General features: G+C 33.5%; 53 protein-coding genes, 3 tRNA genes, 3 rRNA genes and 1 pseudogene (2 of these 60 running past the window's edge). 42 read left to right on the top strand and 18 right to left on the bottom strand.

What is annotated here, in order from left to right; translation table 11 throughout:
- The 4 genes from EAG11_RS18430 to EAG11_RS22480 all read left to right on the top strand — a co-directional run.
- Positions 1-31, top strand: the final stretch of a protein-coding gene (locus EAG11_RS18430; protein WP_129540461.1) for an MBL fold metallo-hydrolase. It extends 755 nt beyond the left edge of the window; 31 of the gene's 786 nt are visible here — the last part of the coding sequence; the start codon falls outside the window, past its left edge; the stop codon is at positions 29-31.
- Positions 32-110: 79 nt separating this feature from the next.
- The gene (locus EAG11_RS18425) at positions 111-539 is read left to right on the top strand and encodes a hypothetical protein (RefSeq protein WP_242499200.1); all 429 of its coding nucleotides are present in this window, start codon (positions 111-113) and stop codon (positions 537-539) included.
- Between the two features lie 33 nt (positions 540-572).
- Positions 573-1,475 (top strand): PhzF family phenazine biosynthesis protein, encoded by a 903-nt coding sequence (locus EAG11_RS18420; protein ID WP_129540460.1) that lies wholly within the window; start codon positions 573-575, stop codon positions 1,473-1,475.
- A gap of 41 nt (positions 1,476-1,516) precedes the next feature.
- Complete coding sequence (locus tag EAG11_RS22480) at positions 1,517-1,951, top strand: hypothetical protein (protein WP_242499199.1); 435 nt, start codon at positions 1,517-1,519, stop codon at positions 1,949-1,951.
- Positions 1,952-2,430: 479 nt separating this feature from the next.
- Here EAG11_RS22480 and rrf read toward each other — a convergent pair.
- From rrf to EAG11_RS18380, 7 genes are all read right to left on the bottom strand, one after another.
- Positions 2,431-2,540 (bottom strand): 5S ribosomal RNA (rrf, locus tag EAG11_RS18410).
- Positions 2,541-2,684: 144 nt separating this feature from the next.
- A 23S ribosomal RNA gene (locus tag EAG11_RS18405) occupies positions 2,685-5,569 on the bottom strand.
- Positions 5,570-5,703: 134 nt separating this feature from the next.
- Positions 5,704-5,777: transfer RNA gene (locus tag EAG11_RS18400), tRNA-Ala, on the bottom strand.
- Between the two features lie 87 nt (positions 5,778-5,864).
- Positions 5,865-5,938: transfer RNA gene (locus tag EAG11_RS18395), tRNA-Ile, on the bottom strand.
- Between the two features lie 123 nt (positions 5,939-6,061).
- Positions 6,062-7,575 (bottom strand): 16S ribosomal RNA (locus tag EAG11_RS18390).
- Together the 16S, 23S and 5S rRNA genes with 2 tRNA genes alongside form the textbook arrangement of a ribosomal RNA operon.
- A gap of 901 nt (positions 7,576-8,476) precedes the next feature.
- Positions 8,477-8,704, bottom strand: a complete 228-nt coding sequence (locus EAG11_RS18385) for a CDGSH iron-sulfur domain-containing protein (protein WP_129540459.1) — start codon at positions 8,702-8,704, stop codon at positions 8,477-8,479.
- A 192-nt stretch (positions 8,705-8,896) separates the two neighbouring features.
- Complete coding sequence (locus EAG11_RS18380; RefSeq protein WP_129540458.1) at positions 8,897-10,027, bottom strand: DinB family protein; 1,131 nt, start codon at positions 10,025-10,027, stop codon at positions 8,897-8,899.
- Positions 10,028-10,519: 492 nt separating this feature from the next.
- Between EAG11_RS18380 and metG the strand changes: the two genes are divergently transcribed.
- The 11 genes from metG to EAG11_RS18325 all read left to right on the top strand — a co-directional run bounded on the left by metG (position 10,520) and on the right by EAG11_RS18325 (position 23,327).
- Positions 10,520-12,577 carry a methionine--tRNA ligase gene (gene metG / locus EAG11_RS18375; protein ID WP_129540457.1) on the top strand — a complete coding sequence of 686 codons (2,058 nt, stop codon included), beginning with the start codon at positions 10,520-10,522 and terminating at the stop codon, positions 12,575-12,577.
- Between the two features lie 259 nt (positions 12,578-12,836).
- Complete coding sequence (locus EAG11_RS18370) at positions 12,837-13,112, top strand: hypothetical protein (protein ID WP_129540456.1); 276 nt, start codon at positions 12,837-12,839, stop codon at positions 13,110-13,112.
- 141 nt (positions 13,113-13,253) lie between these two features.
- Positions 13,254-14,690: a hypothetical protein gene (locus EAG11_RS18365; protein WP_129540455.1), complete on the top strand. Its 1,437-nt coding sequence runs from the start codon at positions 13,254-13,256 to the stop codon at positions 14,688-14,690.
- A gap of 162 nt (positions 14,691-14,852) precedes the next feature.
- Positions 14,853-16,340 (top strand): hypothetical protein, encoded by a 1,488-nt coding sequence (locus EAG11_RS18360; RefSeq protein WP_129540454.1) that lies wholly within the window; start codon positions 14,853-14,855, stop codon positions 16,338-16,340.
- Positions 16,341-16,383: 43 nt separating this feature from the next.
- The gene (locus tag EAG11_RS18355; protein ID WP_129540453.1) at positions 16,384-17,295 is read left to right on the top strand and encodes a DMT family transporter; all 912 of its coding nucleotides are present in this window, start codon (positions 16,384-16,386) and stop codon (positions 17,293-17,295) included.
- Positions 17,296-17,543: 248 nt separating this feature from the next.
- Positions 17,544-18,251 carry an HAD family hydrolase gene (locus EAG11_RS18350; protein WP_129540452.1) on the top strand — a complete coding sequence of 236 codons (708 nt, stop codon included), beginning with the start codon at positions 17,544-17,546 and terminating at the stop codon, positions 18,249-18,251.
- Positions 18,252-18,893, top strand: a complete 642-nt coding sequence (locus EAG11_RS18345) for a chloramphenicol acetyltransferase (RefSeq protein WP_129540451.1) — start codon at positions 18,252-18,254, stop codon at positions 18,891-18,893.
- Positions 18,894-19,075: 182 nt separating this feature from the next.
- A complete protein-coding gene (locus tag EAG11_RS18340; protein ID WP_129540450.1) occupies positions 19,076-20,512 on the top strand; it encodes a hypothetical protein in 1,437 nt (478 codons plus the stop codon).
- Positions 20,513-20,603: 91 nt separating this feature from the next.
- Complete coding sequence (locus tag EAG11_RS18335) at positions 20,604-21,122, top strand: ferritin (protein ID WP_129540449.1); 519 nt, start codon at positions 20,604-20,606, stop codon at positions 21,120-21,122.
- A 65-nt stretch (positions 21,123-21,187) separates the two neighbouring features.
- The gene (locus tag EAG11_RS18330) at positions 21,188-21,379 is read left to right on the top strand and encodes a hypothetical protein (RefSeq protein ID WP_230728349.1); all 192 of its coding nucleotides are present in this window, start codon (positions 21,188-21,190) and stop codon (positions 21,377-21,379) included.
- Between the two features lie 892 nt (positions 21,380-22,271).
- Positions 22,272-23,327 (top strand): hypothetical protein, encoded by a 1,056-nt coding sequence (locus EAG11_RS18325; RefSeq protein WP_129540447.1) that lies wholly within the window; start codon positions 22,272-22,274, stop codon positions 23,325-23,327.
- A 22-nt stretch (positions 23,328-23,349) separates the two neighbouring features.
- Here the strand turns inward: EAG11_RS18325 and EAG11_RS18320 are convergent, their stop codons facing one another.
- Both EAG11_RS18320 and EAG11_RS18315 read right to left on the bottom strand, forming a co-directional pair.
- The gene (locus EAG11_RS18320) at positions 23,350-23,778 is read right to left on the bottom strand and encodes an SRPBCC domain-containing protein (protein ID WP_129540446.1); all 429 of its coding nucleotides are present in this window, start codon (positions 23,776-23,778) and stop codon (positions 23,350-23,352) included.
- 258 nt (positions 23,779-24,036) lie between these two features.
- Positions 24,037-24,116: transfer RNA gene (locus tag EAG11_RS18315), tRNA-Leu, on the bottom strand.
- A gap of 239 nt (positions 24,117-24,355) precedes the next feature.
- Here EAG11_RS18315 and EAG11_RS18310 point away from each other — a divergent pair.
- From EAG11_RS18310 to EAG11_RS18295, 4 genes are all read left to right on the top strand, one after another.
- On the top strand, positions 24,356-25,297 hold the full coding sequence (locus tag EAG11_RS18310; RefSeq protein ID WP_129540445.1) for a ribose-phosphate pyrophosphokinase: 942 nt from the start codon (positions 24,356-24,358) through the stop codon (positions 25,295-25,297).
- A gap of 111 nt (positions 25,298-25,408) precedes the next feature.
- Complete coding sequence (locus EAG11_RS18305) at positions 25,409-26,023, top strand: 50S ribosomal protein L25/general stress protein Ctc (protein ID WP_129540444.1); 615 nt, start codon at positions 25,409-25,411, stop codon at positions 26,021-26,023.
- Between the two features lie 361 nt (positions 26,024-26,384).
- A complete protein-coding gene (gene pth, locus EAG11_RS18300) occupies positions 26,385-27,023 on the top strand; it encodes an aminoacyl-tRNA hydrolase (protein ID WP_129540443.1) in 639 nt (212 codons plus the stop codon).
- Between the two features lie 141 nt (positions 27,024-27,164).
- Complete coding sequence (locus tag EAG11_RS18295) at positions 27,165-27,773, top strand: superoxide dismutase (protein ID WP_129540442.1); 609 nt, start codon at positions 27,165-27,167, stop codon at positions 27,771-27,773.
- Between the two features lie 568 nt (positions 27,774-28,341).
- On the opposite strand, the gene EAG11_RS18290 is transcribed toward EAG11_RS18295, so the two are convergent.
- The 4 genes from EAG11_RS18290 to EAG11_RS18275 all read right to left on the bottom strand — a co-directional run bounded on the left by EAG11_RS18290 (position 28,342) and on the right by EAG11_RS18275 (position 32,424).
- Positions 28,342-30,240 (bottom strand): amidophosphoribosyltransferase, encoded by a 1,899-nt coding sequence (locus tag EAG11_RS18290; RefSeq protein ID WP_129540441.1) that lies wholly within the window; start codon positions 30,238-30,240, stop codon positions 28,342-28,344.
- An 85-nt stretch (positions 30,241-30,325) separates the two neighbouring features.
- Entirely contained in the window at positions 30,326-31,249 is a 924-nt protein-coding gene (locus EAG11_RS18285; RefSeq protein WP_129540440.1) for a PfkB family carbohydrate kinase, read from the bottom strand.
- Positions 31,250-31,451: 202 nt separating this feature from the next.
- Entirely contained in the window at positions 31,452-31,853 is a 402-nt protein-coding gene (locus EAG11_RS18280) for a hypothetical protein (protein WP_129540439.1), read from the bottom strand.
- On the bottom strand, positions 31,837-32,424 hold the full coding sequence (locus EAG11_RS18275; protein ID WP_129540438.1) for an RNA polymerase sigma factor: 588 nt from the start codon (positions 32,422-32,424) through the stop codon (positions 31,837-31,839). The genes EAG11_RS18280 and EAG11_RS18275 overlap by 17 nt, the downstream gene beginning before the upstream one ends.
- A gap of 127 nt (positions 32,425-32,551) precedes the next feature.
- Here EAG11_RS18275 and EAG11_RS18270 point away from each other — a divergent pair, with 127 nt between their 5' ends.
- A complete protein-coding gene (locus tag EAG11_RS18270) occupies positions 32,552-32,899 on the top strand; it encodes a DUF6249 domain-containing protein (protein WP_129540437.1) in 348 nt (115 codons plus the stop codon).
- A gap of 61 nt (positions 32,900-32,960) precedes the next feature.
- Here the strand turns inward: EAG11_RS18270 and rnhA are convergent, their stop codons facing one another.
- On the bottom strand, positions 32,961-33,443 hold the full coding sequence (rnhA, locus tag EAG11_RS18265) for a ribonuclease HI (RefSeq protein WP_129540436.1): 483 nt from the start codon (positions 33,441-33,443) through the stop codon (positions 32,961-32,963).
- A 239-nt stretch (positions 33,444-33,682) separates the two neighbouring features.
- Positions 33,683-34,249 carry a phosphoribosylglycinamide formyltransferase gene (purN, locus tag EAG11_RS18260; protein WP_129540435.1) on the bottom strand — a complete coding sequence of 189 codons (567 nt, stop codon included), beginning with the start codon at positions 34,247-34,249 and terminating at the stop codon, positions 33,683-33,685.
- A 175-nt stretch (positions 34,250-34,424) separates the two neighbouring features.
- Here purN and EAG11_RS18255 point away from each other — a divergent pair, with 175 nt between their 5' ends.
- From EAG11_RS18255 to pyk, 5 genes and pseudogenes are all read left to right on the top strand, one after another.
- Entirely contained in the window at positions 34,425-34,661 is a 237-nt protein-coding gene (locus EAG11_RS18255; RefSeq protein ID WP_007137004.1) for an acyl carrier protein, read from the top strand.
- Between the two features lie 193 nt (positions 34,662-34,854).
- The gene (gene fabF, locus EAG11_RS18250) at positions 34,855-36,108 is read left to right on the top strand and encodes a beta-ketoacyl-ACP synthase II (protein WP_129540434.1); all 1,254 of its coding nucleotides are present in this window, start codon (positions 34,855-34,857) and stop codon (positions 36,106-36,108) included.
- A gap of 7 nt (positions 36,109-36,115) precedes the next feature.
- Complete coding sequence (rnc, locus tag EAG11_RS18245) at positions 36,116-36,856, top strand: ribonuclease III (protein WP_129540433.1); 741 nt, start codon at positions 36,116-36,118, stop codon at positions 36,854-36,856.
- A 114-nt stretch (positions 36,857-36,970) separates the two neighbouring features.
- Positions 36,971-37,458 (top strand): annotated as a pseudogene (locus EAG11_RS18240) (IPExxxVDY family protein).
- Positions 37,459-37,463: 5 nt separating this feature from the next.
- Positions 37,464-38,894, top strand: coding sequence for a pyruvate kinase (gene pyk / locus EAG11_RS18235; RefSeq protein WP_129540432.1), 1,431 nt, complete (start codon positions 37,464-37,466; stop codon positions 38,892-38,894).
- Between the two features lie 70 nt (positions 38,895-38,964).
- Here the strand turns inward: pyk and EAG11_RS18230 are convergent, their stop codons facing one another.
- Complete coding sequence (locus tag EAG11_RS18230) at positions 38,965-39,423, bottom strand: OsmC family protein (RefSeq protein WP_129540431.1); 459 nt, start codon at positions 39,421-39,423, stop codon at positions 38,965-38,967.
- Between the two features lie 60 nt (positions 39,424-39,483).
- Positions 39,484-40,461 carry a GntR family transcriptional regulator gene (locus EAG11_RS18225; protein WP_371414608.1) on the bottom strand — a complete coding sequence of 326 codons (978 nt, stop codon included), beginning with the start codon at positions 40,459-40,461 and terminating at the stop codon, positions 39,484-39,486.
- 101 nt (positions 40,462-40,562) lie between these two features.
- Here EAG11_RS18225 and EAG11_RS18220 point away from each other — a divergent pair, with 101 nt between their 5' ends.
- The gene (locus EAG11_RS18220; protein WP_129540430.1) at positions 40,563-41,615 is read left to right on the top strand and encodes an aldose epimerase family protein; all 1,053 of its coding nucleotides are present in this window, start codon (positions 40,563-40,565) and stop codon (positions 41,613-41,615) included.
- Between the two features lie 62 nt (positions 41,616-41,677).
- Positions 41,678-43,363, top strand: coding sequence for a sodium/sugar symporter (locus tag EAG11_RS18215; protein WP_129540429.1), 1,686 nt, complete (start codon positions 41,678-41,680; stop codon positions 43,361-43,363).
- 66 nt (positions 43,364-43,429) lie between these two features.
- On the opposite strand, the gene EAG11_RS18210 is transcribed toward EAG11_RS18215, so the two are convergent.
- Positions 43,430-44,683, bottom strand: a complete 1,254-nt coding sequence (locus EAG11_RS18210; RefSeq protein ID WP_129540428.1) for an NAD(P)/FAD-dependent oxidoreductase — start codon at positions 44,681-44,683, stop codon at positions 43,430-43,432.
- Between the two features lie 101 nt (positions 44,684-44,784).
- Here EAG11_RS18210 and hutH point away from each other — a divergent pair, with 101 nt between their 5' ends.
- From hutH to EAG11_RS18135, 15 genes are all read left to right on the top strand, one after another.
- Positions 44,785-46,305, top strand: a complete 1,521-nt coding sequence (gene hutH, locus EAG11_RS18205) for a histidine ammonia-lyase (RefSeq protein ID WP_129540427.1) — start codon at positions 44,785-44,787, stop codon at positions 46,303-46,305.
- 38 nt (positions 46,306-46,343) lie between these two features.
- Positions 46,344-47,579, top strand: coding sequence for a WG repeat-containing protein (locus EAG11_RS18200; RefSeq protein ID WP_129540426.1), 1,236 nt, complete (start codon positions 46,344-46,346; stop codon positions 47,577-47,579).
- A gap of 36 nt (positions 47,580-47,615) precedes the next feature.
- On the top strand, positions 47,616-48,347 hold the full coding sequence (gene fabG, locus EAG11_RS18195; RefSeq protein WP_129540425.1) for a 3-oxoacyl-ACP reductase FabG: 732 nt from the start codon (positions 47,616-47,618) through the stop codon (positions 48,345-48,347).
- Positions 48,348-48,367: 20 nt separating this feature from the next.
- Positions 48,368-49,603, top strand: a complete 1,236-nt coding sequence (locus tag EAG11_RS18190; RefSeq protein WP_129540424.1) for a beta-ketoacyl synthase — start codon at positions 48,368-48,370, stop codon at positions 49,601-49,603.
- A complete protein-coding gene (locus tag EAG11_RS18185; protein ID WP_129540423.1) occupies positions 49,596-49,850 on the top strand; it encodes an acyl carrier protein in 255 nt (84 codons plus the stop codon). Before EAG11_RS18190 ends, EAG11_RS18185 begins: the two co-directional genes overlap by 8 nt.
- Complete coding sequence (locus tag EAG11_RS18180; protein ID WP_129540422.1) at positions 49,850-50,737, top strand: lipid A biosynthesis acyltransferase; 888 nt, start codon at positions 49,850-49,852, stop codon at positions 50,735-50,737. The genes EAG11_RS18185 and EAG11_RS18180 overlap by 1 nt, the downstream gene beginning before the upstream one ends.
- Positions 50,738-50,803: 66 nt before the next feature.
- Positions 50,804-51,232: a hypothetical protein gene (locus EAG11_RS18175; RefSeq protein WP_255673251.1), complete on the top strand. Its 429-nt coding sequence runs from the start codon at positions 50,804-50,806 to the stop codon at positions 51,230-51,232.
- 66 nt (positions 51,233-51,298) lie between these two features.
- The gene (locus tag EAG11_RS18170) at positions 51,299-51,604 is read left to right on the top strand and encodes a hypothetical protein (RefSeq protein ID WP_129540420.1); all 306 of its coding nucleotides are present in this window, start codon (positions 51,299-51,301) and stop codon (positions 51,602-51,604) included.
- Positions 51,605-51,767: 163 nt separating this feature from the next.
- Positions 51,768-52,217 (top strand): thioesterase family protein, encoded by a 450-nt coding sequence (locus tag EAG11_RS18165; protein ID WP_129540419.1) that lies wholly within the window; start codon positions 51,768-51,770, stop codon positions 52,215-52,217.
- Positions 52,218-52,251: 34 nt separating this feature from the next.
- Entirely contained in the window at positions 52,252-53,391 is a 1,140-nt protein-coding gene (locus EAG11_RS18160; protein WP_129540418.1) for a beta-ketoacyl synthase N-terminal-like domain-containing protein, read from the top strand.
- 116 nt (positions 53,392-53,507) lie between these two features.
- Positions 53,508-54,152, top strand: a complete 645-nt coding sequence (locus tag EAG11_RS18155) for a 3-oxoacyl-ACP synthase (protein ID WP_129540417.1) — start codon at positions 53,508-53,510, stop codon at positions 54,150-54,152.
- A gap of 2 nt (positions 54,153-54,154) precedes the next feature.
- The gene (locus EAG11_RS18150) at positions 54,155-54,412 is read left to right on the top strand and encodes a phosphopantetheine-binding protein (RefSeq protein WP_129540416.1); all 258 of its coding nucleotides are present in this window, start codon (positions 54,155-54,157) and stop codon (positions 54,410-54,412) included.
- A gap of 191 nt (positions 54,413-54,603) precedes the next feature.
- On the top strand, positions 54,604-55,806 hold the full coding sequence (locus EAG11_RS18145) for a beta-ketoacyl synthase (RefSeq protein ID WP_129540415.1): 1,203 nt from the start codon (positions 54,604-54,606) through the stop codon (positions 55,804-55,806).
- 79 nt (positions 55,807-55,885) lie between these two features.
- Positions 55,886-56,947 (top strand): beta-ketoacyl synthase N-terminal-like domain-containing protein, encoded by a 1,062-nt coding sequence (locus EAG11_RS18140; protein WP_129540414.1) that lies wholly within the window; start codon positions 55,886-55,888, stop codon positions 56,945-56,947.
- Positions 56,944-57,671, top strand: partial view of a polysaccharide deacetylase family protein gene (locus tag EAG11_RS18135; RefSeq protein ID WP_129540413.1) — the 5' portion only. 49 nt of this gene lie beyond the right edge of the window; only the first 728 of its 777 coding nucleotides appear in the window; its start codon is at positions 56,944-56,946; its stop codon lies off the right edge, out of view. Before EAG11_RS18140 ends, EAG11_RS18135 begins: the two co-directional genes overlap by 4 nt.

Below are 57,671 nucleotides of genomic sequence, written 5' to 3'. Positions count from 1 at the left end.
GAAACAACCATTAAGTCAACAAGATAAATAGTAAACAGAAAAAATAGTTGGATAAAGAAAAAATTAATAGCATCACACGATTTGAAAAGACCTTCTCATATCTCAGGAAATTGGGAAACACAATCCCAAGTGCAAAGAAAACATATGAATTACTAAAAGAATTGACTCTAGAAACTAGCAATGTACAATCAGATATTTTAATTTCTGAACTCAATAAAATTCAATATGCTTCTAATACAAATAGTTTTTTTTATTTCTATTTTCCAATAGTCAGTCATATTTTATATTACAAACCTGAATACGAAAAAGACATTTTAAAATATTTAATAGAACCTAATTTTGCAAATGGAACATCAAAGGTTAGTGAAATGATTTTTTTAATTATAAGTGCAATGAATTTTAAACTTAATGAAAATAAAAATTATTTGACTAAAGAAAGTCAATTTTGGATTACAAATGAATTTCCTAAATTAGAAAAACAGATTCAACGAGAAATAGAAGAATGTCGGAAAGAATTAGACGAATATGAAATTCAATAGATTATTTGATACAATCTCATTAAAAAGGTAAATATGAAAGAGAGAATAGCATTAGAATACTATGTTTTGGATGTGTTTTCTAATACGAGTTATAAAGGAAACCCATTGTCTGTTGTTTTTACTGATGGCGATTTAGAGTTAGAAGTGTACCAAAATATTTCTAAGGAATTTGGATACTCAGAAACCTCCTTTGTTTATTACTCTACAAAACAAAAAGCACTTAATGTTCGTTCATTTACACCTATGGGTTTTGAAATAGATGGAGCAGGACACAATTTATTAGGAGCAGTTAGTGGTGCATTGTTAAAAGAATTACCAATATTCGATGAACAAAATGAGGACAATCGTTTTGTAATCATGAAACATTCACCAATACGATTAACCGCAAGTTTTGATTCTGTCACACAATATCCTATTGTACAAATGCATCAAAAACAAGCTGTAATAAAACATCAAATTCCCACTTACAGAATTGCAATAGCACTTGGTCTGAAAATAGAAGATTTAGAAGTTAATATGCTTGTTCCAACAGTTGTTCAAACAGAAGTTGCTCATGTAATGGTTCCAATCAGAACTGCCCAATTACTTAATGACTGCACGCCTGACAGCAAACTATTAATTGAAATATCAAAAGAATACCAATTTGAAGGATTTTATTGTTTTACAATCACCGATAATAATAAAGATAACATCGTCGAGGCACGATTTTTTAATCCCATAATCGGAATACATGAAGATGCTGCCACAGGAACCGCAGCCGGTCCTTTAATAGGTTTTTTAACAAAGATGAAGTATACACAACCTAACAAGGAATATCAAATCTTACAGGGCGTAAAATTAAACCAACCCTCGCTCATTGAAGTAATGAGTAGAGAAAATGATATTTTAGTTGGTGGCTCTTCTGCTATAACAATGCGTGGAGAGCTTTATATATAAAACTCATCTTATTTTTCACATTATTAAAACTACAAATTTTTATGACCCTTTATGAAAGATACTTAAATGGAGAAACAGAAAAAGTCTATGAAGACATTCATAAATTAGGCAAAAATGCATTTCTACCAGATACTATTTTTGATATTGAAAAAGTATTAACCGAAACTTTTGAAAGAGTTGCCTTTAACCTTGATATCATTTACAAAGAACTAGTTGAAATGAATTATCTTTTTAAAACAGATGTTCAATTTAACTTTGAACGCCCATTAATCAAGCCTCTTCCACAAACAGATCAATTATTATCTGAACTAAATGAAATTGTTAAACCATTTGGCTTTGTCCCTACATCCTTAAAATTGTTTTATAAAATTGTAGGTGCCTGCAATTTTGAATGGGATTATAACACTAATGAAGACTTTATTTGGGAATGTGCAGATCCAATTCAAATTATAAGATCTCATCTCGTATATTGCTGAAGAAGACAATCAGGAAATTTTTCACGAATCATACGAAGAAGATGGATTTATTCATCTCGAACTTTCTTCTGATTACTTACATAAAGATAATATTAGTGGTGGAATACCTTATTCGCTTCAAATTACGCAACAACCAAGCATAGATTCTAATTTTTTATATGAAGAGCACCATACCACATTTATAAATTATTTGAGAATTTGTTTCGATAATTGCGGTTTCTCAAGAATAACAAATCCAGAATACAATAATGATTATAAAGCTTTTTTTAAAAAAGTAAAACCACAATTAAAAAAAATATAACATAAGCTCTATTTTTAGCGCAAAAGGATTACACAAAAGTTCGTAAAGTTTATAAATAGCTTTGCGAACCTTTGCTCCCGATAGCTATCGGGACTGTGCTCTTTGCGGTATTTTTTTGTCAACCAAAAAGTTTCAAACAAAAAAAAATCCTCATCAAATTCATGATGAGGATTCTAAAGAAAGGCGACGACATACTCTCCCACATAACTGCAGTACCATCTGCGCAGGCGGGCTTAACTACTCTGTTCGGGATGGGAAGAGGTGAGCCCCGCCGCAATAACCACCTTAAGGTCGTTAGTTGCTTTAGGCAACTTTTGTAATAAAAATTAAAAATTAACAATTGATAATTACAATAATATCTTAACACACTGAGATAAAGAAAAAATAATTTTTTAGAAAGTTTCTCCCCCACACCGTAGTGTGGGGAAAAGCGTACATAAGCTTACGGATTATTAGTACTACTCGACTATGACATTACTGCCTTTACATCTATAGCCTATCAACGTGGTCATCTCCCACGATCCTTAAAAGAAATCTCATCTTGTGGTGGGTTTCGCGCTTATATGCTTTCAGCGCTTATCCCTTCCAAACGTAGCTACTCTGCGGTGCTCCTGGCGGAACAACAGATACACTAGAGGTTTGTCCAATTCGGTCCTCTCGTACTAGAATCAGATCCACTCAAATTTCTTGCGCCCACAGTAGATAGAGACCGAACTGTCTCACGACGTTCTGAACCCAGCTCGCGTGCCACTTTAATGGGCGAACAGCCCAACCCTTGGGACCTTCTCCAGCCCCAGGATGTGACGAGCCGACATCGAGGTGCCAAACCCCCCCGTCGATATGAGCTCTTGGGGGAGATCAGCCTGTTATCCCCGGCGTACCTTTTATCCTTTGAGCGATGGCCCTTCCATGCGGAACCACCGGATCACTATGCTCTACTTTCGTACCTGATCGACCTGTATGTCTCTCAGTCAAGCTCCCTTATGCCATTGCACTCTACGCACGGTTACCAAGCGTACTGAGGGAACCTTTAGAAGCCTCCGTTACTCTTTTGGAGGCGACCACCCCAGTCAAACTACCCACCAAGCAATGTCCCCCGCAATAACGGGGTTAGGCCTCAGATAAACAAAGGGTTGTATTTCAACAATGACTCCACAACGCCTAGCGACGCCACTTCACAGTCTCCAACCTATCCTACACATCATTTATCCAAGGTCAATACTAAGCTATAGTAAAGGTGCACAGGGTCTTTTCGTCCCACTGCGGGTAAGCGGCATCTTCACCGCTACTACAATTTCACCGAGCTCATGGCTGAGACAGTGTCCAGATCGTTACACCATTCGTGCAGGTCGGAACTTACCCGACAAGGAATTTCGCTACCTTAGGACCGTTATAGTTACGGCCGCCGTTTACTGGGGCTTCAATTCAATGCTTCTCCGAAGATAACATCTCCTCTTAACCTTCCAGCACCGGGCAGGTGTCAGGCCCTATACTTCATCTTACGATTTTGCAGAGCCCTGTGTTTTTGATAAACAGTCGCCTGGACCTCTTCACTGCGGCCAGCATTGCTGCTGGCGACCTTTCTCCCGAAGTTACAGGTCTATTTTGCCTAATTCCTTAGCCATGAATCTCTCGAGCACCTTAGGATTCTCTCCTCAACTACCTGTGTCGGTTTACGGTACTGGTACTAATTACCTGAAGTTTAGAGGTTTTTCTTGGAAGCCCTTAGGCGCACTATCTCTTCAACCGAAGTCTCCGAGTACTATCGTATTTCCCCAAAATCTGTGGATTTGCCTGCAGATCTTATAGGTAGGTACTTCAACGAACTATTCCGTCAGTTCGCGGCGCTTTCATCACTCCGTCACCCCATCACAGTAATTAGTAGTACGGGAATATTAACCCGTTAGCCATCGACTGTCCCTTTCGGGTTCGCCTTAGGACCAGACTAACCCACAGCTGATTAGCATAGCTGTGGAAACCTTAGTTTTTCGGTGTGCGGGTTTCTCGCCCGCATTATCGTTACTTATGCCTACATTTTCTTTTCTAACCAGTCCAGCATACCTTACGATACACCTTCAACCCTGTTAGAATGCTCCCCTACCACTTAGAGTAAACTCTAAATCCATAGCTTCGGTAATATGTTTATGCCCGATTATTATCCATGCTCGTCCGCTCGACTAGTGAGCTGTTACGCACTCTTTAAATGAATGGCTGCTTCCAAGCCAACATCCTAGCTGTCTGGGCAGACAAACCTCGTTCTTTCAACTTAACATATATTTGGGGACCTTAGCTGATGGTCTGGGTTCTTTCCCTCTCGGACTTGGACCTTAGCACCCAAGCCCTCACTGTTGTGAAACATTATATAGCATTCGGAGTTTGTCAGGAATTGGTAGGCGGTGAAGCCCCCGCATCCAATCAGTAGCTCTACCTCTATATAACTTTATGCACAACGCTGCACCTAAATGCATTTCGGGGAGTACGAGCTATTTCCGAGTTTGATTGGCCTTTCACCCCTACCCACAGGTCATCCGAAGACTTTTCAACGTCAACCGGTTCGGTCCTCCACTGTGTGTTACCACAGCTTCAACCTGCCCATGGGTAGATCACACGGTTTCGCGTCTAACACTACTGACTAAAGCGCCCTATTCAGACTCGCTTTCGCTACGGATCCGTGGCTTAACCACTTATCCTTGCCAGCAACGTTAACTCGTAGGCTCATTATGCAAAAGGCACGCCGTCACCCCACGAAAGGGCTCCGACCGCTTGTAAGCGTATGGTTTCAGGATCTATTTCACTCCGTTATTCACGGTTCTTTTCACCTTTCCCTCACGGTACTGGTTCACTATCGGTCTCTCAGGAGTATTTAGCCTTAGCGGATGGTCCCGCCAAATTCAGACAGGGTTTCACGTGCCCCGCCCTACTCAGGATACCACTATCATTTACACTCATTACCTATACGGGACTATCACCCTCTGTGGTTCTACTTTCCAGTAGATTCTAATTCTTTGTGCAACAAATATCGTGGTCCTACAACCCCAACATTGCCGTAACAACATTGGTTTGGGCTAATCCGCGTTCGCTCGCCACTACTTACGGAATCACTTTTGTTTTCTTCTCCTCCGCCTACTTAGATGTTTCAGTTCAGCGGGTTTGCCCACCTATCGGTGTACTATGTCTTCAACATAGTGGGTTGCCCCATTCAGGTATCTACGGATCAATTCGTGTGTGCCGATCCCCGTAGCTTTTCGCAGCTTATCACGCCTTTCATCGCCTCTGAGAGCCAAGGCATCCCCCATACGCCCTTATTTTGCTTATTGTACCAATCATAAATTAATATGACCGTTTTTTTTTGTTTTTATTATCGCTAATAAAAACGCTTTCTACTTTTTATTATTTTCTTATCTCAATATGTCAATGAACTTTTATCGCACCCAATTAAGGGATTGACCTGTGGAGAATAACGGAGTCGAACCGTTGACCTCCTGCGTGCAAGGCAGGCGCTCTAGCCAGCTGAGCTAATCCCCCATTTTTAAAATGATGATGAATTATGAGTTATGAATTCGCTCATAAATGCTCAACTTCTAAAATTTCCTTTTATTTAAGTTTAAATAGTAGTCCCGGGCAGACTCGAACTGCCGACCCCTACATTATCAGTGTAGTACTCTAACCAGCTGAGCTACGAGACTCTGTTTTTACTTAAATTTATTATTTGAACTAACAGCAGAGTAATATAATCTTTAGAGATGAACCTTTAAAATCTTTCGTCTTCTTTCCCTAACGTGCATTACTGCTAACATATAGGGCTCTAGAAAGGAGGTGTTCCAGCCGCACCTTCCGGTACGGCTACCTTGTTACGACTTAGCCCTAGTTACCAGTTTTACCCTAGGCAGCTCCTTGCGGTCACCGACTTCAGGCACCCCCAGCTTCCATGGCTTGACGGGCGGTGTGTACAAGGCCCGGGAACGTATTCACCGGATCATGGCTGATATCCGATTACTAGCGATTCCAGCTTCACGGAGTCGAGTTGCAGACTCCGATCCGAACTGTGACCGGTTTTATAGATTCGCTCCTGGTCGCCCAGTGGCTGCTCTCTGTACCGGCCATTGTAGCACGTGTGTAGCCCAAGGCGTAAGGGCCGTGATGATTTGACGTCATCCCCACCTTCCTCACAGTTTGCACTGGCAGTCTTGTTAGAGTTCCCGACATGACTCGCTGGCAACTAACAACAGGGGTTGCGCTCGTTATAGGACTTAACCTGACACCTCACGGCACGAGCTGACGACAACCATGCAGCACCTTGTAATTTGTCTTGCGAAAAATCTGTTTCCAAATCGGTCAAACTACATTTAAGCCTTGGTAAGGTTCCTCGCGTATCATCGAATTAAACCACATGCTCCACCGCTTGTGCGGGCCCCCGTCAATTCCTTTGAGTTTCATTCTTGCGAACGTACTCCCCAGGTGGGATACTTATCACTTTCGCTTAGCCACTGAGATTGCTCCCAACAGCTAGTATCCATCGTTTACGGCGTGGACTACCAGGGTATCTAATCCTGTTCGCTACCCACGCTTTCGTCCATCAGCGTCAATATATTAGTAGTAACCTGCCTTCGCAATTGGTATTCCATGTAATCTCTAAGCATTTCACCGCTACACTACATATTCTAGTTACTTCCTAATAATTCAAGTTTAACAGTATCAATGGCCGTTCCACCGTTGAGCGATGGGCTTTCACCACTGACTTATTAAACCGCCTACGGACCCTTTAAACCCAATGATTCCGGATAACGCTTGGATCCTCCGTATTACCGCGGCTGCTGGCACGGAGTTAGCCGATCCTTATTCTTACAGTACCGTCAAGCTGGTTCACGAACCAGGGTTTCTTCCTGTATAAAAGCAGTTTACAATCCATAGGACCGTCATCCTGCACGCGGCATGGCTGGATCAGGCTTGCGCCCATTGTCCAATATTCCTCACTGCTGCCTCCCGTAGGAGTCTGGTCCGTGTCTCAGTACCAGTGTGGGGGATCTCCCTCTCAGGACCCCTACCCATCGTAGCCTTGGTAAGCCGTTACCTTACCAACTAGCTAATGGGACGCATGCTCATCTTTTACCGTTGTGACTTTAATTATAAAATGATGCCATTCTATAATACTATGAGGTATTAATCCAAATTTCTCTGGGCTATCCCTCTGTAAAAGGTAGATTGCATACGCGTTACGCACCCGTGCGCCGGTCTCTACTTCCGAAGAAGCATACCCCTCGACTTGCATGTGTTAAGCCTGCCGCTAGCGTTCATCCTGAGCCAGGATCAAACTCTTCATCGTATATTTTTATATTATATTGCGACTTCAGATTCTATCGGTCTTATTCAAATCTTGCGATTCTATTACTCTTTATTCTTTGTTTCGAAATCTCTTTCGAAACGGCTGTCAATTCAATATGTCTAAGAACTTGTCTACTTATTTTTGTTCGCTTGTTTCTCAAAGCGGGTGCAAAAGTAATGAACTTCTTTTTAACTGGCAAGATTTTTTTGAAGTTTTTTTTTAGAAACTTTCGTTTCCGTTTTCTTCGTTTTTCTTAGCAGTATTTCAAGGAACTTCCGTTGTTTTATCTCACTTAACTCTTATCTAAAAAAGTGTTCGATGAACTTCGTTTGCGGGGTGCAAATGTAACTTTCGTTTTCCAAACTCACAAGCTTTTTTAAATCTTTTTTTTTTTAGAAACTTTCGTTTCTAAATCCGATTGTTTTGCTTGCCAGTGTATCAGTGAACGTCTTGTTTGTTGCGGGTGCAAAACTACCACCTTTTTATAGATAAACAATACTTTTCGATCGCATTTTTGCGTTTATTTTACGTTTATTTCTTAACGCATTGATAACTCACACCTTACTGTTTGGCTGTTTTTCGGTTTTCTAAGATTTTTCTACTTATTAACTTCTTCTTCTCCTGTTTTCGCTCGGTTTTACTGGGATTTCGGGTTCTCGCGAAGACCAGAAGGCGCAAAGCTTACTACATTGTATTTAAATATGAAGTCTTTTTCGTTTCCCCTAGTCTTGTCACGGCTACTATCGGGATAGCTTCTAGAAAAAATACTCTTATATATACTACAGCCATATCTTACTCCTATATATAAGGAGAAAAACACTCCTTATATATAGGTTCATAAAAGAAGAAGCCTTCTCATAATATGAGAAGGCTTCTTGTAATTTGCTTGAGAATAGAATTCTTAGTTTGTTTTCATTGGTGGTAAATCGAACGCTTTTGATTCGTGTTCGAAATTGTTACGGTGTGCTCCATCACAAAAAGGTTTGTTTGATGACAATCCGCAACGACAAAGTCCTAATGCTGCTCTTCCTTGTAATCCGTATACTGTACCTTCTGAATCCATTATTTCGAAATCACCCTCTATCTTTATAGATCCGTTTTTATTAATAATTAGTTTTGTCTTGCTCATAATGTTCTTTTCTTTTTTGCTCAAAGATTGCAAAATAAATTTCGAACAGTTATCATTGATTTAGAGTTTTTATGAATCAAACACTCTGTTTAAACTAATTCTACTTTATGAGATTATTGTGCTAAGCCATTACACAGCGTTGCACAAAGGCCACACAGGGATTCGCGAAAGCTTTTGATCGATCTTAACGTTTTAATTTTTCATCTTCTGCTCTAAGTTTAATTGCTTTTGAGGCGGGATTCGTTTCTTTAAAAACAAGATCTGTCCTAAATGGCTTGATTGATGCTCCATAACATGAAACCAACAATATTGATTTGTCCAATCGTATTCTTTTTGTACTTCGGCAAACCAAGCGTCATCACGTTTCTTTAGCTCTGCTATAGTTTTTGCTCTTACTTCATTATATATATCTAAATAATATTGTACTTCATGCCCTTTAAATTCATCTCGCCCTCCTTGATCTAAATTTAATGCTGCATTCCATTTTTTCTTTTCTTCTTCATTAAATCCTCTATTTTCAAAAGTAAAAACTTGATAGTACGCTTCTGCCGCCGCTAAGTGCATAATTAATGAACCTATTCTATTTGCTTCTGCATCGTGCAAGTAATCTATTTCATATTGACTCATATTTTTTACTGTATTTTCAACACGTCTTTTAAGATCTTCTAACATCGAAATCATAGCACCAATTTGCGGAGAAGCCCCTTCAACATTACCAATTTTTGCTTCTAGTCTTGGTTTTATACCACTCCCCTCTAGCAATACCCCATAATTACCATCTGTACTTTCTTTGGTTGATGTGATTTTATACTCTTTGACTTTAATCATCTCACCCTTGCGTATACCTAAATTCCATTTTGGAATTTCATCGTTTTTTACAACAGTTTCAAAACTTGAATTAAGCAGCTTAACTGGCTCTAGTACTCCTTTATCATTTTCTAAAAACAATTCAAACTTATCAAAATAGAACTTTCCATTATACAAACACAACCCTCCAAAACTTAATGATTTTGTATTTGAGTCTATTGTACCTTCAACAGTATACGATTTCCATTCTTTATCCTTAACGGGTCTGTCTCTCATATTATCAAAAAAACCATCTTCTTCGTTTTTGGTATCTATTCTAGCCCATACTCCTGCCCAAGCCGATGGCTCATCTGTTTCTACTTTTACTGAAGCAATAACTTTAAATTTTTTCTTAGTGGCCGTTTGTATATCCAGAGTTTGACTAAAAGAGGCCCAATCTCTAGAAATAACCTTTTGTGTTTGAGCGTAAGTCAATAGATGACTTAAAAATAGTAGTACTAATGCTGTTTTTTTCATTGTCTGTTTTTTATTACTAAAAGGTAAATGTAATACTATTTTTTTGAGTCTAAATAAATCCTATTTATAAATTTCTAGACTATTTAGGACACTCTAATAAAAAACATAATATCCTATTTACTAAGCACTTCCGTTTCTTTTTTTTATTTCACGCATCATTTTATTTCCTATACACAAAAAATATTCTTGTAGATTTCACCCTTCTTAAATAATATCTTTATAGCGTCTGTTTATAGAAATTAAATACTGCTAACTAAGCGAAATTGTCACTTCTATCACTGTTAAATATAGCTCGTTTTAGCCCAGATAGAAACGGCATCCTTTGCTTGCCTACTTTAGGCAAGTAAAGATAAAGTGGATAGCTGGAAATTGCTCCTAATAAAAACAGTAAAACTCTCAATTCTATTGCTTATTTTTGCACAGAATTTATCATATTAAAATGTATAAAGTCGGCTTTTGGGCTGCTTTATCTGAAAAATAAAAATCAATTTTATGTTACAAAATCCTAAGAGATATACCATTACTGCTGCTTTACCTTATACTAACGGACCTATTCATATTGGCCATTTGGCGGGCGTTTACGTACCTGCTGATATTTACTCTCGCTTTTTACGTATGCAGGGTAAAGATGTGGCTTTTATATGTGGAAGTGACGAACACGGTGTGGCAATCTCGATGAAGGCTAAGAAAGAAGGGGTTTCCCCTCAAGAAATTATTGATAAATATGATGGGATTATCCGTAAGTCTTTTATCGATTTTGGAATTTCTTTTAATAATTACTCTAGAACTTCGGCTAAGATTCATCACGATACGGCTTCGGATTTTTTTAGAAAGCTGTACGATAAAGGTGATTTTATCGAGGAAGTAACGGAACAATTATATGATGCAAAAGCGAATCAGTTTCTTGCGGATCGTTTTGTAGTTGGTACTTGTCCAAAATGTGGCAATGAAGAAGCTTACGGAGACCAATGCGAAAAATGTGGATCGACGCTTAATGCAACTGATTTGATTAATCCGAAATCGACTATTACTGGTGAAACTCCGATATTAAAATCGACTAAACACTGGTTCTTACCTCTAGATAGATATACTGAGTTCTTGACTGAATGGATTTTGGTTGGACATAAAAATGACTGGAAACCGAATGTTTACGGTCAGGTTAAATCTTGGGTTGATGGTGGTCTTGAACCTCGTGCTGTAACTCGTGACCTTGATTGGGGAATTGATGTTCCTGTGGAAGGTGCTGAAGGAAAAAAATTATATGTTTGGTTTGATGCTCCTATTGGTTACATCTCATCGACTAAGGAATGGGCTGCTCGCGAAGGTAAAGATTGGGAGCCATACTGGAAGAATGAAGACACGAAACTGGTTCATTTTATAGGGAAAGACAATATTGTTTTTCACTGTATCATTTTCCCTGCAATGCTTAAAGCCGAAGGTAGTTATATTTTACCTGACAATGTTCCTGCTAATGAATTCTTGAATTTGGAAGGAAATAAACTTTCGACTTCTAAAAACTGGGCAGTTTGGTTGCATGAATATTTAGAAGATTTCCCTGAGAAACAAGATGTTTTGCGTTATGCTCTAACAGCTAATGCTCCGGAAACGAAAGACAATGATTTTACCTGGAAAGATTTTCAGGCTAGAAACAACAACGAATTGGTTGCCGTTTTTGGTAACTTTATTAATCGTGTTGTGGTTTTGACTAATAAATATTACGACGGTTTTATTCCTTCACCAAATGAATTAACTGAGATTGATGAAGCTACTTTGACGGAATTAAAAGCATATCCTGCTGTTATTTCTAGTTCTGTGGAGCGTTACAGATTTCGTGAAGCTTTGGGTGAGTTGATGAATGTTGCTCGTTTGGGTAATAAATATCTTGCTGATGAAGAGCCTTGGAAAGTAATGAAAGATAATCCTGAGCGTGTAAAAACTCAAATGTATGTTGCTTTACAAATTGCTGCAGCATTGAGCGTTTTATCTGAACCTTTCTTGCCGTTTACTGCTACTAAATTATCACGAATATTAAAGAATGATGGCAAACTGAAATGGAATGACGTTTCTGAGAATTCAGAATTAATTCCTGCTGGTCACCAAATTGGTGAAGCCGAATTACTTTTTGCTAAAATTGAAGACGAAGAAATACAAAAACAAATAGATAAATTGGAAGCTACAAAAACAGCTAATCTTGCCGAAAGCAAACAACCTGAACCTCAAAAGGAGTTAATTCAGTTTGAAGATTTTGCTAAAATGGACATTCGTGTTGGAACTATCCTTGAAGCTGAGAAAATGCCAAAGGCTAATAAACTTTTAGTTCTTAAGGTTGATACTGGAATTGACGTTCGTACGATTGTTTCGGGAATTGCCGAAAGCTTTACTCCTGAAGAAATTATTGGTAAACGTGTTTCGGTTTTAGCAAACCTAGCGCCTAGAGCCTTACGTGGTGTTGAAAGTCAAGGTATGATTTTGATGACTACAAATGCTGAAGGAAAGCTGGTTTTTATTAATCCTGATGCTGATGCTCCAAACGGAGAAACTGTAAACTAAGCTTTTTTTGTGAAAGGTGAAATGTTAGATGCGAAACATAAAAATATAAGATAATTCTTCTTTTTTTATATGATTTCAAAATTTATAATCGTATTTTTGTCTCGACTAAATATGTAAAGGACTTTCGATAAAAATTTATTTAAAGTTAACAATAAGCGGGCCCTCGCCAAGGTGCTGGAGCAGGAAACTGCCCTAAATCTATCCTTTGGATATTTAGTCACACCTAAAGCGAGGGTTTCGTGCGTTTAATATTTTCGATATGACTAAAGAAAATCAAAACACATCACATCATGATGTAATGCCATCTGTGGCAAACTTCCTTTCTGAGCTCTGGCTTGAAGGATATTTTAGAGACCAACCTGAGTATTTAACCGAGATCTTTGAGACTATTCTTGAAACTGAAATTGGTGACAACATCGACTTAAGAACTAAAATGATTGGTTGTATAAAAACCAGTCGAATGTTAGCAAAAGCGCTTGAGCCTTTTTCCGATAGACAAATTCAAGACGCCTGCGATACAATTATTAATGCTTAAGTTCAATAACGCAAAACGCATGAAATTCTTTATTGAATCATGCGTTTTAATTTTAAAAAAATAACTGTTCTTGACTAATTATGTTTAAGAAAAAAGCAAGATATTAGCCAACAAAAAACACCCCCCCTCAATAAATTAAAAATGATTAAAAAATTACTCCTCCCCCTTTTGTTCTTAAATAGTTTGATCTCTTTTTCACAGGAAATTGTTAGCGCTACACTAGTTGACTTGAAAAAGAATCGTGATGTTTTTCAGACTATAAATAATGACAAAAATGAAGTTACATTGTTTATTAGTGATAAAGAAAAGGTAAAAGCCATTCGACTTAACGAAAAAATGCAAATTGCTGACAGTATTTCTACCGAAAGACCAAATACTAGAGCGTACTCTAACATGATTGGCTATAATAGTAGCAATGATAATACAAGATTATTTTGGTCATCAAATGATTATGAAGATGTGTTTTCTCAATTGTATGACTTCACTAGTCGTAAGGTTGTAACACAGCAATATTCTCTTATTTTTAAAAATGAAAAGGTTTTACAGAAATTCAGTGGAAATGAAAACTTTTATATTTTAAGCGTTATAAAGAAAAGTAATAATTTTAAGCTCCATATTTTTGATAAAGATGGTGCTCATAAAGAACAAATAATCAATTTAGATGGATTTCGCTTTTTTAGATATGGCTACACCAAAACAGATTTGTATGGTGTTTTTGAAGAAAACCTACTTCCTTTTGAAGTTCCTTTTACATTACAAAATATCAATGTTAAAAATCCAACTTCATTAACCGATGCCGCGAAAAAGAGAAAATGTTATTTTGACAATAACCAAATCATAATAACTCTAGATGCCAATATCGATTATACTCAAGTCATTACTCTTGATTTAATCAATTTTGTTGCTACTGAAAAAATGATTAAAAAACGTTCAATAGCAACTAGTGAACGCCATTTTCTAAATTCAAACTCATTCTTTTTTGACAATAAACTATATCAAGTAAAAACCTCTTCTGAGTTATTTTACTTTACAATAAAGGACTTAAACGACAATCTAATAAAGGAATACCAAGCCAATGCAATTAATCCTATCGACTTTAAAAATTCTGAATTTTATCAGGAAGGTGGCGCTTTTGGAGGAAAAAGAACGCTGGATAACAGCTCTCAATTTATCCGAAAAATAAACAATTTGAATACTGCAATTTCTTGTTATCATATAGGGCAAAGTACTTTAGTAACTTTTGGAGGTGTCTCTGCATCGCAACAATCTGGTGGGCAAGCCGCAATGTCTCAATTTGGACTTATTGGTGCATTAGCTGGAGTTGCATTTTTTAGCCCAACGATGGAAAGCTTTAATTCCTATTCTAACAAAAAAGTAGTTAAAATAGAAAGTCTATTCGACAGCCAAGGAAATCATATAAAAGGAGATTTACAACCATTAGCTTTTGATAAAATTCGAACTTTCTTTGATGATAATAATAATGTCTCATCGCAAACATTATTTAAAACTGACTATTATTATTTAGGCTATTATGATAATAAGACTAAAGAATATATTATACGAAAATTTGTTGACTAAAAATCTATATCAATTTTCTCATTTAATTTAAAAAACAAAACGCATGAATCTCTTAATTGATTCATGCGTTTTAATTTAAAAAAAATAACTGTTCTTGACTAATTATGTTTAAGAAAAAAACAAGATATTAGCCTACAAAAAACACCCTTCAATAAATTAAAAATGATTAAAAAATTACTCCTCACCTCTTTATTTTTAAATAGTTTATTCTCCTTTTCGCAAGATATTGTAAAGGAATTTGATCTGAAATTAGAAAAGAAAAGAGACTTTTTTCAAGTAGTTAATGAGGATGAAAAAGAAGTTATTATATTTTTGAATGACAAAGAAAAGGTTACGTCTATAAGATTTGATCAAAAATTTAGCATTATAGATTCTTTGACTACTTCGAGGCCAGAAAAAAAATACGGCAATATCATTGGTTATAGTAAAACGGATGATAATTATTTTATTTTTTGGGCATCGGAAGACAGAAAAGAAATCAGTTCTCAATATTTTAATTTTGCAAAAAAAGAAACAAAAACAACTTCAATTAATCTCGAATTAAAAAAGGAAAAAATAGTTAAAGAACTTACCATAAACAATGTCTTTTATCTCATTACTATTATAAAAAACACGAGCATTTTAAAATTTTATATTTCTAATAATGATGGAAATCTAAATACAAAAACAATCGATTTGTCAAATTTGCAATTTAAAAATAAACTGGCAAATGAAGTAAACCTATATACGGCATTAACAGAAAAGTCATCGGATATTTTCATTCAGAATATAAGCACCGACAGCCCACCTTCTTTAGCATTGAGCACAAAGCAATATAAAATTTACACGTACAAAAATGATGAAATTATTTTTACAATAGATAATAATGCTTTCTCAACAGATATCTTAAAAATTAATCTGAATGATTTTACTGGAAATTTAAAATCAATTCAACAGCCAGCAATAGCCAGAGGTGCATACGGATCTATTATATTTAAGTCGAATTCATTCTTAATAGATGATAAAATTATTCAAATCAAAACCAATCCCGAAGTTCTATTTCTGACCATAAGTGATCAAAATGGGAATAAAATTAATCAGTTTATAGCCTCCCGAGAGGAAGAAATTACTTTTAAAAACTCAGATGTTTTTCAGGAAATAAAAAGTATTCATAACAAAAAGGTTCTTGAAAAACCAAAACAATTTATACGAAAAATCAACGACTCTAATCCTGGAATATCATGTTATAAGCTAAATGGTTTATATTATACGGTAATTGGAAGTTCACAAGAAATAGTACATAGAGGAGGACCGACAGGAATGGGAATAGGTGCTGGATTTGGAGGTAGTTTTAACGTCGCTCCTATGTCATTTGATTTTTTATCAAGTTATACTATTGGAAATTTAATTTCTTATAAAGATAAAAATGTTGTTTATACGAACTGTTTGTTTGATTCAAATTTTAATCATTTAGAAAATAAAATCGGAATCTCAGCATTTGAAAAAGCCAGATTATTTTTAGAAGAGAATGAAGAACTTATAGAGAGTATATCTATTTTTGGTAGAGATTTATATAAAGATTTAATTATTTTTAAATTCAATGCCACCTTGTATTTAGGAAACTATAACAAAGAGAACAAGAAATATCAAATTTTTAGTTTTAGTGAATGATTAAGAATCAGTACTAATTTTAAAATATACAATTTTGACAAAAATGAAAATTACAAAACCTAGATTAGCTTTAATCTGTGGAATACTCTGCATATCGATTTTCCCAATATTGGTCAAGCTCCGTTTGACTCCTGGATTAATTTCGGCTTTCTATAGAATGGCTTTTGCCATAAGCTTGTTGCTACCTTATGTACTTATTACAAAAAGCTTTAAAATTCCGAATACTAAATTCGTGATTCTGGCTGCGCTTTGCGGTGTTTTATTTGCATCAGATGTTGCTGTCTGGAATATTGCCATTCAGGAATCGAGTGCTACTCAGGCTTCTTTATTAACAAATCTTTCTCCACTTTGGGTTGGTATTGGTTCTTATTTCTTTTTAAAAACAAAACCTGCGACCAATTTTTGGATAGGAACAGCTGTAGCCTTGTTCGGAATGATTACATTAGTTGGATTCTCGTTTTTTATTAATCTAAGTTTTGACAAAGCTTTTCTTCTTGCGGTATTATCTGGAATCTTATACTCTATTTATTTATTGGTAAGTAAAAATGTTCTTTCAGAAGTTGATGTTTTGTCCTTTATGACAATTGCCCTATTGGCTTCAAGCATTTATTTAGGCATTCTTTGTTACGCTTTAGATGAGCCTTTTACGGGATTCTCTAATACTGGTTGGTTTGTATTGGTGCTTCAGGCTGTAATATGCCAATTGTGTGCTTGGCTTTGCTTAAGTTATGCCACACAACATATGCGAGCTACGAGAGTTTCGCTAAGTTTATTAAGTCAGGCAGTGCTTACGTCTATTCTGGCATGGTTATTTCTGGATGAAAAGATTACAATACAAATGCTTATTGGAGGTGCTATTTTATTATTCGGAATCAGGATTACGTTTTATGATAAAACTATTTCGTTGAAAAAATTAAGATTGAGAAATCGCACAAGGATTAAACAAATTCAATAAAGCGTAAAAAAATCTCACGCAGATTCAAGAGATTTTGTAGTTCTTTTTTAAATCATTAAATTTATTAATCTATGATAAAAAATAGAATGCGGATGATGTGTATTCGCTAAAGCAAAAACACAAATAAAAACAGCTTTTTTAATTTTTAACGAAAAGTTTTCTCGCAGATTGATTGAGCAGATTTTTTTTAATCATTTCGTGGCAAAAAAATTAAACAGAGAAAACTTCAAACTTTAAACAAAATTTAAATGTTACATAAAGACAAAATATCAAAACTAAAAGTAATCGCATTTGATGCCGATGATACTTTATTTGTAAATGAACCTTATTTTCAAGAAACGGAACAAAAATTTTGTGTCTTGATGGAAGATTATCTTTCACATCAAGGATTGTCACAAGAGCTATTTAAGACCGAAATTCAGAATCTATCTTTATATGGTTACGGAATCAAAGGATATATACTTTCTATGATTGAGGCTGCCATGCTGATTTCGAATAATACAATTTCGGTTGAAGCTATTGGTAAAATCATTGAATACGGAAAAGAATTACTCGAAAAACCAATCGATTTACTTGATGGTGTTGAAGAAACCTTACAAGCGCTTCATGGCAAATATAAACTTGTTGTTGCCACAAAAGGAGACTTGAAAGACCAACACAGCAAATTACACCGTTCTGGTTTGGGACACTATTTTCACCATATCGAGGTAATGTCGGACAAACAAGAAATTGATTATGAAAAACTATTAAAGCGTTTGGATATCAATGCCGATGAATTCCTAATGATTGGAAATTCATTAAAATCTGATGTCTTACCTGTTTTAGGAATCGGAGGATATGCTGTACATATTCCGTTTCACACCACTTGGGAGCATGAAAAAATCAATCACAAAGTAGAACATGAAAACTTCTTTGCTTTTGAAAAAATAACCGAAGTCGTAAACAAATTAATATAAATGAAAACCTTTTTGGATTTGGAAAATTGGAACAGAAAGGAGCACTTTCTGTTTTTCAAACAAATGGATGAACCTTTTTTTGGTGTAACTGTTGACGTTGATTGTACGAATGCTTATGAAAATGCCAAGAAATTAAATTCTTCATTTTTTATTTATTACCTACATAAAACATTAGTTGCAATAAATACTATTGAGCCTTTTAGATATCGAATCGCCGACGATCAAATACAGATACATGATACTATTGGTGGTTCGGCTACAATTGGTCGTGAAGATGGTACTTTTGGTTTTTCTTTAATCGAATACGATTCAGATTTTAAAATATTCGAACAAATTGCATTAACAGAAATCAAACGTATTCAAAATACAACAGGTCTTTTTACCCGAACTTTTGATGAAGATAATGTGATTCATTTTTCGGCAATCCCTTGGATTAATTTTACTTCCCTTTCTCATGCCAGAAGTTATAGTTTTCCTGATAGTTGCCCGAAAGTTTCTTTTGGGAAAATGATGATTTCTGAAACTGGAAAAAGAACCATGTCAATGTCTGTGCATGTACATCATGGCTTAATGGATGCTATGCATGTAGGACAATTTGTTGATTATTTTCAAGAATTAATGAATAACACAGATATTATTTAGCCTTAGCATACTATAATCTATAGCTTTGATTGTACTAAAAATCAAGTCCTTAAAAAAATCATTCTTAAGGACTTTTTTTATATCTTTAATCCTGCTCATAAACCCAGTATATCGGTAACTCTTTAATTTTTTATTCCTAAAATAAAGAGATAATTTTGGAATAATTTTATCGCTAGCAACACATGAAAAAAACATTCTTCTTCTTTCTTATCTTCTATAAATCTATAGTAATAGGTCAAACTGTATTGAATTCATATCCTATAGATTTAAAAAAATACGATGAGTCTAACATGATCCTGAATGTTGAGAACACAACAACACATGATGTTTTTGTTTTTGCAACAAACGCTACTAATGTTACCATCTTAAAATACAATAATGCCTTATTTCTAGTAAATGAGTTTACTGTTCCGCGTACCAATTTAGAAAATCACTCTATAATTGGATACAGTTTTAGCGAAGACGGAAACCCTACTTTATATTGGGCTACAGATGATTACAAGAGCATTTTGGTTGTTAAATATTATTTAGAGGGCAAAACCTATAAGATGCTTAGTTATAATTCTCCCATTTCTAGTCAATTTATAATAGCAACTTTTCAGAAAAATAATTTATTCTATATCATTACTAAAGATTTAGCAACACCTGAATTAATTGTTTATGTTTTTAAAAATGGAGTCGTTGAGGAAAAACTTTTTGATTTTTCAACCTATGCTTTTCAAGACAGAAAAACACAGCGCATATCTTTTAATCAGGTCATCACTGATAATCCTATTGAAAAAATAGAATTGGATGAATATAATCCTTTATTCAAAAGCTCAAAAAAGAGCAAGCTTTATATGTTTGATGAACATATCATTTTAACTTTAGATCATAATCCCATCAAGACGCAGGTATTTGATATTAATCTTGAGAACAATGCTATTACCGAAAAAACCTTTACAAAATCTGTTATAAATAACCCCAAAAAGTTAGGCAACTCCTTTTTATATAATGACAAAATTTATCAGGTTAATGCAAGTCAAGATGAACTTGTATTTGATATAAAAAATTATAACTCTGGTGAAACGCTTAAAAGTTTTAAAGTCATAAAAAGTGACACAATTCGTTTTAAGAGTTCTCCACTACTTGTTCAAGGAGAAAACCAAAGAACAAGAGAATTAAAAAATACAAGCAAGTTTTTACAGCGTCTCTCCAATTTAGATATAGGCATATCTGTTTTTAAAAACAGTCAAAATACATTAGTTACTTTAGGTGGTGTTCCTAAAATTGAAAAAAGATATTATACTGTTAACGATCAATTGTACACTTGGGACTTTGGCTCATCTGCCGAAAGTGTCTTTTTTGAAAGTACATTGAATAAAGATAATGAGTTTGTTAAATTCGAACAACAACCTTATGCCTTTGACAATATCAATCTCTTTTTAGAACAGAATAAAAAAGCTATATTAGCTACTACCTTAAAATTTAAAGATTTTTACATTTTAGGCTATTATGACAGTACTACAAAACAGTATGTAATGCGAAAATTCACTGATGGATTTCCTCCTGAAGAATCACTGAATCCAATCATAAACAAAGCGGTATTTTCGAAATCTTTTCCAGCAGATAAACCTTAATTTTATTGAGAATTAATCCAAATGTTGGCTCTTTTTGGGTTTCAAAAATGGGTTTAGATTATTTTTTTAACTTTACAAAAAACTCACGATTATGTTATCAAAAAATATAGAAACAGCGCTAAACAAGCAAATCCGAATAGAAGCAGAATCTTCTCAAACTTATTTATCAATGGCTTGTTGGGCAGAGGCACATGGCCTAGAAGGTATTGCAGAATTTATGTACACGCAATCTGATGAAGAACGTGCACATATGCTAAAACTAGTTCGTTATGTTAACGAACGCGGCGGTTCAACAACAATTACTGATCTTAAAGCTCCAAAAACAAGCTACGATACATTTAAAGAAATGTTTGAAGAACTATACAAACATGAAATTTTCGTTTCAGAATCTATTAACGAATTAGTTCATATCACTTTCTCTGAAAGAGATTATGCGACTCATAACTTCTTACAATGGTATGTTGCTGAACAAATTGAAGAAGAAGCGACTGCTAAATCTATCCTGGACAAAATTAATTTAATTGGTGATGACAAAGGTGGTTTATACTTATTTGACAGAGATATTCAACAATTAACGGTAACTAGTTCTATTGCAATTAATCCTAAATAGTTAAAGTTTATTTAGAATATATAAAAATAACTTATATTTGTCCCAGTTTTATAATTCAATACAAATTGGGAAAAGATAAAGTAAAAGACAAGGACAAGAAAAAGGATAAAAAGAAGAAGAAAAAAAAGAAAGAAATCCTTGAAAAGCTTAAACGTGCAGAAAATTGTAAATCCTCTTGTTGTGAAAAATACAAAAAGAGTGAAAGCAAGCGTTGTAGCCGTTGCCCTATGTTTGATTTAATCAAAAAAGTTGCTTAACAACATTTATATATATAAAATGCTCTCCTAATCGAGGGCATTTTTTTTATGACAAAACTAGCGTCATTAATCTTGCACACAAATATCATTAACTAATAAAACATGAATAATATAAAGTCTAAACCTACATACATACCGTTTATAGATCGATTAGATATTTTTATAATCTTAATTTATTTGGGCTTGTTATGTCTTGCTGGAATGTTTCTAACTTTTAGTAGCTACGAAATAGTAATAAATCATGGCAAGGTGATACCCTCAATATATGTCATATTCCTCATAGGATGTTGCTGCCTTATACTTTCATTATGTGTCATAATAAAAATATTTCAATCAGCAATTATTTTCATAAATGCCGTTGAATTCAATAGTAAAACGATAACTCTCAGAGGATATAAGTATAACACAAAATGGGAAGTGGTACTAAACACCAAGAAAATTGCTATTTGCATAAAGGAGCAACAAAGATACAGAAGAGGTTCCCTTTACTATCTAGAATTTGTAGATGAAGACGATACAAAATACAACATCAATACTTCTATCTATTGGAGTTACGAGGAAATTTTGAACACCTATAACAAGATCTCTCCTTTAACTAAATAAGCTCTTTAAACAAATAAATTATATCATTAATACCTTCAAAATCATGGAGGTATTTTTTTTGTCTAATTTAAAGAGAAGATAAGTATTAACACATTACCAAATCAATCCCCATTTCTTATCACAAACAACAACTAATTCATCAAAGAATCACGTTAACTGCAATTTTGGCAAACATCACAATTAAAAAGACAGTTCATCACAAAAAAACAACAATTCAGTAATTAATTTTTGAGTATTCGTTTCATTGAAAATACTTTTGAATCAAAATAATTAACAAAATATATATACAATGAAGAAATTTTTAAAAATCATTAAGTTCACATTTATAACTATTTTAAGTATTTGCTTGCTATTTATCTTGTACTTATTTATCAGCAATAAATTGTTTTTAGAATCTAAAAATGAAAATAATGTAACCTATTTGACAAAAAACAATACCGAAATTACAAACACAATTAATGACAAATTATTTGATGATGATTTTTACAAATCAAAGGTTTTCCTTTTGGGAGAAATTCACGGCTACGCTGACAATCAAAAATTGGACAAGGAGTTGCTTTTTTTCCTAAATAAAAAATTAGGTGTTAAATATTACATCGCAGAAATGGATAGCATAACAGCTAAAAAACTGAATCACTTCTTGATAGATAGTTCAAAAAATCAACAAACTTTAAAAGAAATTATTTTAGCAATCAAAAAAAGAATTCCGCAACAATCAAGTCAGGAACTATTTGACAAATGGAACGACATTTATGATTATAATCAAAAACTAACAGATTCATTAAAAATCACAGTAATTGGAATAGACAAAAATTTTGATGATAATTCAAAAGTAGAAAGAGATTCGGCGATGGTAATTAATTTTAAGAATTCTATCAAAGAAATGAAACTTGAAAATGAAAAATTCTATGGCCTTTTTGGTTATTTCCACGTATTGCAAAATATTACGGAGAATGGTAAAGAAACATTCGCATCTGAACTAAAAAAATCAAATATAAAAACCACGAGTTTTGTTAGTTATACTATAGACAGCGAAATCTATCTTCCAAAAATTTCCCAATTCCCTACACCAGAAAATGAAAAAGTAGATTGGATTAATGCAGATGGTCCATTGCAACTTGTTAAAGGAATCAATGACTTAAAAGAATTAAGTAAACCTAATTCAATTACTCTTTTTAAGTTAAACTTAAAGAACTCACCTTTTCTAAAATCTCAACACTTAGTTAGTATAAAATCGAGAGTTTTTGGAAAGAATATTGTTCCTCAAAAAGGCACTTTTACAACAGATTATTTTCAGTATGTTTTTCTATTGAGGAATTCCAAAGCATTAACAAAACTGAAATAAAAAAGTCTTTTTATTATGAATCCTAAAACTTCCGTTTTTGATAAGGAGTCCCTTCACCATCTTCGCAATAGCTTTTTAGACTTAATAAAAACATAGCCCAATTATAATTACACCACTGGTAAAATTCAGTCAGTTCGCGCCAATCAAAATGTTTAAGAACAATTGATGTTATTCCATTTTTTTCTGTTAAGTCAAATGAAATCTTAGTTCCTACCCATTCTGGGCCTGAATCTAAGCATTCCCATAATACTCTTTGATTTTGAACCAATTCTATAACTTTCATTTTCGTGTTGTCATTATCCCCAAAGTTAAACTCATTGATAAAACCCAATTCTGGCTTAACAATCAATTCTTCTGTCCAAATAGCACTAAGACCTCCTTGTGTTGTTAATGCTTTATAAACTGCTGTAATAGGTGCTTTAATATAATTAATGTGTTCGATTTTTTCCATTTTCTTGACTGATTATATTTTTCAAATACAAAGTTAGAAAGTTTTTAATCGGTCTAACAAACAGCATTTTGAAAAAACATATTCAATTAAAACTCGTTAAATAACAACAGGCATAAAATAATTACATCCTATATTTCAATGAATACATCAATTTATTGAATTCATTAAAAAAAGGTAATTACAAAAAAAAAGAGGATCTTGTTTTTGATAGAAACAGTTTAAAACTAAAAAAACCTCTTCTTTCGAAGAGGTTTTAAGTACCCGGAGCCGGAGTCGAACCGGCACGGTTTCCCACAGGTGTTTGAGACCAGCGCGTCTACCAATTCCGCCATCCGGGCTTAGCAGACGAAAAAACAATCTTTTTTATAAAATAAAATTGATTATTTTAACGCAATAGAAAAAGTTTTTATCGTTATAACAAACCCTTGTTCCTTTAACACGGTGCAAATTTATAAAATAATTTTACATTTTCTAATAAAAATACTTAAAATTTTCCTTTCAGTGTTCAATAAATTTCATAAATTTGCAGCTCGTTAAAACGACGCACACACAACTAACTACAAAACAACAAATTATAATGTCGCACCAAGAACCAGAAGCTAAAATTTTTGCGTGTTCAAAAAGTGTTTACCTTGCTGAAAAAATTGCAGCGCAATACGGAATACCGTTAGGTAAGGTTACAATGTCAACTTATAGTGATGGCGAATTTCAGCCATCGTATGAAGAGTCTATCAGAGGGCTACGTGTATTTATTGTTTGTTCAACATTTCCAACAGCAGATAACTTGATGGAATTGTTACTTATGATCGATGCTGCTAAGCGTGCATCGGCCAGACATATTACAGCTGTAGTACCTTATTTTGGTTGGGCTAGACAAGATCGAAAAGATAAACCAAGAGTCCCGATTGGAGCTAAATTAGTTGCCAATCTATTAGATGCTGCAGGAGCAACAAGAATTATGACAATGGATTTGCATGCAGATCAAATTCAAGGATTCTTTGAAAAACCAGTAGATCATCTTTTTGCCTCTACAATCTTTCTGCCATATGTAGAAAGTTTAGGTTTAGAAAATTTAACAATCGCTTCTCCAGATATGGGAGGTTCAAAAAGAGCTTATGCGTACTCTAAATTTTTAGAATCGGATGTAGTGATTTGTTACAAACAAAGAAAAGTTGCCAATGTTATCGACACCATGGAATTAATTGGTGAAGTAAAAGGCAGAAACGTAATATTGGTAGACGATATGATCGATACCGGTGGTACATTAGCAAAAGCAGCTGATTTAATGATCGAAAAAGGAGCATTAAGTGTTAGAGCTATTTGTACACATGCTATTCTATCTGGCGATGCCTATGAGAAAATAGAGAATTCTAAATTAAGTGAATTGATCGTAACCGATTCAATTCCGTTAAAAAAAGAATCAAAGAAAATTAGAGTGTTGAGTTGTGCACCTCTTTTTGCTGAAGTAATGCACATGGTGCACCACAACAATTCCATTAGTGGAAAATTTATTATGTAAACATTAAGCTTAAGGTTTTAAACCACAAGTCTTGTTCATATTAAAAAAAGCCTAAAGCCAAGTGCTTAAGCTAAAAACAAGTATATTTTTAATAACTATATAATTTTTACAATGAAGTCGATTACAATTAAAGGATCAGAAAGAGAAAGCGTAGGAAAAGTGTCAACTAAAGCCTTACGTAATGCTGGAGCGGTTCCTTGCGTGTTATACGGAGGAAATCAAGCAGTACACTTCTCAGCAGACGCTGCAGCGTTCAAAAACTTGGTTTACACTCCAAACGCACACACAGTTGTGATTGAGCTTGGAAAAGGAAAGTCTTTCAATGCAATTTTGCAAGACATTCAAGTACACCCAGTATCAGACAAAATTTTACACATTGATTTCTTTCAATTATTTGATGATAAAGAAATCACTATGGAAGTTCCAGTAAAAGTAACTGGTACATCTAAAGGTGTTCTTGCTGGTGGTGTTTTACGTTTAAACACTCGTAAATTAAAAGTTAAAGCTTTACCTAAAAATCTTCCAGATTTTGTTGAAGCTGATATCACTCCACTTGAAATGGGTAACAAATTATACGTTACTAAAGTTGGTGCACCAGAATACAAAATTATGCACCCAGACAACACAGTTGTTGCTCAAGTAAGAATCTCTCGTGCTGCTATGAAAGCTGCTCAAGAAGCTGCAAAAGCTGCAAAAGCTACTCCTGCAAAAGGAAAGAAAAAATAATTTTTTTCAAACAATTACAAAAAACATCAGTTGCAAAACTGGTGTTTTTTTTTGCTTATTTTTTTTACGGTTCTGAGGTCCTGAGTAAAAACTATACGGGGTTTTTCATATAGAGCATATACTCTATGTTTTCATTTTTCAAAACTCAATCAAAAAATCCTCCTTTTTCTCTTACTATCTGGTTACTTATAGAGATTCTTACTTTATCAGGAAAACAAAATTATACTTATACCTATTTTCCAGAAAATCCAATAACCCAAAAAGCCCAATCCACATAATTGTCAAATTATCTCATTCTCTAATTGGTATATTTTCTAATTTCCAATTGCCCGATTGTCTAATTAAGTGTACTTTTGTATTTATGATAAAATGGATAACAAACCTGTTTTCATCAACAAAAACAGAAGAGGAATCAGAAGAGCAAACAGATTATATGAAGAAATTTTTAATCGTAGGATTAGGTAATATTGGAGCAGAATACGTTAACACTCGACATAATATAGGCTTTAAAATACTCGACTTTTTAGCACGAAAAGAAAACTTATCTTTTGAAACTGTAAAACTCGGCGCACTTGCCGAATACAAATTTAAAGGAAGAACATTTTTTCTTTTGAAGCCAAATACCTATATGAACCTAAGCGGTAAAGCGGTAAAATATTGGATGGACAAAGAAAATATTCCGTTAGAAAACATCATGGTAATTACCGACGACCTTAACCTTTCATTCGGAACAATCCGCATCAAACCCAAAGGAAGCGATGGAGGTCATAATGGACTTAAAAACATCAATTTAGTTCTAAACACACAACAATATACTCGTTTTAGATTTGGAATCAGCGATGAGTTTAAAAAAGGACAACAGGTAGATTACGTGTTAGGCGAATGGGATGAAACCGAAAAAGCAAAACTTCCTGAACGTTTAGAAGTAGCTTCTGAAATCATAAAATCTTTCGGAACTGCTGGACTCGAAAATACAATGACTACTTACAATGGGAAGTAAAAATTCCTGAAAATATAAGTACTACAAAATCAAATCATCAATTAATTTAATTTGATTATAGTCAAATAGTATTTTCTATTCCAAAGTTAAATGTATAAATTTGAATTTAATTTTAATTATAAATCATAAAACAATAATATTATGGCTTTCGAATTACCACAATTACCTTATGCGTATGACGCATTAGAACCACATATTGATGCTCGTACAATGGAAATCCACCACACAAAACATCATAATGCATACACTACTAATCTTAATGCAGCAATTGCTAGTACAGATTTAGAAGGTAAAACAATAGAAAACATCCTAATCAATTTAGATAAAAAAAACGCTGCAGTTCGTAACAATGGCGGTGGATATTACAACCACAACTTATTCTGGACAGTAATGTCACCAAACGGTGGTGGATTACCTACAGGAGATCTATTAGCAGCTATCGAGGCTTCTTTTGGAACTTTTGAAGAATTCAAAGCTAAATTTGCAAAAGCTGGCGCTACTCAATTTGGTTCAGGATGGGCTTGGTTATGCGTAGTTAAAGGAGGAAAGTTAGATGTTTGCGGAACACCAAACCAAGACAATCCATTAATGCCTGAAGTAGGTTGCGAAGGAACTCCAATCTTAGGAATGGATGTTTGGGAACATGCTTACTACTTAAACTACCAAAACAGAAGACCTGATTATATTGAAGCTTTTTTCAGTGTAATTAACTGGACTGAAGTTGCAAGAAGATTCGCTTTAGACAAGTAAGAAGAGAATAGAGTAAAGAATAAAGAGAAAAGACGAATAGCCTATAACGGTTATTCGTCTTTTTTTTTTGTTTTTATATTTTTATGTCTTTATCCAGAGTCTTTTATTCTATAATCTTTATTCTATATTCTCTGTTCTACCCTCTTTTCTCAACAATCTTTCTTCTATAATCTTTGCTCTATTCTCTAGAAAAAAAGAAAATAAAAAAGGTGAAATCTCTTTCACCTTTTTTGCCCCAAATCTACCATAAACTTAACCTACTAATGTTATGGTTCTTCAAATGTATGTTGACATTATAGCTCTAGCAAATAATTCTGTTGAACTACAAAAAAAACGTTTATAAGTATTATTTCATATCCAGGAAGCCGTTATCTGGCGCTTGTACTTGACTTTATTCCAATAAAAAAGGTGGAATTACTTCCACCCTTTTTGCCCCAAATCTACCATAAACTTAACCTACTAATGTTATGGTACTTCAAAAGTATGTTAGCAGTGCATTTTCTCCAAACAATTAAGATAAACGGTAAAAAAAACCGATGAAATGCACGTTTTAACCTTTCATTATGCTTTAATACGCTCTAGCGTCTTTTCCTTCGTAGAAATTCATAAAAGCTCGATTCACTACTCTATTCCCTCCTGGAGTCGGATAATCACCTGTAAAGTACCAATCCCCAAGGTTCTTAGGACATGCAATATGCAAATCTTCTACTGTTTGGAATATGATTTTTACTTCAGCTTTAATCTCTGGCGAACTTAACATTTCTGCGATCTTATCCGAAACTTCTTGTGGTTCAAATGGCGCATAAATTGCAGTAACATAATTTACAACATCTGTGTCTAAATAATTCTCCTGCGCTTTACACTTAGCATAAACCTCGTCTACTATATGATATAAATTACGTTCTTTTAACAATTCTAAAGCAGCTCTAAAAGCAACCAATCCTTCCAACTTTGCCATATCGATTCCATAACAATCTGGAAAACGAATTTGCGGAGCTGATGATACAATTACAATTCGTTTTGGATTTAAACGATCCATCATTTTTATGATGCTCATCTTAAGCGTAGTTCCACGAACAATACTATCATCAATAATAACTAAGTTATCTGTTGGTTTTATAACCCCATATGTTACATCGTATACGTGAGCAACTAAGCCATCACGACTACTATCCTCTGTAATAAAGGTTCTTAATTTAGCATCTTTAATAGCTACTTTCTCTGTACGTATTTTTACAGCAAGCAGTTCTTGCAATGTATCTGCAGTAAGCGTATTTCTATTTGCTATTATATAATTATTTTTTCTCTGATTCAAGAAATCCTGAGCAGCTTCAACTAAACCATAAAAAGAAGTTTCGGCCGTATTAGGGATGTAAGAAAAAACGGTGTTGTCTGTATCGCTATCAATTGAATTTAAAACTGCAGGCAAAATTAATCTACCTAAATTTTTACGTTCTTGATATATTTCGGCATCACTTCCTCTTGAAAAATAAATTCTTTCAAATGAACATGCTTTTTTAACTGTAGGTGTTAAAATTTCTTCCATCGAAACTTTTCCACTTTTTTTAATGATTAACGCATTTCCTGGCTCAATTTCCTGAACGCTATCAAATGGTACATTAAAAACAGTTTGAATAACTGGTCTCTCTGATGCTACAACTACAACCTCATCATCTTGATAAAAATAAGCTGGACGAATCCCAGCTGGATCTCTAAAAACAAATGCATCACCATGACCTAATAATCCAGCCATTGCGTATCCTCCATCTAAGTTTTTAGCTGAACGCATTAATATTTTTCCAATATCTAATCGATCTGCAATAACAGGCGAAGCATCTCTTTTTGAGTATCCTTCTTCTTTACAATCCTGATATAATGCCATTACTTCTTTATCAAGAAAGTGACCAATTTTTTCCATAACGGTAACTGTATCCGCCATTTCTTTAGGATGCTGCCCAAGTTCAACCAAATTTTCGAAAAGCTCTTTAACATTAGTCATGTTAAAATTACCTGCCAATATAAGATTACGATGCATCCAGTTACTCTGACGTAAAAAAGGATGTACACTTTCTATGCTATTTTTTCCAAAAGTTCCATAACGAACATGTCCTAAAAACAGCTCTCCTATATATGGAATATTTTCTTTTTGAAGTGCAACGTTTCCAGCATATTCAGGATGTGCAGCCATTTCTTCATTGATACGGTCGTTTATTTGAGCAAAAACGTCACGTATAGGTTGTGAGTGATTTGAACGAACTCTACTTATATATCGTTGTCCTGGCTCAACATCTAATTTGATGCTTGCAAAACCAGCACCATCTTGTCCACGGTTATGTTGCTTTTCCATCATAAGATACATTTTCTCTATCCCATAAAAAGCTGTTCCGTATTTTTCTTTGTAAAATTCAAGCGGTTTAAGAAGTCTAACCAAAGCTATACCACATTCGTGTTTTAAAGCGTCGCTCATTGTATTTGTGTTTGTGTTGTTGTTGTAGTTTGTACTATTTTGTAATAACAAAATTAAAAAAGCCCCGTGAACGAGGCTTAATTCTTTATAGTTCTATATCAAACTGAGTTAGTGATTTAAATTGTTTCAATCTAGCCACTACTTCGTTTTTATCTAATGCTACCATTCTTTCTGTTCCGAATTTCTCTACACAAAAAGAAGCTAAATTCGATCCATAAATCACAGCGTTCTTCATATTAGTGTATGAAATATTTTCACTCTGTGTAATAAATCCTGCAAATCCTCCTGCAAAAGTATCTCCTGCTCCTGTTGGATCAAAGACATCTTCTAAAGGCAATGCTGGTGCAAAAAACACCTCTTTATCATGAAATAACAATGCTCCATGTTCTCCTTTCTTGATTACCACATATTTTGGCCCAAGTGTATGAATCTTTGCTGCTGCTTTAACTAATGAATATTCTCCCGAAAGTTGTCTCGCTTCTTCATCATTGATTGTAATTACATCAACACGTTTTATAACATCTAGTAATTCTGGCAAAGCACAATCCATCCAAAAGTTCATTGTATCCAAAACTACTAATTTTGGTTTTGACTCCATTTGATCCAAAACACTACTTTGTACCAAAGGATGCAAGTTTCCTAGCATTACAACATCAGAATCCTTGAAGTTTTGTGGAACTTTAGGTTGAAAATCTGCCAATACATTAAGTTCTGTTGCTAGCGTATCTCTTGAATTAAGGTCGTTATGATAAAGTCCACTCCAAAAGAAAGTTTTTCCACCTTCTACAATTTCTAATCCAGAAATATCAATATTTCTTGACTTTAACAAATCTAAATGTTCTTGAGGAAAATCATCTCCAACTACAGAAACAATAGCCGATTGTAGGTTGAAAAACGATGCCGACAAACCAATATATGTCGCTGCACCACCTAATATTTTATCTGTTTTCCCAAAAGGGGTTTCAATCGCATCGAAAGCAACCGTTCCGACAATCAGTAATTTATTCATTTTATGAATTTCGAATTAAGGTGCAAAGATACTTTATAAGTTTCAGAGTTGCAACGGTTCGTTGTACCAAAATTTTCATAAAAATAAAAACCAAATAAAAAAATCAAATTACTTAAAAATCAATCATTTACAAATAAAAAACAACTGTTAATTTCTTACAATATCAAGAATAAATCAATCGATAATTTTCAAGAAAAACAACTTAGAATCTATATTTTTTATCATAATAATTCTTCAATAATGAAATCTGAACTAAAACCATTACAACAACAATCAAAACCGCATAAGAAGTGTTTTTTGAAAACTGAAGCACTGGAATTAAATTATCTATTTTAGAATAACACAAAGTACTTATACTTAAATCACTACCCACAGCTTTATCAGGTGCAAAAACTACATATCCAATAAATACAACTAAACTCCCAAAAATAACTGCCCAAACCGATTTTGATATTAATGGTTTATATACAATTCTTTTCGTTTTCTGTAAAACCAAAACTTGCGACATGACTCTAGAGGTAAAATCTGCAGAAGGCTTTTGCATAGTACCTTCTGCCATTACTTTGTCAACTAGATTTTCGTAATATTTATCGCTCTCTTTCATAATAATCTAATATTTCAGGTTCTAATTGTTCTTTTAAGATAACTGCTAATTTTTTTCTGCTTCGAAATAATTTTATCTTAACATTATTAGCACTAATATCCATAATCTTGCCTATTTCATTTAAATTTTGGTCTTCAAAATAAAAAAGTGTCAACAAGAAACTTTCTTCACTCGGTAATAAATTTAAACAATTCTGAATATCCTGCTTTCTTTCCTGATCTTCTAAAATACTTAAAGCATTTGTTGTTGTTTTAACCACACACCCTTTAAGCTCATCAATAACTACATTGTGTTCTTCTTTTTTATTCTTCTTTAAATAATCCAAACATGTATTGTATGCAATTTTATAAATCCAGGTAGAGAACTTAGAATCTCCTTTAAACTTACCCAAAGAATTAAAAATTTTGATGAAAGTATCCTGAGAAACTTCTTCAGCAACTTCTCTGTTTTTCACCATCTTTACGGCCAAAGTAAAAATCATATCTTTATAACGATCAACCAATACAGCAAACATATTGACCTCTCCTAGAAGAACCTGATTGATATAATACTGATCATTTACTTTATCCATGTCCTATATGACGACTATAATCACATTAAGGTTACAACTAAATTAAAAAAATATTTTGGTAAAATCTGTAACCTCAGTTAAACATCTTTCGTCATATGGAATATCAATCAATTAAATTTAAAAAATTATGGGTCCACAAATGTTAATACCAATTAGTCTTTTCCTAATGATCTTTGGAATTGCCTATCTTATTTTTTCTACCAGAAACAGAGAACGTTTAGCTCTTATAGAAAAAGGTATAGATGCTAGTATTTTTTCAAATAGCAAAAGCAATACTACTCCTATATGGAAAGTACTTGTTTTAAATTTAGCTTTTTTACTAATAGGAAGTGGAATTGGAATTTTTATCGCCTTGCTTATTACAACTTACACCTCTCTTCAGGATGGCGCTGTATATCCTGCTACTATTTTTACGATGGCAGGAATTGGGCTACTTATCGGATTTAATAAATCTAAAGATTTAAACAATAATTAAATCTCTCTTGATTTCTATAAATAACGTGTCTAAGAAATATATCTCAGACACGTTATTATTTTTATGCTTCTTTTGAACCTATATCTTCATAATAGGCATCAATTGACAGTTGTTTTTGCATCGAAGCCATTACGGCCAATTGATCACATCGCTCATTTTGAGGATGATTGTTGTGTCCTTTTATCCACTTAAAATCTACTTGGTGTTTTCGATAAACAATCAGAAAACGTTTCCATAAATCGGGATTTTTTCTCCCAACAAATTTTTTCTTTTCCCATCCAAAAACCCATTTTTTCAAAACAGAATCTACTACATATTTCGAATCCGAAATAACAAGTACTTTCATATTTGGCTTTTTAAGTTTTTCAAGACCTACTATTACAGCCAAAAGTTCCATTCTATTATTTGTTGTTAGTCGAAATCCCTCATAATATTCTTTTTTATGTGGCGTTCCAACCAATTCCATAACCACTCCATACCCGCCATTGCCAGGATTTCCCTTAGCCGCACCATCTGTATATATATGTACTTCGTGTTGATTCATTTTAGACTTCTTAGATATTAGACTCGCTTTATTAGACTACTTAGAGCTTAGACTTGCTTCGCTCTTAGACTTCTTAGATTCTTAGACTCGCTTAGATTTTTTTAAATTGTTCGATTAATTGGATTATTAAACAATTAGTCTCTTTTATGATAACTTCAAAATTCATAAAAAACATCAATTCTTTTTTAAATCCAGAATAAAATTTATGACCCCAATTAAAGTCTAAGAATCTAAGAAGTCTAAGCGAGTCTAATTAATCTATCAATAACTTCTGGAAAATGCTTCTGCTCTAATTCATGAATTTTAGCTGCCACGTCTTCCGCTGTATCTGTAGGCAATAGCGCTACTTTTTCCTGGAAAATAATTGCACCTTCATCATAATTTTCATTTACATAATGAATGCTTATTCCTGTCTCTTTCTCTTTATTTTCGACTATTGCCCTGTGAATGTGCATTCCATACATTCCTTTCCCTCCATAATTAGGTAATAATGCTGGATGTATGTTAATTATTTTATTAGGATACACTTCGATGATGTGTTTTGGAAATTGAAGTAAGAAACCAGCCAAAATAATCAAATCTGGGTCGATTAATTTTATTTTTCGTAATACATTACCTTCAATTAATTCCGTTTTAGTGAAAATTTCGACCTTTACTTGATAGTTTTTTGCTCTTTCAATTACTTTCGCATTGGCGTTATTAGTAAACACAGAAACTACATTTGCAATTTGTGTTTCGGCAAAATATTTTATTATATTTTCAGCATTACTCCCTGAACCTGAGGCAAAAACGATTATTTTTTTCATAGTCGAATTAATTTATTTTTTGCAAAAAACGGAATAAAAAACCAAAATAAATAACATTCGAACCCCTTTGTTGAAATAAATTTTATAAATTAGTGTTACATTTATTAACTAAATCGTGGTTTTAAAATAAAGTTTTTTATTTTTGCCAACAAATTAAATTCTAAAATTAAAGATTATGTCAGACATTGCATCAAGAGTAAAAGCGATTATCGTAGACAAATTAGGTGTTGACGAAAACGAAGTTGTAACAGAAGCAAGCTTCACTAATGATTTAGGAGCTGACTCATTAGACACTGTTGAGCTTATTATGGAATTCGAAAAAGAATTTGATATTCAAATTCCAGACGATCAAGCAGAAAACATTGCTACTGTTGGTCAAGCTATTTCTTATATCGAGGAAGCTAAAAAATAATAAATTCCCACCCGATTTTTTTATAAACTATAAAAAGTCGGGTGTTATTATTTTTTATTAAAAATTTAAATTTTGGGTTGATTTTCAATCAAAAAAATATATTTATATTGTAATACCCATGGTTCTTTTGTAATATAATACAATCAAGAAAGCATGGGTTTTATTTGTTTAAAGCTAATAAAACACATTATTTATGGTATTAAGGCGAGTTGTTGTAACAGGATTAGGTGCACTTACCCCTATTGGAAATAACATTCAGGAGTATTGGAACGCGCTTATTAATGGAGTTAGCGGTGCTGCCCCAATAACGTATTACGATACAGAGAAACATAAAACGAAATTTGCATGTGAAGTAAAGAACTTCAACATCGAAGATTTTATGGATCGTAAAGAATCACGCAGACTTGATAAATTTGCACAATATGCAGTTGCTGCAAGTGACGAAGCTATAAAAGATGCTGGACTTACAGATGACAATATCGACAAACAAAGAGTTGGTGTTATCTGGGGAGCTGGAATTGGTGGTTTAGAAACTTTTCAAGAAGAGGTAATGTACTACTCTAAAGGAGACGGAACACCAAAATTCAATCCGTTTTTTATTCCTAAAATGATTGCTGATATTGCTCCCGCACACATTTCTATGAGAAATGGCTATATGGGACCAAATTATACAACTGTTTCTGCTTGCGCATCTTCTGCCAATGCACTTATTGATGCTTTCAACTACATCCGTTTAGGAATGTGCGATGTTATCATCTCTGGTGGATCTGAAGCTGCTATTACAATTGCAGGAATGGGAGGTTTTAACTCTATGCACGCTTTATCAACTAGAAACGAAAGCCCTGAGTCTGCATCAAGACCTTTTGACGCTACTCGTGATGGTTTTGTTTTAGGTGAAGGAGCTGGAGCATTGGTACTTGAAGATTACGAACATGCAAAAGCACGTGGAGCAAAAATTTATTGCGAAATTGGCGGAGGCGGAATGTCATCTGATGCATACCACTTAACTGCACCACATCCGGAAGGACTTGGAGTTATTGCCGTAATGAACAATACATTACGTGATGCTGGTATGAAACCTGAAGATGTTGATCATATTAATACACACGGTACATCTACTCCACTTGGAGATGTTGCCGAGTTAAAAGCGATTAGTGCTGTTTTTGGTGATCACGCTAAAAACATCAATATCAACTCTACTAAATCTATGACTGGACACTTACTGGGTGCTGCTGGAGCTATCGAAGCAATTGCTTCTATCCTAGCGATGAAACACAGTATTATACCTCCAACAATCAACCATACAGTTGTTGACGAGAGAATAGATCCTTCATTAAATTTAACACTAAACAAACCTCAACAAAGAGAAGTAAATGTTGCAATGAGCAATACTTTCGGTTTTGGAGGTCACAATGCTTGTGTTTTATTCAAAAAATTAGTTGACTAGTTTTCGTATGAGTATTTTCAAAAAAATATTTTCAAAATCCCGTTCTCAAGAAGACGGGATTTTTTTTGATTCTATTCAAAAAATACTTGGGTTTCCGCCTATTTCGATTCAGTTTTATAAGAAAGCCTTTACACATCGTTCTTCTAATAGACTGGATGAAAATGGACATCCCATTAACTATGAACGTCTAGAATTTCTAGGAGACGCAATGTTAAGTGCTGTTATTGCTGCACATTTATTCAATAAAGCTCCTGCTGGAGACGAAGGTTACTTAACCAAAATGCGTTCTAAAATCGTAAGTAGAGAGCATTTAAATGACCTTGGGAAAGATTTAAACCTTGTTCAGTTTATCGAAAGTAAAGTACCACTGCAACATTTTGGAGAAAACATTCATGGTAATATCTTCGAATCACTTATCGGAGCTATTTACTTAGACAGAGGCTATGCGTATTGTGAAAAGTTCATTCAAAATAGCGTAATTAGTCCTTATGTTGACATTACTCGACTTGAAGGTAAGGTAATAAGTTACAAAAGCTTGGTTATCGAATGGTGCCAGAAAGAAAAAAAGATATTTCATTACGATATTTTTGAAGATAATGGCATTGGTGGCGAACGCCTATTTGGTGTTAAATTAAGCATTGATGATAAAGTAGTCGCAAGAGCGCGAGCCACTTCCAAAAAGAAGGCAGAAGAAAAGGCATCGCAACGTGCTTATTTTGCTTTTCAAGAAAAAATGGACAAAAAATAAACCTGATTTTCTTAAAACTATATCGTTTTCGTTTATAAATTAACAAAAACATACCAAACTTAACTATTGAACCAGCAATAGAAATAGTATATTTACAACTTATTTTTTCAGGAAATGGCTATTCATAAATTAGAATTAGGCGAATTTGATGAAATTGATTATAATTTGATTGCCATACATACTTCTATGGAAGATTATAGATTGGCTTATTTTATCAATCAAAATTTCCCAGTTCTTTTGAGTAAAAGTAAAAATGAAATTCAAATTAATGTGAAAGAAGGTGAGACTCATTTTTCACGATTTGATTACTATGACGAAGAAAAAGAACTTTACTGGGATTTGATTCAGAATAAAAACGAAGTCATTCAAAATTCACCAAATGACAATCAGGATTTATTTTCAGACACTTCGATGGAAGTAGCCACAAAAGTATATTTACTACCTGAGTTTAAAAAGTTGATTATTTTTTAAAAATTGAAAAGAGTGAGGAAGCTTTCGATATATTAAAAATACAACAAATATTAAATGCCATTGATACTATCTCAACGGTTTATATAGTTGATACAAATAAAATAAAGTCAAAAAACAATTTAATTTTTTAATAGAAATGCTTACAAACAAAAAAACCAAAATTGTAGCCACACTTGGCCCTGCATGTGGTACTAGAGAGATCATAAAAGACATGATCGAAGCAGGTGTGAACGTATTTAGAGTTAATTTTTCGCATGCAGATTACGAAGGTGTAAAAGAGAAAATCAATATCATTAGAGGACTTAACGAAGAGTTTGGCTATACCACAGCTATCCTTGGAGATTTACAAGGTCCTAAACTTCGAGTAGGAGTAATGGAAGAAGGTGTTGTAGTAAACGATGGTGATGTAATCACTTTTACTACTGCTGAAGACATTATTGGTACTGCCAAAAAAGTTTTCATGAAGTACCAAAACTTTCCAAATGATGTAAATCCTGGAGAGCGTATTTTACTTGACGACGGAAAACTTATCTTTGAAATCCTTACAACAGATAAAAAATCTGAGGTTACTGCTGTAGTTATTCAAGGTGGTGAACTAAAATCTAAAAAAGGAGTTAATCTTCCTAATACAAAAATATCTTTACCTGCATTGACTGAGAAAGATATCGCTGATGCAATTTTTGCTATTGAACAAAAAGTAGATTGGATCGCTCTTTCATTTGTAAAAACACCACGTGATTTACAAGACTTACAAGAGTTGATTGCAAAACACTCGGATGTTAAAATTCCAATCGTTGCTAAAATCGAAATGCCTGAAGCATTAGAGAACATGGATAAAATTGTTGCTTATTGCGACGCTTTAATGGTTGCTCGTGGAGATTTAGGAGTTGAACTTCCTGCTCACGAAGTACCTTTAGTTCAAAAAGAATTAATCCGTAGAGCAAAAACAGCTCGTATTCCTGTAATTGTGGCAACACAAATGATGGAAACAATGATCACTAGCTTAACACCTACTCGTGCTGAAGTAAATGACGTTGCTAACTCTGTTATGGATGGTGCTGATGCTGTAATGCTTTCTGGCGAAACTGCTGCAGGAAATTACCCTGTTCAGGTTATCCAAAAAATGACACAAATTATCGAAGCTGTTGAAGACTCTCCGCTAATTCATGTTCCACAAAATACTCCACAAATTAAAACAAATCGTTTTATTACTAAAACAATTTGTCAGCAAGCAGCTATTATGGCTAACGTCATAAAAGCAAAAGCAATTTGTACACTTACAAACAGTGGATATACTGCTTTCCAAATTTCGGCTTGGAGACCATCTGCTCATATTCTAGTATTTACTTCTAACAAAAGAATCTTAACTCAATTAAGTCTTTTATGGGGAGTTAAATCTTATTACTATGACAAAGATGTAAGTACAGATGATACTGTGACTGATGTTAATCAAATCGTAAAAGATAAAGGATATGTTGTAAAAGGAGATTACTTAATCAACTTAGCAGCAATGCCTATTAAAGACAAAGGAATGGTTAACACCGTGAGAGTTTCTGAAATAGACTAAACTACTTCCTATTCAAAATATTAAATCCGTCTTGTATTCTTAATACTCGACGGATTTTTATTTTATAAATTTAAACCACTTCGCAAGTTGCATTATGCAAAATTGGAAAATTGCATGAATTGGCTATAAAACATAATTGGTTTGCTTTTTTATGTAACTCTAATGCAAGTTCAATTTTATCAGGATTTGCAATCGTAACTTTTGGATTCAATCGAACTTCGGTAAAACGTCCGCTTCCATCAAAATCGACTTCTAGTGTCGCCTCTGCTTTATCTGAATAAGCAAGTACCTCAACCTCATTTTGACTACAAACATAGAAGTAAGACATCATATGACACGAAACCAAGCTGCTCAATAGCATATCTTCTGGATTATATAACTTTGGATTACCTTTAAAAGCTTTTGCGGCAGAAACGCTTAAAACAGGTTTGCCTTCAATTATAATCTCATGATCCTTAGGATTTCGTTTCTCCTCATTTTCATTAGGCCCCCATTTAACCTCTGCTTTGAATAAATGCTTAAATCCCATACTATCTTTAAATTAAAAACTACAATAACAAAACTACTAATTACAATGAATTACGCATGATCAAAGAGGATTTGTTCTCGATGTTTTGTTTTTTCCTGATAAAACCATCTTTGCCATTATTTTCCCCATTTCCTCAAAATTTGTTGAAATAGTCGTTATTCCATTTTCTACTACTTTTTTTAATGGAGTTTCGTTATAGGAGATAATTCCAAAATCAACACCCAGCTTTAAATCTTGACGTTTAGATTTTTCTATAACCCGAACTAGATCTCTATCGTTTGGAATTATATATACCTCTCCTACCTTAACCTCCCTTTCTCTAAACTCAGTGATCACTTCATTTTCAAATGAAAAATCATTACAAAAATTCAAGAAACCTACTTTCATTCCAAGTGGCTCTCTAAAACCAGGGAAAATCATAATAAGCTTTTTGTATTTATCTAATTTAGGTTTTCCTTTTACTAACGCATCGTAAATATCTTTTGGAAAATTTTGACAAACAGATGGATATGCTTTTAAAGCTTCATTAGTCTGATCCAAAATATAAACTTCATTTACTGGTAGGGTATTTATGCATGAAGCGGCATCAGCTAAATCGGTTGGCATGATTATATATTTTGTGTACGCTCCATTATTGTCATTTATCAATTTCTTAAAAACCTTTGTATTAAAATAATAAAAAAAGATATCGACTTGTACCTCTTCGCCTATGCTCCTCAAGAAGGAAATGTAAATGTCTTCTTTAAAATTATTGAGTTCATCAAAAAGAAGAAAAATTCTCTCTTTAATCGTGATTTCAACACTTTTAATATAATATCCCTTTCCTGGTATGGCATAAATAATACCTCTCTTTTTTAGTTCATCATAAGCCTGCAAGACAGTATCTCTTGATAAAGTATAGGCCAAACATACTTTATTTACCGATGGCAACCTATCTCCTTTTTTTAGATTTTTCTTGTTTATACTATTCTCAATCGAAGCTATAATTTGTTTGTATTTTGGAATACCTAGATTATTTTGGATAGAAATTATATTCATAAGAGTTCGGTTTTTATGCAATATACAAAAAACTGGTAGGTGCTGGTATGAATCATGTCAATATATACATATTTTTGAATTTCATTTTTCACAAAAAAATAATGAAAATAAAACACAAATCACATTATACAGACCTAAACACAAAAGAATTCTTTGGTATTTTGCCGGACAACAATGCTATTCATTCTTATAAATTGACCAATAGAAACGGTATGCAAGCCACTATTATCGACTATGGCGCGACTGTTACATCTTTGATGATCCCTCTTGAAAATGGAGACCTTATAGATGTAGTCTTGGGTTTTGATAATTTAGAAAAATATTTAAAATCATATTCGCTCACGGACTCCCCTTATTTTGGCGCTACAATAGGCCGTTATGCTGGCAGAATAAATAACGGAATTTTTACCTTAAACGACAAAACATATCTTTTAAACAAGAACAATAATAATCATTCTATTCATGGTGGAATTGTTGGTTTTTCTGAGAAAAAATGGGAGATCAAAAATGTTACTGATGGCGAAAATCCATCAATAACAATGTCTCTTTTAAGCCCAGCCAATGAAGAAAATTACCCTGGAGATTTGTCTGTAAGTTTAACATATACGTTATCTGAAGACAACGAGTTACAGCTAGAATATAATGCTACCACAACAGCAGATACAATTATAAATTTAACAAATCATAGTTATTTTAATCTTAATGGGCATGATTCGAGTGTAACTGATCAAGAAATAATTGTAAATTCAGACAAGATATTAGAAACAACATCGGAAAACATCCCAACAGGAAATGTATTAGATCTTTTAGGCCATCCGTTTGATTTTAGAACTCCTTCAAACTGTCCCTCTACCATTGATGATTCGTTTGTTATAGAAACCAAAAATGATATCGCTGCTGCTCTTTATAGTCCGACAAACGGATTGCGCATGACGGTATATACCAATCAACCAAGTGTTCATGTATTTGTAGGTGGTAACTGTTCGAATAAAATCAGAGGAAAAGAAGACGCTATTTACCACTCTTTAAGTGGCATTTGTTTTGAAGCTCAAAATTTTCCTGATGCCCCAAATCAGAATAAATTCCCCAATTCAGTACTTAGAAAAGAAGACAAATACTACCATAAAACGATTTACAAATTTCAATCTATCTAAAACCAAATTACAATAACCACGAAATATAACTATATCAATTACCTTCCAAAATACTATTACCCATGAACCAAAACCTTGCCATTGCCGATTATATCGTTTTTATCATCTACTTTGTTGTAGTATCAACATATGGTTACACTATATATCGAAAACGCAAAAAGGATGAAAGAGATGCCAAAGCTTATTTTCTTGCTGAAGGTAATTTAACTTGGTGGGCAATTGGCGCTTCATTAATCGCTTCTAATATTTCGGCAGAACAATTTATCGGGATGAGTGGTGAAGGTTTCTTTTTAGGAATTGCTGTTGCCGCTTATGAATGGGTTGCCGCTATAACTTTAATAATTGTTGCCGTATGGTTTATTCCTGTTTATCTTAAAAACAAGATATACACTATGCCTCAATTTTTAAAGACACGTTATAATGAATCAACAGCTTTGATTATGGCCGTTTTTTGGCTGTTCTTGTATGTTTTTGTAAACCTAACTTCTATTTTATACTTAGGAGCTGTTGCAATTAATGGATTGGCTGGAGGTGAATATCTTCATGTTATTATGGTGGGATTGGCTCTTTTTGCTTTAATCATTTCGTTGGGAGGAATGAAAGTTGTTGCTTATACCGATGTTATTCAAGTAGCCGTATTAATCATAGGTGGATTAGTAACTTCTTATATCGCTTTAACGACTGTAGGGCATTATTTTGGTGTGGGACAAAATGCAATTGCAGGTTTTAAAGTTTTGATGCAAGAAGCTCCGGAGCATTTTAAAATGATTATCCCAAAACCAACCGCAACTTCATCTCAACTAGAAATAGATAAATACTTAACTTTTCCTGGTTTATTATCTTACGTTGCTGGTATCTGGATTATCAATCTTAATTATTGGGGATGCAACCAATACATTACTCAAAGAGCACTTGGTGCCGACTTACAAACTGCACGCACTGGTATTTTATTTGCTGGTTTCTTAAAGTTATTAATGCCTGTGATTGTTATGCTACCAGGTATTGCAGCTTATGTTTTATATCAAAATGGTCATTTACCTCAACTTGTTGGAGGAAAAGATGGCGCTTACTCTGCTGTATTAACTTTTTTACCAACTGGATTAAAAGGACTTTCGGTCGCTGCCTTAACTGCAGCAATCGTAGCCTCATTAGCGGGTAAAGTAAATAGTATCTCTACTATTTACACACTAGACATTCATAAAAAATACATCCAAAAAGAAGCTGGTGAAAAACAACAAGTAAATATTGGTCGAATTGCTGTTTTTGCCGCAATGCTTCTGGCTGTTTTATTTACTTGGAATGATATTCTAGGAATTGGTGGTGTTGGTGGATTTACATACATCCAAAAATATACTGGCTTTATAAGCCCCGGAGTTTTTGCTATGTTTATTCTTGGTATGTTCTGGAAAAGAACTACTGGAACTGCAGCTATTGTAGGTGTGATTTTAGGATTCGTATTGTCTGTTTTATTTAATGAATATGCCCCAATGATTTTTGGGAATGATACTTTATTATACACTGCTTATCCAAACGGGAAAGGAGCATATGAAATTCCGTTCCATATTTGCATGGGATTGTCTTTCTTCTTTACTACACTGGCTATGATTCTTGTAAGTTTTGCAGGTCCAAAAGTAAATCCGAAGGCTTTTGAATTAGACACCACAATGTTTAAATTAAAACCACAAACCACCGTATTGATTGTAATAACTTTATTGATAATTGCCTCTTTATATGTTAAGTTCTGGTAAGAATTAAAGTAGTACTCAATAGATAAAAGCATCAAATAAAATTCAAATAGAAAACCCTAGTATAAACTAGGGTTTTCTTATTTCTTGCATTCCCATATTTAAAAGGTAAGCCATGTTTTTAATTACATTATCATGTTTTTTAACAAATGGATTTTCTTCATCCCAAACATATCCAGCAAGAACGGCACAAATTTTTCGTTTCACATCTGGATTCTCTGGTTGATGAAAAAATAAAGTTTGTAAATTTCCCGTATACCATTCTTTTACATAAGTTGTAAAAACATTAATTCCACGCTTCATATAATCGGTAAATTCTGTTTCCCAATCTACAACAATACCTTGCGATTGTTTCAAATACAGTTTTGCAGCAAGCATACCCGATTCTGTTGCAAAAGCAACTCCCGATGAAAATACTGGATCCAAAAATTCAGTACTATTCCCAGTTAATGCAAATCCGTCTCCATACATTTTCTTTACTGAACGTGAATAATTTTCTAACTTTATAGGTTCAAACAAAAACTCGGTTCCTCCAAATCTTTTAATATAATAATCCGAAAGTTGAATCGCATTTTTTAAAGCTTCACTATTATTTTTATTTTCAGAAAGTGAATTAATAAAATCTGTAGGCCCAACAACTCCTAAACTTGTGTTTCCGTTAGAAAAAGGAATTACCCATAACCAAACTTCGGTTTCAAGAACATCAAATGAAATTAATGTCCCTTCTTCTCCTTCTGGTCTGTTACTATCTTTTACATGTGTAAAAATAGAAGAATGCGGATCTAATGCTGATGGCTTGTCTAAATCTAAAAGTCTAGGTAAAACTCTACCATAACCACTCGAATCTATAATAAATTTGGCATGAATCTCTTTTAAATTTCCATCCTTATCCTTTACAATTGTTTTTGAATTACTTCCTTCAAAAGAAACTTCAATCACTTCTGACTCAAATTCTAGATCAATTCCTTTTCGTATTAATTCCTGAGCCATTGTATTGTCAAAATCAGCTCTGGGCACTTGCCAGGTCCAATCCCAGCCTTCAGAAAATTTATCAGAAAAATCAAAAACACAAATTTCATTTCCTCTAATAAATCGTGCACCTAGCTTCTTCTCAAAATTCATAGCATTTAGACTATCGAATAATTCAGCCTCAGCAAAGTGGTCCATAACTCTTGGTATCAAACTCTCACCAACAACAATTCTAGGAAATTTTGTCTTTTCAACGACCTTTATTTTGCAATTATTTTTATGCAAATAAGCAGCCGATACACATCCAGATGGCCCCGCACCTATTACTAAAACATCAACAAACTCCTTTAACATATTCGAATTGCTATTAATTATTAACTTACATTTGCCATCATCAAAATAACTACATTTATTTTAATAAATAAAATTAATTTAGCATAATCAAAAAGGGTTAAATGAATACAATTGGCGAATATTTAAGTTTAAAAGAATTTGAATCTATAATCTTTAGTAATGCTAAAATTGACATCAGTAAAATTGTCTTAGACCGCGTAAATGAAAGCTTTGACTTCTTGAAAGAGTTCTCGAAAAATAAAATTATTTATGGCGTAAATACTGGTTTTGGACCAATGGCACAATATCGTATCAAAGACGAGGACCAAATTCAACTACAATATAATCTAATAAGAAGCCACTCTTCAGGAACTGGCAAACCTTTAAATCCTCTTTTTGTAAAAGCAGCAATTCTAGCACGATTAAATACACTTTCTTTAGGGAATTCTGGCGTACATCCGTCGGTAATTCATTTAATGAAAGAATTTATAAATAGAGATATTACTCCGTTAATTTTTGAACATGGAGGAGTTGGAGCAAGTGGCGATTTAGTTCAACTATCTCATTTGGCGCTAACCCTAATTGGTGAAGGAGAAGTTTTTTACAAAGGCGAAAGAAAAACTACAAAAGAGGTTTTCGAAATTGAAAATCTATCGCCAATTCAAGTAGAAATAAGAGAAGGTCTTGCTCTTATAAACGGAACCTCAGTAATGACTGGAATAGGGGTTGTAAATGTACATCATGCCAACAAATTACTAGATTGGTCTTTGAAATTCTCCTGCACAATAAATGAACTTGTACAAGCTTATGATGATCATTTTTCAGAAGAATTAAATCAAACAAAACGTCACAAAGGACAACGAGAAGTAGCTGCAAGAATGAGACAAAATCTCTCAGACAGCACTTTAATTCGCAAAAGAGAAGATCATTTATATACAGGTGAAAACACCCAAGAAATATTTAAAGAAAAAGTACAGGAATATTACTCTTTAAGATGTGTACCGCAAATTCTAGGTCCAATCTTGGAGACCATCAACAATGTAAGTTCAATTCTAGAAGACGAATTTAACTCGGCAAATGACAATCCCATTATAGATGTAAAAAATAAGCATGTATATCATGGCGGTAATTTTCATGGTGATTATATTTCACTAGAAATGGACAAACTAAAAATTGTAGTAACTAAGCTTACTATGCTTGCTGAACGCCAATTGAATTATTTATTAAATTCAAAAATTAATGAAATCCTTCCTCCATTTGTTAATCTTGGAACTTTAGGATTTAATTTTGGAATGCAGGGAGTTCAGTTTACAGCAACCTCAACGACAGCTGAAAGCCAAATGTTGTCTAACCCAATGTATGTACACAGTATCCCAAACAATAACGACAATCAAGATATTGTAAGCATGGGAACAAATGCTGCCGTAATTACTGCCAAAGTGATCGAAAACTCTTTTGAAGTTTTAGCAATTGAACTGATTACCATTGTTCAAGCAATTGATTACTTAGAACAAAAAGATCAAATTTCGTCTGCTTCTAAAAAAATATATGACGATATTAGAGCAATTATTCCTAAATTTAAAGAAGATCAGGTTATGTATCCTTTTGTTCAAAAAGTAAAAGACTACCTCATAAATAATTAATATTTTATTTCATATTATTAATCTTGAATCTTAACATCATGAAAAAAACACTTATTTTTTTATTACTATGCAGTATTCAATTTGTTAATAGTCAAGAACTGGCATTAATTAAAAAAAACGGAAAATATGGATATCTTACCAAAGAAGGAACCTTCCGTATTGAACCTCAATATAAAAATGCTAAAAGCTTTTTTGATGGTTTAGCTGCTGTAGAAGAAAATGGAAAGTGGGGATTTATTGATACTAAAGGGGCTTGGGCAATCCCTGCAACTTTTGATAATGTAAAAGATTTCAATAGTGGTATATCTATTGTATATAAAGATAAAAAATGGGTTTACATCAATACCAAAGGAGAAGTTCAAATCGCACCTCCTACAGACAAGTTATATGATTTTGGAGATGGTGTCGCTTTTATAAAGCAAGGAAACAAGATCGGATTAATCAATTCGAAAATGGCAATTGTTTTAGAACCAAAATATGATGTTATCAAACCATTTGAAAACGGTTTTGCAAGAGTTCAAAACAATAAAAATTGGGGAATCATAAATACTGATGGAAAAGAAATCATAGAACCTGCATATTCAGAAATAGGTAATTATTACAGAAACACAGCCTGGGCCAAAAAAGACAAAGTTTTAGGATTAGTAACTGCTGGAAAATTTATTCCTGTAGAAGGCGCTGATAGAATTTGGGATTTTGAAACTCAAGATTTAACATATGCCAGAAAAGATGGAAAAGTTGGATTCATTGACTTAAAAGGGAACTGGGCAATTCTTCCTATATACGATAAGGCTAAAGCTTTTTCTAAAAATTTAGCTCCAGTTTGTATCGGATTTAAATGGGGCTACATTAACCCTAAAGCAGAATTTATTATTCCGCCAACGTATAGCGATGCAGAAGTTTTTAGTACAAACGGATTAGCCCCTGTGAAAGAAAAGAACTGGGGGTTTATTAATGAAACAGGGAAATTAGTAATCCCAACTCAATACGGTATAACTGCAAACGCATTCATCGTTGCTTTATTTACTCAACAAGACAAAGGATTCATAAATGGCTTAGCTAGAGTGAAAAATGAAGGCAAATGGGGATTTCTAAAACCTGACGGAACTGTATTAGGCAATCAATGGTTCGAGAACGCCGAATTGTTTTCGCAGACAAAAGAAAAAAATACGACAAGCGAAATCGCTACTGATAAGCAGAAAACAGAAACTAAACCAACTGCAAAACCAATAACAAAACCGACAACAAAGTCAGTAAATAAAAAAAAGCGATAATATATTGACCTATAAAAAAATAAAATTTACATATTTATGAAATGCGCATTAGTAACTGGTGGTTCACGAGGAATTGGGAGTGCTATTTGTAAAAAATTAGCTGTAGATACAGAGTACCACATTCTGATTAATTATCATTCAAATAAAATTGCCGCTGAACAAACACTTGAAGAAGTCTTAAAATTAGGCGCAACTGCCGAGATTATACAATTTGATGTTTCAAATTTTGAAGAAGTACAACGTGTTTTAACCAAATGGCAGGATGCAAATCCTGAAGCAATTGTTGAGGCAATTGTAAACAATGCCGGAATTACAAAAGACGGCTTGTTTATGTGGATGTCACATGAAGACTGGAATGGTGTTATGAACACAAGTGTAGGTGGTTTTTTTAATGTCACACAATTTTTTATTCAAAAAATGCTCCGTAATAAATACGGACGTATTGTAAATATGGTTTCAGTTTCAGGAGTAAAAGGCACTCCGGGACAAACCAATTATTCTGCTGCAAAAGGCGCAATTGTAGCTGCTACTAAAGCATTGGCACAAGAAGTTGCCAAAAGAAACATTACCGTAAATGCAGTAGCACCAGGATTTATAAGAACTGACATGACAAGCCAGCTGGACGAAAAAGAATTATTGAAATTGATTCCTGTTAATCGTTTTGGAGAAGCTGAAGAAGTTGCAAATTTGGTAAGCTTTTTGATTTCGAATAAATCAAGTTATATAACTGGTGAAGTTATAAACATAAACGGTGGTATATATTCTTAAAAAATCACTATAAAAAGAAGATGAATAGGAGAGTTGTAATTACAGGAATGGGAATTTACTCATGTATCGGAACTTCATTAAATGAAGTAAAAGAATCCCTGTATAATGGAAAATCAGGGATACAATTTGATGCAGAAAGAAAAGAATTTGGTTTTCAATCGGCATTAACTGGTATGGTTCCGAGACCAGATTTAAAAAATTTATTGACCCGAAGACAACGTATGAGTATTGGTGAAGAAACCGAATATGCTTATATGGCTACTATTGAAGCATTAAAAAATGCTGGAATTGACGATTCTTTTTTCGACGATAACGAAGTTGGTATTATGTATGGTAATGATAGCGTTTCAAAAGCCGTTATTGATGCAACCGACATTGTTAGAGAAAAAAAGGACACTGCCCTAATTGGTTCAGGAGCAATTTTTAAGTCCATGAATTCAACTGTTACAATGAACCTTTCGACAATATTTAAGTTAAGAGGAATTAATTTAACTATAAGTGCCGCTTGCGCAAGTGGTTCACACGCTATAGGTCTTGCTTATTTTTTAATAAAAAGCGGATTTCAGGATATCATAATTTGTGGTGGTGCACAAGAAATCAACAAATATGCCATGAGCAGTTTTGATGGCTTAGGTGTATTTTCTACTGGAGATGTTGACCCTACCAAAGCTTCAAGACCTTTTGATTCTGGTCGAGATGGTTTAGTTCCTAGTGGTGGAGGCGCAACTCTAATTCTAGAAAGTTATGAATCGGCCATAAAACGTGGAGCGACTATAATTGCTGAAGTTGGCGGTTATGGATTTTCATCAAATGGAGGTCATATTTCGACTCCAAATGTCGAAGGACCATCTATAGCAATGCAAAGAGCACTCGATGACGCAAAATTAAATGCCTCAGATATTGACTACATAAATGCACATGCCACTTCTACTCCTGTTGGAGATGAAAATGAAGCTAAAGCTATCTTCGAAATCTTTGGAAAAAGCAACCCCTATGTAAGTTCTACAAAATCAATGACAGGGCATGAATGCTGGATGGCAGGCGCTAGTGAAGTTATCTACTCTATCCTAATGATGCAAAATGACTTTATAGCTCCAAACATCAATTTAGAAACTCCTGACGAAGCAGCCACTAAATTAAATTTAGTCAAAACTACCTTAAATAAAAAAATTGATATATTTTTGTCCAATTCCTTCGGATTTGGAGGAACCAATTCTGCACTGGTAGTTAAAAAGTTTAAATTAAATAATGAATAAGCAAGAGATAATAGAAAAAATTAATGTTTTTTTGGTTGATGAATTTGAAGTTGATAATGATGATATTGAACCAAATGCTAATTTAAAAGATACTTTAGGACTAGATAGTTTAGACTATGTAGATTTAGTAGTATCTGTAGAGTCAAATTTTGGCGTAAAATTAGTTGAAGTTGATTTTGTTGGTATTGCTACTTTTCAAAACTTTTATGACCTTATCGAAACCAAACTAAAAGCTAAAACTGCTTAATGAGTGAATGGGATGGCAAATCAAAAGGAACAGTTTTAGGCTATAGAATATTCGTTTTTTTAATACAAAAAGCGGGTGTTAAATCTGCCTATTTCCTTTTATACTTTGTTGCTTCTTATTATTTTCTTTTCCTCAAAAAAAGCAATCGTGCCATCTTTTACTATTTTAACCAAAGACTAGGCTATTCTTATTTTAAATCTAAAAGAATGGTTTTCAAAAGCTACTATGTTTTTGGTCAAACCATAATTGATAAAGTCTCCATTTCTGCAGGAATGAGAGAAAAGTTTACCTATGAATTTGATGGTATCGAATCGTTAAAAAAACTGATTGCCGAAAAAAAAGGCGGTATCTTAATTAGTGCTCATATTGGGAATTTTGAAATTGCGGAACATTTCTTCGAAGAAATAGACATTAATTTCCGAATCAATTTGATTACTACCGACTTGGAGCGTTCAGATATAAAAAAATATTTAGAAAGCGTTACCGAAAAACCCACTGTCAACCATATAATTATAAAAGACGACTTATCTCATATTTTTGAGATCAACGCTGCCCTTGATCGAAACGAACTCATCTGTTTTACAGGTGATCGCTACCTTGAAGGATCTAAATCTTTATCTGGTATATTATTAGGCAAAGAAGCCGATTTTCCTGCAGGACCATTTTTAATAGCTTCTCGATTAAAAGTACCTGTTGTTTTTGTTTATGCAATGAAAGAACCAAATCTGCACTATCATTTATATGCACGTGAAGCGACTGTAAAATATCGTGATGAAAAAGGATTATTAAATGCCTATATAGAAAACGTTGAATCCATCCTTCAAAAATACCCGCTTCAATGGTTTAATTATTTTGATTTTTGGAATCAATTAAAAAATAAAAGATGAATCAACTTCTTTAAATTGGACTTATACAAACGAACAAATAAAATCGAAAAATTAGTTTCCTAAATCATGACAAAACCTATTCTAGATAAAGAAGCAGTAGAAAGTTTATTACCGCAAAAATTTCCTTTTGTAATGGTAGATAAGATGTTTTCATTCAATGAAACTTCTTTAGTCGCAGGTTTAAAAATTAGAGATGAAAATATTTTTTTAGAAAATGGAGTTTTTTTAGAAGCTGGATTAATAGAACATATGGCTCAATCTGTGGCATTGCATACTGGATATGTTTTTTTCTTAAAACAAGAAAAAGCACCTATAGGCTACATTGGCTCCATCAAACAAATTAATATAAAAAAATTACCAAATAGTAACGATGAAATTCAATCGTCGATAACTATTATACAAGAATTTGCAGGGATAACTCTAGTAGATATTGTTACTACATTAAATAACGAAGAAATTGCCAATGGTCAGATGAAAACCGTTTTGGCCAAATAAGTTATTCATATCGATGCTTTAATAGAATTATTATTACTTTAGTAAAAACGGTCAATTTAAATAATAATGTCTTTAAAAAATATATTTTTTTATCTATTAATTCGAATTGGATTTTTTTTCCTAGCAATTGTAGGGATGCTTTTAATTTGGAATTATTTTTATGCTAACACTCCTGGTTATTCCCGTCACAATGGAGATCTAGGAGATTTTAGCTTATTAATTAGATTTGTTTTAATAGCTATGTCATTTGTTATAGCATTTATTCTTGAAATGATATATTTTTCCATTATAAAAAAAGTAAACCTAGCTCTTTTTTTAGTAACAGCTGCTTTCTCTTTCTTAATGTTTTATGCTTTTAATTTAAGCTATTAACTGAAAAAGTCATAAGAAAAAAGTTTTACAATTACGTAAAGAATCTAACTAAATAGACCTCTTATTCTTTCTAGTTATACTTAGGAATGTAAAAAAGCCTTTTAAACCTGCTATATTTGCAAAAATAAACGATTGGATTTTACGAAGTCTATTCCCTTAGCGTATGATAAGAAAAAAAGAACAATATAACGAAGCTATTGCATTAACAGTTACCGAAGAAGTCAGAATTCGCTTTAATGAAACTGATGCCTTAGGGATTGTTTGGCATGGTTATTACATAACCTATTTTGAAGATGGTCGTGAGGCTTTCGGACGTAAACACGGGATTACATACACTGATATTGCTAAGAGTGGATATACAACACCTATTGTAAAATCAATTTGTGAACATAAATTATCTTTACGCTATGGCGATGTTATTCGAGTAGAAACAAGCATCGTAGATACACCCGCAGCTAAAATAATTTTTAGATTTAAAATTTTTAATTCTAATAATGAAATTGTTTGCACAGGCGAAACCGTTCAGGTATTTTTAAATAAAGAAGGGAACTTAATGCTTACCAATCCTCCATTTTATGAAGAATGGAAACGAAAAGTAGGATTGTTGAAGTAAGAACTTAAAAACTGGCAAGAATAAAAAACATAAAATGACAAGAGCAGCATACATCACGCAAACCAATTGTATCACACCATTAGGATTTGATGTTCCCTCGAACATTGATGCTATAGTTCATGGTCAATCGGGTATTCAATTGCATGAAAATCTCTCATTAATGCTGATTCCTTTTTATGCTTCTATTATAAATGATGACGAACTGAATACCGCTTTCGCAAAAGTTAGTCCAAAAACCAACTATTCGAGATTAGAGAAAATGATGCTATTGGCATTAGAACCAATAATCAAGAATTCTAAAATAGATTTAGATTCAAAGACAGCCTTTATACTTTCGACTACAAAAGGAAATGTTACTGCATTAAAAAAAGATTCACCTGAAAGTTTTCAGAATGCGTATTTACATACTTTGGCTCAAACAATAGCCGATTATTTTGGATTTAAAACCCAACCAATCGTAGTTTCGAATGCTTGCGTATCTGGGATTTTGGCCATTTCAGTTGCCAAAAGAATACTACAAAGCGAGCTTTACGACAATATTTTTATCGTTGCTGGCGATGAAGTCTCAGAATTTGTTTTGTCTGGCTTTAATGCTTTTCAAGCAATGAGTAGTTTACCATGCAAACCATATTCTTTAAACAGAACTGGTGTAAGTCTTGGCGAAGCTGCTGCTGCAGTTTTAATCTCTGCAAATCCGGCAACCGCAAAAATAAAAGTCGCAGGAGATAGTTCTATAAACGATGCCAATCATATTTCGGGTCCTTCTAGAACAGGCGAAGGTTTGTACCGAAGCATACAAAATGCCTTGAATGAAGCACAAATAATACCTAAGAATATTGATTATATTTCGGCACACGGAACCGCAACTTCTTTTAATGACGAAATGGAAGCTATTGCTTTCAACCGATTAGAAATGGGAACAGTTCCTGTAAATAGTCTGAAAGGTTTTTATGGTCATACCTTAGGCGCATCAGGCTTATTAGAAACCGTCATTGCGATTGAATCTGTACTTCAAAATAAGCTTTTCGTTTCATTAGGCTTTGATGAATTGGGCGTAAGTCAATCGATAAATGTTATTCAGAAAAACGAGGATAAAAATATCGAAACGTTCCTAAAAACAGCTTCAGGTTTTGGAGGTTGTAATACGGCTGTGGTTTTTGAAAAAGTGAAGTAACAGATAAACACGGATTCCACAAATTTTCACAGATTAATTCTTTAAGATTTGTAGAATTAAAAATAAACCTTTAATCTGTGTTAATCCGTGAAATTAGTGTTGTTAAACAAAAACAAATGACTCAAAACAAAACATACATATACGATTATTCTACGATTGAAAACAACGAAATTGTTTTGAATGGAACTTCTATATTCAAAATAGAACCTACGATTTTTGCTGACTTTTCAAAACAAGCGTATCGCAATTTTGACATTAATTATCCTAAGTTTTTCAAGATGGATTCTTTAAGTAAACTTGCCTTTTTAGGTGCCGAATTACTTTTGAAATCAGAAACAGAATTGAACCTGAGCGATACTGAACTCACAAAGCAAACAGAAAACAATACTGCTTTAGTCTTAGCTAATAAATCATCTAGTTTAGATACCGATGTAAAATATCAGGAATCCATATCCGATAAGGAAAACTATTATCCAAGTCCTGCAGTTTTTGTTTATACGTTACCAAACATTTGTCTGGGCGAAATTAGTATTCGTCATCAACTAAAAAGCGAGAATTCTTTCTTTATATTTGACGCCTTCAATTCAGAATTTATGACCAATTATGCCAATACGCTTTTGCAGACTAATAAAGCAGAAAGGGTTCTTTGTGGATGGGTTGAATTTTTTAATGAAGAATATAAAGCCTTTCTTTGCGTAATTGGTAAAGAAGAGAACCAAAAATATCAAAACGAAACGATAGAAACATTATATAATAAATAACAATGGACGCATTAAAATTAGAATTAAAAAATAAAATCATTACTGTATTAAACCTTGAAGATATTACACTTGGTGACATTAATGACAATGACCCTTTGTTTGGAGATGGTTTGGGTTTAGATTCTATTGATGCTTTAGAATTAATCGTTATTCTAGATAAAGATTACGGAATTAAATTAATTGACCCGAAAGAAGGAAAAGTAATTTTTCAATCAATCGAATCAATGGCGACATATATTGAAGCAAACAGAACTAAGTAGACTTTCTTAGACGACTTAGATAAAAGTATTGTCTAAAGTCTAAAAAATTAAAATAGTTTCAAGAAGCTTTGTCAAAGTTTAAAATAATAAATTGTTTGATTTTTAGACTATTCTCTTGTTTTTCATGACTTTTATCTAGAAAATCTAAGTAGTCTAAGCAAGTCTGAAAATCTAAGTAGCCTAAAAATCCAATGAACAAAGGAGTTGCTATAACTGGAATGGGAATAATCTCTTCAATCGGAAATTCGGTTGAAGAAAATTATATTTCATTAATAAATAACAAAGCTGCTATTACAACTATCGAGAACATTTCGACAGTTCATGCTAATAGTATTAAGGTTGGTGAAATAAAAAAAACCAATGCTGAGTTAATCGCACAATTACAACTCAGTAAAGAAAATAACTTTTCAAGAACAGCTCTACTTGGTACTATTGCAGCCAAAGAAGCGGTTGCAAATGCAGGAATCACATCAATTAATGAATATAAAACGGGATTAATTTCGGCAACTACTGTTGGTGGAATGGATATGACCGAAAAATATTATTATGACTATTTTGAAAATCCCGAACTAAGGAAACATATTATTAGTCATAATTGTGGAGATTCAACTCATAAAATTGCTGATGAAATTGGATTAAAAGGTATGATTACTACAATAAGTACCGCTTGTTCTTCGGCTGCAAATGCAATTATGCTTGGAGCACGATTAATAAAAACAGGAAAACTAGACCGTGTAATTGTTGGAGGGACAGATGCTTTGGCAAAATTTACAATCAATGGTTTCAAAACGTTAATGATATTATCTGATGGATATAATAAACCTTTTGATAATGAACGTAAAGGATTGAATCTAGGGGAAGCTGCTGCTTTCTTAGTTTTAGAATCTGATGAAATTATAAAAAAAGAAAATAAAAAAGTACTCGCTCGTGTTTCGGGTTATGGTAATGCCAATGATGCCTTTCATCAAACAGCCTCTTCCGAAAATGGTGATGGTGCTTATCTTGCTATGAAAAAAGCATTCGATGTTGCAGCTTTAAATCCAAGCGAAATAGATTATATAAATGTTCATGGAACAGCAACTCCCAATAATGATTTATCTGAAGGAAGAGCTATTCTTAGAATTTACAACGAAATACCTGTTCCCGATTTTAGTTCGACCAAACCTTTTACAGGACATACGCTGGCAGCAGCAGCAGCAATCGAAGCTGTTTATAGTGTACTTGCGATTCAGAACAATCTGGTTTTCCCAAGTTTAAATTTTGAAACTCCAATGCAGGAATTTAATCTAACGCCACAAACAACTTTAAAGCATAAAAATATCGAACATGTATTATCAAATTCATTTGGATTTGGCGGTAATTGTTCCACTCTTATATTTTCTAAAAACAGATGAAATCGCCAAGATTCCAAATAACATTTAAAATAAAGAATGGCGATTCCATATTGCTAAAAAAAACAAATACAATCTTCGTATGAAAAAAGTATATATAAATGGTACAGGTTGTCTTTCAGCCCAAAAAACATTCGATACTGTTTTTCTGGAAGAAGCAGAATGGAATAAAAACGACACTGTTTTATTTTTAAAAAAACCTGTTTACAAAGACTTTATTTCTCCAATTGCAAGCCGAAGAATGGCTAATGGAATCAAAAATGGAATCGTAGCTTCTGCTTATGCCATGAAAGAAGCCGATGTCACGAATATCGATGCTATTATTACAGGAACAGGAATGGGCTGCATCGAGGATTCAGAGAAATTCTTAAAAGCAATCATCGATAATAACGAAGAATTCTTAACACCTACTGCTTTTATACAATCAACTCACAATACCGTTGGAGCACAAATTGCCCTTACATTAGAATGCAAAGGATATAATTTTACTTATGTAAATGGTGCAATCTCTTTTGAGTCGGCTCTTTTAGATGCCAAAATGCAAATAGAAGAAAACGAAGCCAACTCAATATTAGTTGGTGGAGTTGATGAAAATGGTGATCATACAATATCTCTTTTTAAGTTGGCTGGTTATATAAAAGAAGACAGAGAAGAACCATACCAACTTTTAAACGAAACTACAAAAGGGTATATTCATGGAGAAGGAGCTTGTTTTTTTGTTTTAGAAAATGAAAAAAAAGAAACTACTTATGCTCAACTTGTAGATGTAGAAATTAAAAACGAACTACGAGAAGATGAAGTTGAATCTGAAATTATTGAATTTCTTAAATTAAATAAATTAGAAATTTCAGACATCGATGCTATCATCTTAGGCTTTAATGGAGATGTTACATTTGATTCTTATTATAAAATTTTAACGGAAAATGCTTTCGCGAATACGCCACAGATTTACTACAAACATTTATGTGGAGAGTATAACACCGCCTCGGCATTTGGGTTATGGACGGGCTCTAAAATTATTAAAACACAGACAATTCCAGATCTAATTAAAGTTAATTCAATAGAGAAACCTGCATATAATACTATTTTATTATACAATCAGTTAAACGGAAAAGAACATAGTTTTACATTAATTTCAAAATGATAACACACAAAAAAACTGCTGTATTTTTTATCCTCTTATTGCTTTTATTGCTTCTTACCAAACAATATATAGCAATCCATTTTTTGTGGTTTATTTTAATTGGAATAATCTGGTTGAGTATAGTAGCGATAAACTCAGCACAAATAAAATCCAACTATCATGTAAAGGCTTATTGTAGTAACCCATCGCTAACCGAAAATAAAATTGCCTTAACATTTGATGACGGTCCAAGCACAATCACTCTAGAAATTTTAGATGTTTTAAAAAAATACGATGTAAAAGCTACTTTTTTTTGCATTGGGAAAAACATCGAGAAACACCCAGAAATCATAAAACGTGTTTTATCTGAAGGCCATCAGGTTGGGAATCATTCTTATAGTCATTCTCCTTTTTTTGATTTTTACAATGCTAAAAAAATATTAGAAGAAATTAATAGAACCGATGTACTTCTGGAAAAATTTACTTCAAAAAAAATACAATTCTTCAGACCTCCATATGGTGTAACAACTCCATCAATTCGCAGAGCTTTACAACTAAGTGGTCATAAAGTAATTGGTTGGAGTATTCGATCACTTGATGGTGGTCTTAAAGATCAAAAAATCATTTACAATCGTATTATAAAGCGAATTTCTCCTGGCGGAATCGTACTTTTGCACGATACCGAAAAACATTCCGTTTTGGTCTTGGAACAGTTCTTGCAGTTCTTGCAACAAAACAATTATAC

It is taken from the genome of Flavobacterium sp. 140616W15 (genome assembly GCF_003668995.1).
Classification (GTDB): Bacteria; Bacteroidota; Bacteroidia; order Flavobacteriales; family Flavobacteriaceae; genus Flavobacterium.
Note: the sequence above shows the minus strand (reverse complement) of the source record. Positions and strands in the feature narration are given on the sequence as shown.

Excerpts from the sequence above, each read along its gene's own strand:
- EAG11_RS18420 (WP_129540460.1), top strand. The coding sequence starts at position 573 with ATGAAAGAGAGAATAGCATTAGAATACTATGTTTTGGATGTGTTTTCT.
- EAG11_RS22480 (WP_242499199.1), top strand. The coding sequence starts at position 1,517 with ATGACCCTTTATGAAAGATACTTAAATGGAGAAACAGAAAAAGTCTAT.
- EAG11_RS18385 (WP_129540459.1), bottom strand. The coding sequence starts at position 8,704 with ATGAGCAAGACAAAACTAATTATTAATAAAAACGGATCTATAAAGATA.
- EAG11_RS18380 (WP_129540458.1), bottom strand. The coding sequence starts at position 10,027 with ATGAAAAAAACAGCATTAGTACTACTATTTTTAAGTCATCTATTGACT.
- metG (WP_129540457.1), top strand. The coding sequence starts at position 10,520 with ATGTTACAAAATCCTAAGAGATATACCATTACTGCTGCTTTACCTTAT.
- EAG11_RS18370 (WP_129540456.1), top strand. The coding sequence starts at position 12,837 with ATGACTAAAGAAAATCAAAACACATCACATCATGATGTAATGCCATCT.
- EAG11_RS18365 (WP_129540455.1), top strand. The coding sequence starts at position 13,254 with ATGATTAAAAAATTACTCCTCCCCCTTTTGTTCTTAAATAGTTTGATC.
- EAG11_RS18360 (WP_129540454.1), top strand. The coding sequence starts at position 14,853 with ATGATTAAAAAATTACTCCTCACCTCTTTATTTTTAAATAGTTTATTC.
- EAG11_RS18355 (WP_129540453.1), top strand. The coding sequence starts at position 16,384 with ATGAAAATTACAAAACCTAGATTAGCTTTAATCTGTGGAATACTCTGC.
- EAG11_RS18350 (WP_129540452.1), top strand. The coding sequence starts at position 17,544 with ATGTTACATAAAGACAAAATATCAAAACTAAAAGTAATCGCATTTGAT.
- EAG11_RS18345 (WP_129540451.1), top strand. The coding sequence starts at position 18,252 with ATGAAAACCTTTTTGGATTTGGAAAATTGGAACAGAAAGGAGCACTTT.
- EAG11_RS18340 (WP_129540450.1), top strand. The coding sequence starts at position 19,076 with ATGAAAAAAACATTCTTCTTCTTTCTTATCTTCTATAAATCTATAGTA.
- EAG11_RS18335 (WP_129540449.1), top strand. The coding sequence starts at position 20,604 with ATGTTATCAAAAAATATAGAAACAGCGCTAAACAAGCAAATCCGAATA.
- EAG11_RS18325 (WP_129540447.1), top strand. The coding sequence starts at position 22,272 with ATGAAGAAATTTTTAAAAATCATTAAGTTCACATTTATAACTATTTTA.
- EAG11_RS18320 (WP_129540446.1), bottom strand. The coding sequence starts at position 23,778 with ATGGAAAAAATCGAACACATTAATTATATTAAAGCACCTATTACAGCA.
- EAG11_RS18310 (WP_129540445.1), top strand. The coding sequence starts at position 24,356 with ATGTCGCACCAAGAACCAGAAGCTAAAATTTTTGCGTGTTCAAAAAGT.
- EAG11_RS18305 (WP_129540444.1), top strand. The coding sequence starts at position 25,409 with ATGAAGTCGATTACAATTAAAGGATCAGAAAGAGAAAGCGTAGGAAAA.
- pth (WP_129540443.1), top strand. The coding sequence starts at position 26,385 with ATGATAAAATGGATAACAAACCTGTTTTCATCAACAAAAACAGAAGAG.
- EAG11_RS18295 (WP_129540442.1), top strand. The coding sequence starts at position 27,165 with ATGGCTTTCGAATTACCACAATTACCTTATGCGTATGACGCATTAGAA.
- EAG11_RS18290 (WP_129540441.1), bottom strand. The coding sequence starts at position 30,240 with ATGAGCGACGCTTTAAAACACGAATGTGGTATAGCTTTGGTTAGACTT.
- EAG11_RS18285 (WP_129540440.1), bottom strand. The coding sequence starts at position 31,249 with ATGAATAAATTACTGATTGTCGGAACGGTTGCTTTCGATGCGATTGAA.
- EAG11_RS18280 (WP_129540439.1), bottom strand. The coding sequence starts at position 31,853 with ATGAAAGAGAGCGATAAATATTACGAAAATCTAGTTGACAAAGTAATG.
- EAG11_RS18275 (WP_129540438.1), bottom strand. The coding sequence starts at position 32,424 with ATGGATAAAGTAAATGATCAGTATTATATCAATCAGGTTCTTCTAGGA.
- EAG11_RS18270 (WP_129540437.1), top strand. The coding sequence starts at position 32,552 with ATGGGTCCACAAATGTTAATACCAATTAGTCTTTTCCTAATGATCTTT.
- rnhA (WP_129540436.1), bottom strand. The coding sequence starts at position 33,443 with ATGAATCAACACGAAGTACATATATATACAGATGGTGCGGCTAAGGGA.
- purN (WP_129540435.1), bottom strand. The coding sequence starts at position 34,249 with ATGAAAAAAATAATCGTTTTTGCCTCAGGTTCAGGGAGTAATGCTGAA.
- EAG11_RS18255 (WP_007137004.1), top strand. The coding sequence starts at position 34,425 with ATGTCAGACATTGCATCAAGAGTAAAAGCGATTATCGTAGACAAATTA.
- fabF (WP_129540434.1), top strand. The coding sequence starts at position 34,855 with ATGGTATTAAGGCGAGTTGTTGTAACAGGATTAGGTGCACTTACCCCT.
- rnc (WP_129540433.1), top strand. The coding sequence starts at position 36,116 with ATGAGTATTTTCAAAAAAATATTTTCAAAATCCCGTTCTCAAGAAGAC.
- pyk (WP_129540432.1), top strand. The coding sequence starts at position 37,464 with ATGCTTACAAACAAAAAAACCAAAATTGTAGCCACACTTGGCCCTGCA.
- EAG11_RS18230 (WP_129540431.1), bottom strand. The coding sequence starts at position 39,423 with ATGGGATTTAAGCATTTATTCAAAGCAGAGGTTAAATGGGGGCCTAAT.
- EAG11_RS18225 (WP_371414608.1), bottom strand. The coding sequence starts at position 40,461 with ATGAATATAATTTCTATCCAAAATAATCTAGGTATTCCAAAATACAAA.
- EAG11_RS18220 (WP_129540430.1), top strand. The coding sequence starts at position 40,563 with ATGAAAATAAAACACAAATCACATTATACAGACCTAAACACAAAAGAA.
- EAG11_RS18215 (WP_129540429.1), top strand. The coding sequence starts at position 41,678 with ATGAACCAAAACCTTGCCATTGCCGATTATATCGTTTTTATCATCTAC.
- EAG11_RS18210 (WP_129540428.1), bottom strand. The coding sequence starts at position 44,683 with ATGTTAAAGGAGTTTGTTGATGTTTTAGTAATAGGTGCGGGGCCATCT.
- hutH (WP_129540427.1), top strand. The coding sequence starts at position 44,785 with ATGAATACAATTGGCGAATATTTAAGTTTAAAAGAATTTGAATCTATA.
- EAG11_RS18200 (WP_129540426.1), top strand. The coding sequence starts at position 46,344 with ATGAAAAAAACACTTATTTTTTTATTACTATGCAGTATTCAATTTGTT.
- fabG (WP_129540425.1), top strand. The coding sequence starts at position 47,616 with ATGAAATGCGCATTAGTAACTGGTGGTTCACGAGGAATTGGGAGTGCT.
- EAG11_RS18190 (WP_129540424.1), top strand. The coding sequence starts at position 48,368 with ATGAATAGGAGAGTTGTAATTACAGGAATGGGAATTTACTCATGTATC.
- EAG11_RS18185 (WP_129540423.1), top strand. The coding sequence starts at position 49,596 with ATGAATAAGCAAGAGATAATAGAAAAAATTAATGTTTTTTTGGTTGAT.
- EAG11_RS18180 (WP_129540422.1), top strand. The coding sequence starts at position 49,850 with ATGAGTGAATGGGATGGCAAATCAAAAGGAACAGTTTTAGGCTATAGA.
- EAG11_RS18175 (WP_255673251.1), top strand. The coding sequence starts at position 50,804 with ATGACAAAACCTATTCTAGATAAAGAAGCAGTAGAAAGTTTATTACCG.
- EAG11_RS18170 (WP_129540420.1), top strand. The coding sequence starts at position 51,299 with ATGTCTTTAAAAAATATATTTTTTTATCTATTAATTCGAATTGGATTT.
- EAG11_RS18165 (WP_129540419.1), top strand. The coding sequence starts at position 51,768 with ATGATAAGAAAAAAAGAACAATATAACGAAGCTATTGCATTAACAGTT.
- EAG11_RS18160 (WP_129540418.1), top strand. The coding sequence starts at position 52,252 with ATGACAAGAGCAGCATACATCACGCAAACCAATTGTATCACACCATTA.
- EAG11_RS18155 (WP_129540417.1), top strand. The coding sequence starts at position 53,508 with ATGACTCAAAACAAAACATACATATACGATTATTCTACGATTGAAAAC.
- EAG11_RS18150 (WP_129540416.1), top strand. The coding sequence starts at position 54,155 with ATGGACGCATTAAAATTAGAATTAAAAAATAAAATCATTACTGTATTA.
- EAG11_RS18145 (WP_129540415.1), top strand. The coding sequence starts at position 54,604 with ATGAACAAAGGAGTTGCTATAACTGGAATGGGAATAATCTCTTCAATC.
- EAG11_RS18140 (WP_129540414.1), top strand. The coding sequence starts at position 55,886 with ATGAAAAAAGTATATATAAATGGTACAGGTTGTCTTTCAGCCCAAAAA.